The following is a 57,671-nucleotide window of genomic DNA, read 5'->3' as shown; positions in this document are numbered from 1 at the left end:
TTATAATTTAATTGAGGAGTTTAAACAGGCATTAGGTATATAAGTTAGAGTACTAGCGGTAAATTGATGGGCATTATAAAAAGCTATTATTAGACAAAGAGCACGTAATTTCAGACAATATCCCAGCCTTCTTTAACAGCCTTCTGATATAAATAATAAAGTACTTTTGATTGTTTTTCAGTTGGAATAGAAAGTACACCTTCCGAATATTTTCTTAGGATATCTCTTTGTGTCATAGATAGAGATTTAATGTTACTTTTACTCATATAGTAATCATGTAACTGAATCCAATGCTCAATATTAGTTTGGACTACAAAAGCCTGTATTTCTATCCCATTATCTAATTCTTTTTGTTGCTTTTCTTCTTTTCTTTCATATTTCACTTCTTCTTTATTTTTTAAAAAACTTTTAATTGGTCTTATATCTATATCTACTTTACGAACTTTTTGCCAACACTCTTCTTTTTTACACCATTGGCCTATATTTGCAACACCTGCTGGTGGATTTGTTATCTTATCATGAACCTTCTTTGTAATAACCTCCAATAAGTTAACTAAATCCATTGGCAATTCTTGCTCTCCCCAAATACTGTTAAAATCTAAAAAGACATTTTTTTCGTGTATAGCATGTGATAGTAAGGCTATTGAATAAGTGACAATTTGTGCTCTGTAAGCATTCTCATACCATGAGGCATTAGATACTATTTTTTCAGTTTTACGAAATAAAATAACTCGTGAAACAGCATTCCTGAAATAACTTTCAGTAACGGCCAACTTATTTTTTTCTAAAGTTTCTGATATTGTGTTTGCAAATTCTTGAAAACTATACTGTGCCCCTTTAGAGACAATATGAGGTTTTCTGTCCCATGAATTTTCACATTTTGCTAAGAAAGTCTTTTCAATCAACTGATTCTTAGGGTTTTCAATCTGGAACTGCTTTTTCTTAGCTGGTGTAAGATAAGCCTGTTCATTTAAGTACTCTCCTCTTACCCTTTCATAGAACCAATGTGTTCGGCTTTGAGAACCTCCTCGACTAGACACCCAAATACGTTTAGAATAATCTTTCATTTCCTTATGAAATGGGCTATTCGAAAAGAAGTCAGATTTATTTACTTTATTTTGGGTATTAGCATACTGTGATACGCTTGATACAAATTCCCCTTTCTTATCAAGATTTTTAACAACTGATAATTTCATTTGTACAGCTATATTTGAAATATCAAGCTTATTATTTTTCTTAGCAGCATAAATTGCAGAAGTCGTTTGACCACCATTCACTATTTGGAAATCTTTCACTTTGGTAATATATCCATTTTTTGTTTCTACCTGCGTCGCAGTTGCAGTAATACCATTATTGTAAGCAAAAAACATATCAGGTTTGTATTGGATTGTGTTTTTTATCCCCTTATTAACTGCACCTCTAAATTGTAGAAAAGTGCGAACATTTTGTTCTAGGAGTTTTTGTCCGTATTCCTCATATATCTTATATAATTGATTACCATCAATAATCCCTAGGTAGGATTGATATTCATTTGAATTGCTTCCAGCTTCTAAATATGGAATATTTAATTCAATATCGTATGAACCTGACCCATTATAAGACAAGAAAATAGTATATATATACTCTATATCTATAATCTGGTGTTCAATGTTGATCCCTGAAATTTTATCATTAGGGATATCTATAATATTTCTCGTCACTTTACCATCAGTTAATATAAATAAGCGGAATTTGTCTATTGATCTATTATTTACATAACGGTATATGTTATATGCGAGTGAAAAAGCGTCAGATGTCTCTTCTAAATCATTATATAAACCAGCGATACTTAATTCTGCGAACTTTTTTAAGCGTTTGAACTTTGTATTTACTTGTTGCTTTGTTAATGTTTCAATTGTTTCATCCTGGAAAAATTGAAAATTAATTAAGGTGAAGATTTTTCGCTCATCATCATAGTCATAGCCATAAACTTCACAGCCAGTTTTTATATATTCAGCCATTGTATAATTGTTTGTGAGGTCCCCCACATTCATGAGGTCTTCACATACCAATTCAAAAAATGATTGAGCTTTTATTAAACCCCTACTTTCCGAATCAGAAAGAATAGATTGTAGGAAATCTTCATGAAATTCTTCTAAAGTTATCATTTAGTACAACTCCATATATTAAAAGATATCGTTCGTTTCCATTTTAAAATTTGAACACCCTGATAAATCTAAACTGTACTTTAAGTTATTGATAACAGGTGATACATGACTTAATGATATCTTAGGGAATTTATCATTTACTTCATAGCTATTTACTTGCTCCACATTAAACCTAGTCAAAGAGTCATTATGAATTTCTGCAATGTAACCATATTGCTCCACTTTTTCTAAAAACTCATCACGAATAGATTCTGTGTCAACTTTACTAGCAATAGATTTAACCAGAGTATCAACAGTTTCACCTGTGCTTATTTCACTCAAAGCACAGGCGAGTAAATATAATGGCTTTTTTTCAGAATTCAGTTGTTCTTTAGAAGAGATCCAAACTGTATTACCTGAGGTAACCCTATGAGATTTTACTTCAATGGCTAAGTTTTCCAAGAGGAAGTCTTGTTTATCTCCTAATCCACCGACCCAGCTGAAAACACCATTTGCATAACCATAATTAGGAATGATGTAGTTTTGAAGTACTTTTAATTCGCTAAACAACCCCATCTGCTCTTCTTTTGACATAGATCTATTTGTTGTTTTTTGAAGAAGCTTTTGCCATCTTTCCAACCGTTTCATTACACTGGAAACAATATCATCCTCGTGCTCCTTCATTACATCAATTAAATCATTGCAAAGAATTAGGAAAATCTCCCAATCTTTCATTTCTTTCAATATTAGAATCAGTTTATTAGGGGTTGATGAATTATCAAGTTGAACCTGAATACCATTAAGTTTAATTTCACGCTTAGGTATGAAGTTTTTATCGAATTGAACCATTAAACCATATTGGTTTAATACATCCACAATCCAAAATACATTGTACTTCAATGTACCCTTCACTCTTATCCTGCTTAACCTATCTAGATTTAACCATGGGTTACTCATCGTGGTAATCATCATCACCCACTTCTCTAAGAGCTTCTTCAAGTTGTTTTCGATATACTTTGTTAATACGGACCTTCACAGTATTAGTTTCTGAACCTTCTTTAAGAGGAAAGCTGACGCTAAAACCCACAGCATTAAATTTATTTTTGTTTTCATCCTCAAGTTCTAAAGCATGCACCATTAATAGTGGCTTATCCATTCTTTGTCGTATTTCACGAGAGTTAAGTTTATTTAATTCTTCAGGCATTATAATTCTTTCTGGTGTACCTCTAGAAAGTTGTCTATTTGTAACTTCCCAGTAACCTTGCTTTTGTTTAACAGAACGTAATTGGCGAGTTACCTTTATAGAATCACTTTGAAACTCACCTTCACCTTTACCATTAAACAAAACTACATCCCAATCTAAAAGACTATTATTTATATACTCTTTGATAAATACTATAGGCATTCTGGAGTTAATACCTAATGGATCATTGTTGTATAAATTAAAATTATTAATAAATTTTTGAATGATTGCTTTATTTACATTCCTCCATACATGACTTTTATTTTTTTCTGAATGTTCATGGTTTGCAATTTGGAGATCATTAATTATTTCTTTTAAAAGACCTTCATTTTTATGTTGATCTTCCATTAAATCACTAATCCATCGAGTTTCTTTAAATTGGCCATCTAAGTTCATTTGTAAAAACATATCTTCCGTGTTCTTTGATTTATTGCGTGCTGTGACTTGCAATAGACTATCCGGATGTAACTTTACAGCTAAACCAAAATCCTCTGGGGTCAAGTTCTCTTCACGCATTTCATTTAATCGACTAATTAAATCTTTGGTAGCGTCTATTATAAAACTGAATTTCCTGTTCATATCATCAGTCATATATACTCTACATAAATCTTCATATCCTATACGATACCCAAACCAACGCCCCATTTGCATTAATGTATCATAATACACTGTAGTTCTTAGAAAATAACTTACGCTAAGACCTTCTAATGTAAAACCACGCGATAAACTTAAACCACCTATAACTATGGCATTAGTTTGAATATCGTCTCTATACTCTAAACTAATTTTTGCTTTTTGATGTACATCTCTTATTTGTATAGTTTCAACAATGGAGCATATTTTTTTTAATACAGTCTCATAACTAAACTCTATGTTATTGAGCACTGTATTAAATGTATGATGCATAGCTTCCATGTGATAAGAATATTGGTCAGGATTAGTTAATTTTCCATAAGCATTAATTTCTCTTTGGAGCTCCTCAAAATATTCCTCAACAATTTTTCTTACCTTAATATGAACATCGGTAAATCTAGAAATATGGATTAACATACTATTATGTTTATTTTGATTACGCAAACTACGTATAGCTATGTTAATAACAAACAAACGTACTGCTTCAAATAAGCTTTCTGGCAACTGTTCTAACTCATCGGCGTATTCTTTTTTATGCTTAATTTGATAAGGCAACCCTCCCGATGAATGAGTTTCATCATCTAACTCATAAACCACTTCTCCATTTGGAATTTCAACTATGTACTTTTCGTTATCACGGTTAAAGATTTTATCTGCACCAAAATAGTTAGAAGGAGCGTCCAGAGCATAAATAAAATCACTTGGAAACAAGTCTCTGCCCACATTACTATTACTTGCCTCATGATCAATGAAAATATTTGCAAAAGGTGTTGCAGTATAGGCAACATATGCTTTCTTTTTAAATTTATTTAGTAGTAATCTAATCTTCTCATTAATAACTGTGGGGTTCTCTTCTTCTTTAGTGTTAATGGAAGCATAATCAGATTCATCATCGATGACTAACATTGGTTTGTCAACTTGATTTTTATAATGCTTGTCTAACCATTCTAATAGATTAGATAGTGGCTTAGTATGTTTTTTTATAACTACCAAAATTGGTAGTTGCATATTTTCGAAGTTGGTTGTTTCCCTAGCCTTAGCAGTTTCAATTTTAAAATCATTGTTGGCATTAGTTAGGCTATCGGGCATTTTTTCTCTCTTAAAACCTGCTAATTTACCTACTCCTTGATAATTAGCTCCAATAAATACTTCATCTAATCTTTTCTGCGTTTGATCTCTTAGATTATTTTGTCCTCCTGCTATTACTACTATAAAGCGGTAACCCGCGTCTGCAGCCTTGCATATTAAAGAGGCATAATTAGAAGTTTTTCCTGATTGTACGTGCCCTACAACCATTCCATATCTTGAAAACGCTTTTAAATCAGGGTTAGCTAAATTATTCATAATAACATCAGTATCCTCGTTAATAGTATCAAGTACACCTGGAGGCAGTTCACTTTTCATATATCTCATATAGTTAGTTAGATAATAGTTATCAGATTCAAGTTGTTTTTTACTCGTCCACCACGTTAAATCCCTCTTTCGATGTTCTTCCCCTGTTACAAGTGTTCCTGTTGTGATACGGACTACAAAAGACTGTTCCAAGTCTTTTTGCAAATAATTCCAATCTTCTTCTTTTAACTGTTTTATATCATTAACATCATTCAATCCTAGAATGACCTTTAATGATTCAGGAGGTGTAATCTTTATTATCCTTTTCCAATCATCTACTGTTTTTTTTATAGTATCTTCTTCCAAGTTATTTTCCTTTTCAAGGCTAACAGCAATTTTCTCTCTAACAAGATCATACATTTCGCTTTTACTCTCTTGTGTTCTCTGCATAATCAAAAAAAGCCTCCTTATTTTTGTACACTTCTGTTTTCAGTAAATCTTTAATAAACTCTTCGCTTACACCAGCTGAACGCCATTGTTCTAGAAGCATTTTTATATCTTCTTCATTAATTGATGTCTCCTGATTTACTTTTAGGGGGTTTGAATTTAGTTGTGCAATAATTGCATCCAGAGGTAGATAACTTTCTATACCCATCAATATTACGTGTAATAAATTATTTTGTTCCTCATTAAGTTTACTTTCTAGATCTTTAACCATAGGGTGATTTTTATTAATTGAGAATTTAATGTTATTATTATCACTAATTAATTCCCAGAAACGAATGGTAGTTTTATCCTCAATTTTTTTTCCTCTACCTGTATATGGCCTAGATCCTTTTACAGTAACCTGACTAATAATGCGTCTTAGATTATTCCTAATCTCCATTATTGGACTAGCTTTCGATTTTTTAATATCTATTCCCCAAGCAGAGTCTTGGTTATTAGGTATATCTATTTTAACCCTTACAAGTTTATGAGCATCGTTAATTCTATGCATTCCCCACCAGGTACCATAAATCAACAATCGATGAGCTCTATATAAATAAAAGCCTTGGGATTTGGTATATCCATTTCTTGTGGAGTACTTTTCATATTCTTGTTGAGACATCTTTGAATGATGAGGAAGAATAAATGGTTGCACTTTTATTTCAGAATCTAAGTATTTAATTTTTTCTGTCATTAATTCCTGTGTTGCAGGGTGTTTAGGATTGAATGGATTAAATGGTTCAAGCTGCTGACCATTTATAAATATATTAAAAGACTTTCTCCCCGGAACAGAACCTTCTAAAAAACAATGGAATACTAGGGAAAGATGTTCTCTTAAATTTTCAAGCTTATTGGGTATATCCATTTCAGAGAAAGAATCTATTTTCCCCCAAACTACCAACGTACCACTCTCTTGTTTAATAAACTCATCATATAATGGTAGGTTTTGATAGCTTTCTAATTCAGGCGTAATTAATAACCATTCATTTTTCTTAGATATAAACTGGAGATCCCATTGTTTTATTGATATTCTTCCATCTTTTTTGGAAATTACAGTTAAATCCATAGCTTGTGAAAAGGAAGCTGTTTTTAACCCTAATCCAAATTTACCCAAGTCAGTACTTTCTCTAGGATCTTCTGGATCCTTGGTTGCTAAACGCATAGCATTAATAAGTTCTATATTGGACATTCCTATACCATCATCTAATAAAGTAAATGTTGTATCCGGTCTAGGTACACAAGCAATTCTCACATTTTGCGCTTGTGCTGTAATACTATTATCAAGTACATCTGCCACAGCTACTTCGAAGGAATATCCAATATCCCTCAAAGATTTAATGAAATTTGATATTATTGGCTGTACGACATCTGTTTTCAATTTTTCACCAACTTTAAAAGAGGCTTTTTATTATGAATCATTCGTAAAACCCCTGACATGATTAAATAGACTAAAGTTATAGTGTAGAAGATACTATACCCTTAATCTTACTTACATTTTACTATAAAAAAACACCATTTTGAATATTTTCCAATTCTTACTATTAATTTTCAAGAAAGAGTAGCCCACCTTAAATAGTAATCCGTCATTATTATCCCACTATTCTGTGAACTACTATTTTAGTTGCCTTCTTGGAACTTTTACGCTACGCTGCTAATAAAGATAAAATGATTTTATATACAAAAGGGATATAAAATAAAAGAGGATAAGTATAATGTAGTTGATTTATTTGATGGAGCAGGAGGACTATGTAATGGCTTCGAGCAAACAAATAGATTTAATGTAGTGGCTGCGGTGGAAATAGATAAAGGCTTCACAGTCTACTTATATCCTAAACCATTCTAATGAGCAGATAATAATACTAACTGATAAAAAGAGTGGTGAGAGCGATATAACAAAGATAGATTTTCACTGAGGTTCCTGAACCTATTGTTAACACGTTGAAGATGCTATAAAAGATTTAGAAAATATCGAACCTCAACAAGAAATAAATAGTTATAAAGCACATATACTCCAATAATTATCAAAATTACAAGTATTCTTCTTTATTAAATTACTAACACATTTTAATTAGAAAGCGTTTAAAAAACCATTTATTATATACATTTTAAAAAATCAGAGAAAAAAAAACCCTTTAATATAAAGGGTTTGATTATAATTAAGAGGTTTGGATAAAGTTATATTTTACTAGAAGAAGCACATAAAATTAATACTGGTCTCTACTTTTAATAGTTCTCAATTACGGAAATGTTATTATTTTCATATCATTTGAATTTAGATAAATGTAGAACGTTAAAAAATAATTTAATATTTATTTTCTATCGGAACATGATAACCAATTAAAAAATTCTTTTTTTAAAGTTCTTTTTGATCGCCCTATCTCCAATAAAGGAAACCCTTTCATTTTCATTATTTTGTAGGCAGTAGGCTTAGAAATACTAAGTATTTCACCAACTTCCTTTGCAGTCAGAACAGTTGGTAAATCATTGTAATCTATACTTTCTTTTTGCAAATACTTATTGTCATTTAACAAACTCACTTCTGCTTCGTTTAATTCATTAAGCCACTGGTTTAGCACTTTTTTTGCTGCCTCTCGGTTTATGTTTTTATGTGGATTACTTACCATAACAAACCCTCCTAATATTGTTTATTAAGAGGGTTTGTATATATCAATTATATTCTACTTAAAGTCCAAAAACGGACTAAAAGATTTTGTATCATCCCTTAACATATTTTTTTTAATAAAGAGATCTAAATCATGTGTTGAAGATTCAGTGTTTAAAGTACCAGTAAATATATATTTTTTATATTTCCTTAAGAAACAGTCGTTTACTAATACATTCACATTTCCTAATTTTAAATCCTTAATAATCTTGCGGATAGAATCTATTGCTAAGGAATCTTCATGCTTAACGTGAAATTCTACGTTGATAAAATTTCTGCGAATATCAACCCTAGTAAATACTACGTTACCTTCATTTTTAAACAAACCCGTATTGATAATTTTAGCACCAAAAATATATCTATTATTATTTTTTTCATTAAACACATTATTAATATATCTTTGTAAGCCAATTATGCTTGAAAACTCATTGGTGGGAGCAATGTAATATTCATCAAATGAAGAATCAGAATCATACTTTATTGAACTATTTGAATTTTTTGCCAGATATGAAAAAGGTAAATCCAATATAATAGATACTTTTGCTAAAAGATCATAACCACTCTTTCTTTTCTCTTCTTCCGGAACATATTCAAAGATTTTTGATATTAATGATTTCCCAACCTGGGCAATAAATTTCATTTCGTCTTGTGATAACTTTTGGATATTCTTCATAATTAGTGCACCAATAGGAGGTGGAAGCTCTTTTATAATTTCATTAAAGACTAGAGTTTTTTGTATAAGATAATTAAATTCATTACAATTATCATATCCATTAAAACCTCTTCTACTTAGGTATTCATTTAATCCTATTCTACCTACCATAAAATTATTTGCTAATTCAATATGAGATTTGTCTAATTCAGTTATAGTAGGCTTTTCCACGTGTTATCACCTCTTAAAAGATGATAATCCCTACTATAGTTGTTCGTGCTTTTAGTCCACAATCAGTCCAGATCATATCAATCATGGGTTGATATCCATAATTTTTATCATTATTAGACCGTTTATGGACTAAGGGAAATAAAAGGAAATGGATAGATGAAAATAAATTTTTAATAAACAAACGCTTTTAACACCCCTCAGGAGGTGGCGTGGTAAGCATATTCCACGCCACCATTTAATTTAAAATAGTACTAAAAGGTAATGAATAGGACATAAAAGACAAGGTTCATTTTTCATTCCTTTCCCTTCAATATTAATTTCATTTCATTTCTGAGTATCATCCGTTATTCTTTAGTTCGTCATTAGTAGCTGTTCTCAATTCACATTTTTCATTTCTATTTTTGACAAAAAACATAAAAAAGCCCATGAGATTTATGAGCACACCAAATTACACACTTTGGGTGTAGGAACTCACAACCTCATAGGCTGTATAAAAATTTCTAGTATCTACCGCTGATTCTTTTTAGAATCGCTTTACAAAATTCCAAATAATTTACTATGTATATAAGTTTAGTTCATTTTTCTGTAATTAGCAATTGTTTTAAAAAATAAAAGCTGAGCTATCAAAAAAGTACAATCCATCATTTTAAACAACTTTAATTTAAGAAGATCAAAAGTCTTATTTCAATCTTCTTCTTGCTTCAAGTATTTTGTAATGTTAATCGTATCCTCTAGATCAGCTAACCGACTATTCATGCCATTCTCTAAATCTTCTCCCCTTAACCCTGCTTCTTTTAAGTCCTTTTCGATTTCCTTTTGCGTTGCGCTTGGTAATCGTTTAATAAATGTAGTTTTCATTAGTCTATCTCCTTTCCATAATTGTTCTACAGCTTTTTGTTTAAACAAATACAAGAAAAATAAAATTCAGCAGAATTCTTATTTAGCCATTGAGTACGTTCTATATACTGAAAGACTTGGTTTCAAAATATCTTAGCGTAGATCTTATAACACAAGTAGATGTCGTTTGAATACCCAGTATCTTTGTACTGTCACTAATTAGATCTATAATTATTCAACATAAATATCAAAATACATATTTTTGATATTTATAAACTGTTCATCATTGTTCAATGTTTTAACGAAATCAATAAGATTTTCACCTTCTTGCCACCTGTTAAATTCTACAAATTCTTTTAAAAGGTTCGCAGATGATATTATTTCATTCGCTTTTTCTTTTGAAATCATTTCTTTAGGAGCCTTTTGTAACATTTTGATATTGATCAACATAGAAAGATGCGTATTTTAGATCATCAAGATTTTGAACCTTAGCTTTATTAATTATATCTTAAGGAGTAATCTTTACAAAAGAATGAATTATTTACATTCTATCTTCTATACTTAATGGACTCTTATACTCTTTTAATTTTTCTACAAACGAATATGCCAATTTAATTTTTGATTGGTGGCTTGTTTGCCTTCAGTTTAGTTTCTTCACATCTAGAGCTCGTATTTTAAACTTCATTATTGCTGAAGCCAACATAATACAACGCGCCTAGCTCTTCTATAGCAATATGAGCTAGTAAGTATGCTCTTGCGTTTCTATTATTATCTTGATTCTTCTAATAATTCACAAGCATTGTAAAAGGACTTGCTATATATTATCTGCATTTCCCTAAAGCTATTCAAGCCCAAAACATTCACCTACTGTTATTAATATACCATTAACTCTCTTTCGTTCTTGGTTTTGTAATCAACAAAATTAAAGCTTGTACTATATTTATTGTCTTTGCTATCAGTTACCTCCAAAATCCAGTTTTCTTTCGGAATATCTTCATATCCATCCGGGAATCTAAACCCCACAAATCTGTCTAGCAATGAAATTGAAATACTCTGACCCTCGTCTATAGGTAAATTAGAGAGCTTAAGATACTCATTGTTTGTATTTAACTCATTTAATTTAATTTCAAAATTATCCGGATCATTATATTTAGACAAGAAATTGTAATTCCAACAATCATATGACCTTCTAAATGTTTGATGTTTATAACCAGCACCCATTGCGCCAAATACAGCTTCTGTTCCAGAATGAATCATCTCAACACTTTTAATTGTATTTTTTCCAACTACTGCACGGATCGTAGCATTGATTTGAATGTCCACATTCCACTTCTTACCTTCTAAATCTCTGATAAGCGCTTCATCACATTTTACTTCTAAGGTAGGCTCTTTTTCCTTTTTAAAAAACTCTTTATACACTAAAATACTTGTATTAGTTAAGCCCAAAAGAAAACCAGCAATAGCAATACATATTGTAATATAATCTTTTGTAGTCCAGCCACTTATTGCAACTTTATTTTCGTTAACAACTTCTGCACTAACATCAGAAAGTGAAAATGGTAATGCTATAGCTAAAATTGGCACTACAATTAATAACATTTTTAGAACTTTCATATAAAACTCCCCCACTTTTTCATTTTAATACAATTATTTCAAATCTCTAATATTATGATAATATTATACTCCACAATCTGACCTAATGTTAAACACCAACCCGATATCTCTTCAAATTAGATTCTTTCATATACAAAGTTATTTGCTGCACAGTATGTGTCTACTAAACAGTAAGGAATAAAAAATCTAAATCAACATTAATGGCCTTATATAGAATAAGGTTCTCAGTTATCTGGAATTCATGTCTTTAACATATTGACGCTTATGTTGAAGACTCGAATTGAAGATAAGATAAATGTACTTACTTTTTTACAGGTGTTTGATGAATGTTTTTCATGCCTCAATAATAGCTTTTACTCTTTAATAAGACCGTATTTATTCCTTGCTTTATCCATCCAAGTAATCTAGTATCTTGACTAAACCATTGGAAGTTGTACACCGTATGCCATCATTGCGAAATCTATATGTTTTTATAAATAATTGGCTGCACCATCTTATTCCATTCATTCTAAGTTCTTTTAAAACCAACCATTATTTAAAGATGGAGAACCTTACTTTGAATAGTCAACTAGCTTTATATGTTCACCATTATGAAAAAAATAACCTTCCAACACCTAGACCTAATACTTCTTTCAGACAATTATGGGTGTTGATCTCAAAGTCATATCAGAATTGGAAGTCTCACTTAATAATAGTCAAACCTGAAACGGTGATTAAGTGGCATCGCACAGCATTTAAATGGTTCTGGAAGAGAAAATCACAAAAAGTAGGCCGTCCTAGGTTATCAGAAGAATGGATTTCCACTATAAAACGTGTTCATAAAGAAAACCCATTACTTTCTCCAGAAAAACTCCATGAACAACTTGCTCTTCTTGGTTTGAAGGACATTCCTGCACCTAACACCATTGCCAAATACTTGCCTGACACACGCGAAAGTCCTTCACGTAAGCAAATAGCATCTTGGAGAACGTTCCTACATAACCACAAATCTGATACATGGGCTATGGACTTTCTAACCGTTCCTACGTTAAAAATGGACGTTTTATATGTATTCATTATCATCCAACATAAAACACGCCGAATAATCCAATTCGGTGTAACCAAGAATCCAAATATGGATTGAATTAAACAACAGTTACGTAATGCAACTCCCTACGGTAAAACGCCAAAATATATCATACACGATAATGATCCTGTATTTTGTTCCAAAAAAATTCAAAGGTTTCTTTCTTTGTCAGGTGTACAATCAAAACCAACATCTTACCAATCTCCATGGAAAAATCCTTTTGTTGAAAGAGTGAATGGTACTATACGAAGAGAACTACTGGATCATGTAATTCCAATGAATGAAGTGGACCTAGAAAGACTACTCTCTGAGTATGTGCATGATTATTACAACTCTCATCGAACTCATCAAGGGATAAATAACAAAACACCGGTTCCTTCTCCAACGTATCTTCCAGGGAGAGTAGAAGATATCAAATTAAAAGCGACTCTTTTATAAGTGGTTTATATCACACTTATAAAAGAGTCGCTTAATGAATAGATTCTATCTCATATCAACCAAGCCTTTCATAACTTATTAAAATGAAAGGCTTATTTGTCATCCCTCAATTTCCAATTTCCTTTTATCGCGCTTTTCTACCCTCTAGCCTCTCTATTAATCTAGTATATGATTTTACATCCATAACCATTTTTCGATAGATTTTTATATATTATTTTGCTGAATTTTAATTTTTGAAGGCGACAATATCTACTACATCATCTTTCGATAGTGCCACAGACTCAGTTTTAAATGAGATAACTTTCGATTCAGTTGAACTCGCTTCTGCATTTGTAGGTTGTGACAAACCCACTGTCATTAATGTTGCTCCTACCAATAATAGTTTTTACATAATTTCCTCCTTGCCATATACATGTAGATTTTACTCTCTTATACAATTAGTTTTTACACATAACATATAAAAAAGACACACTTTTCGCCCAACACGAAAGTGTGTCCAGTTCTTCGTAACCAAAAAATCTTCGATATAATCTATAAATAGATTGTATAGTATTAAAGTTCCAGTCACTTCTATTGTATCTAAATACCTATTAATTACAGCATATATTCCAAAATTATCCATTCTATTTAGATAATCTTGGATATTAAGCATCCAAACATAACATTTTATCGATCATATAATTAGCACTCTGTAAGATTTCTATTACTTCATCAGGTGTCATACCGTACTTATTTGCAGTACGTTCAATTGGGGTGGCAATAGAGTCCATCAACACATACTCACCAGGATGCTTAGCTTCTATCGCCATATTAAAGTCAACGAATAAACAATACTCATAAATTTCTTTTTCAGGATTAGGTAACATATTAATAGCATTTTGTCGTTCCAATTCATTAATAATTTCATCCAATAGTTCTGATTCCTCACACATAGTATCCCTCCTTTTTATTACAACTGATTATACCTCAATAAATGTCATGGGCATTGAAAATGGTATAAAATTTACCGATTATTAATTTCTGTAACTCATGAGATAGAAGAAGTGCTATTGTTCCTTTCCCTTCCTTCAAAATGGTATAATTAGGTAAATGATTATTAGGAGGAATCTATATATGAAATGGAAGTCATTATTGCTATCAGCAATTTTGGTTCTATCGTTTGCTCTACCAGCTAATGCTGCTAGCTTTGGCAGTGAATCAGGAGTATCAACGGATAAAACCTGGTCAGTACAATTTAATACAACAATTGGTGAAGATTCATTAGGAGAGGTTTATGTAACCAAAGAAGGTTCTTCTGCTCAACTTCAACAATCTATAAGTCTATCAAGTGAGGATACAGTTAGGATTGAAGCACCAGATGAAGGATATCAACCTAGTGAGAGCTACACCCTACATATTGGAGGAATTACTTCATCGTCCGGTGTTTCCATGACTGAAGTAACAACCTATGACTTTACGATACAGTCGGAAAACAAGAAGTCAACTACCGTCACTCGAGTTGTAGATGGGGACACAATTGAAGTCAATGTAGATGGTAAAACGGAAGATGTACGTATGCTTTTAGTAGATACTCCAGAAACGAAACACCCATCCAAGCCAGTACAACCATTTGGACCTGAAGCAAGTGAATTTGCAAAAGAAAAGCTAAGTGGTAAAGAAATCACCCTAGAATTTGATGGTCCTAAACGCGACAAATATGATCGCTTGCTAGCTTATGTATGGGTAGATGGCAAGAACTTCAACAAGATGCTATTAGAAGAAGGATTAGCTCGCTACGCTTATGTTTACGACCCTCCTTACACTTATTCTCAGGAATTCATGAAAGCTCAAAATAGAGCTAAGGATGCTGAAAAAGGGATTTGGAGTATAGATGGTTATGTCACGGAAGATGGATTTAACTCTGATGCAACGGAAGAAGACACAGGAACCGGTGATGACAATACAAATGATGGTTACACTGGTCCATACGATCCTTCTGGAGAGGACCGTAATTGTGGGGATTTTGATACGCAAGAAGAAGCACAATCCTTTTTCGAAGCAGCTGGAGGCCCTGAATCTGATCCACATCGTTTAGATGGAGATGGTAACGGGGTTGCTTGTGAGAGCTTGCCTTAAATTAGATTTTAATAACTTAAGTTTATATTCTAAAAAGATCCGTTCTTTTCTTAAGGACGGATCTTTTTTATTTGAATGTATATTTCATTTTATCTAAAGGTGGTAAGTCGATTAACTCGAAAGAAATCCTTTACATAAAATTAGCTTTAAAAATAGAAGCATCTTCATTTTTCTTGGGATTTAAAGTCGACAGGAAACGAAAAAAGACAGATTGATTAATCGATCTTATTGATTCAGGTATGGTTAAACTTGTATCTTATTCTACTCCATCACAATTCAAATCATCATAGAACTTTTTCACGAATTTTCTTGCTTGTTCAACATCAGCTAGTTCTTCTTCATCGAATTTACTATCAGACCAAGAGGTTTTACCAATCCTACGAATATACAAATTTCCACCCGAAATTCTATAATGATTATCTTCTCTAAAATTTCTATCCTTATAGTACGTGGTTCTTTCGAATCCTTCATTTTGATCCAGAAGTGTTTGTATTACTTCTTTTGTAAAACGCGGCATTATTTCCCCACCTTGTCTATAGGCTTACTCTCCAACCATCCCATCACCATCATTATCTCGCATATAGGGGTATAGCCAATGATCACTCATTATTGGCATACTAAAACCAGCTGCTTTTGCTTCTTTGATTGTCACTTGTCCGTTACCGTTCGTATCAACGCTAGAAATATCACCGTTTGAATTTGAACCCGTCGAATCGGAAGGCTCACTGTCTGTTAAACCAAGTGATTCGTTTACTTCATCAGGATTCACATTGTCAAATGTATCAACGATTTCGTTACCCTTTAACGTATAGGTGTACTGATAACTTGAAGGAATCTGCGTTTCCGTATTCGGATATTTGATAATTGCTTCAAAGTTCGTAGCACCACCTGCCTTGCGGATCGCATCTTCCATATAGGCTTGATCACCGTGACGATTGAGCGTGCTTTCTTGTGGTGTGATATTATAAGCATTCGATACCCCTCCAAGAGAATCAGCAATAACATGCCCTTCATCTAAAACGTCACTTTCGACACCAGGAACTTTCGCCTCATCAGAATAGTATCTTCCAGACGATAATACAGGTTCCTTACCGTCATCTTGTAAAATGATTTTATCTGCAACGACATGTACTAGTTGCCCATGTTCATTCGTAAATGCCCAATATTCACGGTCCCCGTAACCAATGTCAACAACAACATTCGTTTCACGATCTCCAGACAAATCACCACCATCAACTTCAATACGTTTATATCCTGAGAACAGGTCATTATTTGTTTCGCTCTGCGTTTCCTCTACAGCAGATTCATCAACACTCGAGGTGGTAGCTGCTTCTTCTTCGCTATTTTTATCTGCATTAGTTGTAGCTGCTTCTTGTGAATTGGTTTCTTTATCGCTAATGGATGTATCTTCTACCTCAGTACAACCAACCATACAGATGATCGTTAAAAGTAAAATTAAATAGCTCATTTTCTTTTTCATTTTAGGACTCTCCTATAATAGTTTCATATTGTTCATTCAAAAAATATCGGAATGTTTACATAGGATAACCTGTTGATACTTCCAATTACTTTACGAACTTCAGCATAATCAACTTCATCCCCTTTTTTGCTTTGTTAGTTGAAGAACTGAATTATCATAATCATTAGTAACATTTTACCACATAATGTTATAAATCCTTCGAGTTTCTTGAAGCTGAATAGATTGCATTTCAAATAACAAGTGAACTAGAACCCTAATTCTTGCGAAGACAATAGCTGTTATATTTAGATTAGAGAGGCGAAATATTTGATATAAAAAAGACAACACATATTAGATATATCTAATATGTGCCGCCTAATTTTATTGCCTTCTTCAACTAAAGATCCCTTATCATGAAGACTTGATATCGAGAAAATTATTAAATTAGTTCTTTAACTAACGTACCAGTTACTTTAAGTGCATTATTTCACAAAATTAGAGCAACTAGATATGGTTTGTTCCGCAGTAATTTTGTACTGTGTAGCAGAAACACTTTGTGTTTTCTATTCTAAAAAGCCCCCCACTCGGATATGACTTTTCTTTAACTATCGAATAAGTAAATCAAGGGAATAATTTTTTCTTCAGAGCTATTCAAAAATGGCTCATCTCCATAATATGGAGATGAACCTAATTATGAAATTTTTCTTTTTTTTAACGCAATGGAATTACAATAGTATATGATGGATTGCTAATAACCTTGGTTCCTATATATACCGTTTTACCAATTAAACTAACTCCTCGGAAGCTGCGAAGGTTATTAGCAGGGTAAAGTTTGTTAACATTGTCATCCCTATCATCTCCTTATCATCTTTAGAGAGCGACTCCCATGTAGTCTATAGCAATTGAAAAGGTATTAGCGATAAATACACCAATAATCCAATAACTGCTACTAAGGGCAATGTTCAAAGATTTGGCGAGGAGTACGGGATTCGAACCCGCAACTGCGGCAAGCATAAGGTAATTATAGACATGCATGTTTATCAGTGTCAAAATTCTATATGCAATTTTTGATGTATTGGAGATTTAAAATCCTATATATTTAGTGCTTCAAATAAAACTTGAAAATTTCTCACAGTCTCAACTTTTAATTCAATTTCTTTGTTTACTACTTTATCATGAAATTCTTTTGCGGCTAATTTCTTCGACGCACTAGAACCATCGTATGGGGTACTCAATTTTTTAGAGTCATCTTTAAAAATCAACGACTCAATTGTCATTGGGTTACTCACCATTTTCTCCTTAATTGCTTCTTCGTTACAACTTACGAATAAAATTTTATCTTCCAGAGTCTCATCCAGTTTATTTACTAAAACATCGTATTCGTTGTAACCAGCTTTATCATAGTCTAATAAAATATTAAATTCACATCCCCAGCCAATTAGAATTGAAACAATTCTATTTATATTACTAACACCTGCTGATGGAATGATATTTGGTGCGCTATCAATCGCCAAATAATTTATCATAGCATTCATATACATATAATCTGTAATACCCTCGGTAATGATATTGTTTTTACTAGATGGTCCAATATTAAACTTTAAATCTGCACCAATAGCTTGCACTAAAGGTGATAAGGTTTCCATTTTTGAGTCATTTGATAAATTTTGATCGTAAGCACTCTTAAATATTTTTGTATTACCTTCCTCGACTTTTTCAACAGCCCTAACATTAGTTATGTCTTTACTGTCTATCATAAATGGAGAATGTGTAGTATATATTACCTGATTATCTCTTTCTGCTAGTCTTGAAAATAATTCTAGGAGTTGCTTTTGAGCATTAACATGTAAATAAACACCTGGTTCATCTAACAAGTAAACTAAAGATGAATTTTTATATTCACGAGAAAGCACATCAACAAATATGCTTATGAACCAACGTAATCCATTACTTCTTTCGCTTAGGTTCATTGCCTTATCATCGGTTAATATGTAGATTTTAAATACTCGGTTCTCAAATTCTATTTGAAACTCAATTTTCTCTTGATTATAAAATTCATTAAACTCTACCTCAATATTATTCTGGATTTTTCTTGCAATCCTATTACGAACAGTTTTCCTATTACCATCTTTAGGATCTTCGAATGCTTGCACTACTTCTTCTTCAGTAATACCGGCTGCTATAAGGAATCTATAAAAGATATGGTTTGGGTCTTTAAGAATATCTTTAATATCATCATATTTATAACTTGCTCCTAATTGTGGGTATTGTTCACGGTAATACATACTAGGTAGAAGAGAATAATATTTTGTAAGACAATTATCAATAATTTCTAATTTCTTAATCAAGTCTTCCTTACCTGTATAATCTTTTGTTATCCATTTTTTTAAATTACTTAATTTAACACTATGATTTATATATACATGTGAAGCTATGTCTTTCAAACCTTTCAAATAATCTTGTACTGATTTAATGCGGTTAGATTCATTTCCCCAAACACTTTTAATATTCATCCCCAGAACATCTTTAATAGCTCCCATTAATAATTCATCTTCTTTCAATAAGTCCGACAATCCACCTTCAATCTTAATTATTGTATTATCTAAGAAACTAATTGATGTATTTGATTGACTAACTTTAAATTCATTTAATTCACTTTGATAGTATTTCAAATGAACAATGATAGATACATCACCAGAAGCCCCTCTATTTGTATTATTAAAATAACTAGAACTTATTAGTTTCTCAAATGATAAATTACCTACTGCCTCTAAAATATTACTCTTTCCCGACTCGTTCTTTCCGATTAGGGCAGTAACTTTTGGCTCTACAGATAAATAGTTCTCCTTCGATCCTAATGACTTATAGTTATTAATATTAAAACCAACTATCTTCACTTTAACCTCTCCAATGCTCCATGTAATTTATACTGTTTTCCACCTTCTTACAATGCTAAGATTTTCTATATTCTGTTTTGAATATTGAGTAAGTATGTTATAAAAAATCTTCCTCTAACTTTTATGAATTTTTTCTCTTATCAAACGATGGACCTTTCTAAAATTGGATAATTGTCACGTTCTGAAGCAAATCATAGAACAAATCAATGCCTTATAAAAGGCTACTCTAAACTCAGGTTCAAAAGTATAATACATAGTATAAATATCCCCTCTCAACCACTTAATTTTCTTATTCTACCGTTCTATATATTAAATAATTTGCCAAATTAAGCTAGTAGTGACAACTATTTACACCTTATTTTACCACATTCTTAGGCTTAGAGACTTCTACACAAACGCAAAAAGGCTCCCCCCCTAAAATGGAGATGAGCCTTATAAAAATTTTCCTCTATTAAATTTTTCACTTGAATTTGAGTCTTTAGCTAAGCTGCACTTAGTTGAAGACTCAGTTTCGAGATAAATGCCCGAACGTTGTTTATACACCTTTATGCTAATAAACATGCTGCCAAAAGCTACATAGAATAAAATGACACATACAAAACCTGTATCGTCATAGTTGTCACCCTAAATAAGACGACGCTTTCATTTCATAAAACCAGTCTTATAGTATCTGACTAAAATAAAATGACCAATAAAGTATAAAATAATTTCACACCACTAGATCAGATCTCCTTCTCGAATAAGAACTTCCTCATTAAAAAATCATCTTCCACGCCATTTTTACACAAAACACTTATATTTCCAGATTGAAAAGGTAATAAATAGACATATCCAAAGATAAAAGATACACATTGCTCATTCGGTATAGTAAATAAATAGGAGGTGAGAAAAAATGAATTCCCCTATAAGAAGCAAAGAATTTGGTAACCAAGAAGAATCCATTGTTGAAGAATTCCTAAAAACACTCAAACCATCTTACAACCGAACTAATATTAAGTTAACGCTCAATCTTTTTTTCCAAAATATAAGAGCTTCAAAAAAACTTAAGGACAATGCTTCAATCCAGCTAAAAAATATCACTTTAAATGATGTTATTGATTTTCAAAACAAAATAGAAACTCGTTTAGATTCTGGTGAAATCGGACCTTCTTATGCTAAAAGTAGCCTCTTTTACATTAAGCTTTTTCTGGATTTTCTATATGAGAAAGGTACTGTAAAACTGTTTTATAAACCTCCTAATTACCTTAGAGTTAAAAAAAATTTTGAAGTTATAGAATCAGTTTCATGCCATAGTGGGATAAGTGATTTTGAACGTTACCTAGAATTAAAAAATTACGCTTTTATAGATCAATACACCAAAATGGTTAAAATGTTCATCCAAGAAGTATTTACCAAATCTAATGAGGAGTTTTCTCCTGAATTATTAAGTTATGAACATTTCACTCAATATGAAGCAAAGCTGAGAAAAAGATTGGCAATAGAAGAGATTTCAGGGCCAACAGTATACCAATATCTTAAAGCTTTAAGGTTGTTTTCTGAATATCTGTACAAGGAAGATAAGACAGATTTCACATATAAAATCCCTAACGAACTAACCCTTCACTCAAGAAGGGTAAATGTTCATGTGAAAGTCAATGAAATCATAATGCTATATGAATCTATTATAAAGAATTCAGAACATAAAATGAGGGACATATGTATTTTCTTATTATTAGTAGAAACTGGCTCACGTTCCGTAGAAATCTCAAACTTGAATATTGATGATATAAAGTTTACAGAAAGAATCATCGTATTGAGGAGTAAGAAATCTGGACAAAGAACGCTTCAAATTAGGAAAGATGTCATAGATTTTATAAATGACTATATAAAAATAAGACCAAATTATAAACCAGATGAAATGGAAAATGCCCTTTTTTTGAATAAGGTTGGTAAAAGAATCAATTCAGATTTGATTTATGACATATTCAGACATCGAAATGAAAGTGTGTTCGGAGAAGTTAGATACTCACCAAGAGCTTTCAGACACACTTTTATAACAAATGCGTTAGATAACGGAAACAAAATTGAGGAGGTGGCCAATACTGTTGGGCATAAATATCTTGCTACCACCCTATATTATTATTTTAGAAACGTGAAGCGTATCAAAGCATTAGCAATTAACAGAGACCTTTATGAAGGAGATTTATATGACCATTGATAAGAAGATTAATTTCAATATCAACCAGGTTTGTAAAGAGTTAGGAATCCAAAAACATGCCTTGGTTTCTCTCATAAACTCTAAATATACCAGCTCAATAAAGGGAGATATACCTAGTTCTCCACTTGCATTAGATATCATTCCACAATTCAAAAAAAATCAACAAGAGCTGGTAAAGAACAATAAACGATCCAAGGAAACTTGGAAAACATACAAAAACTTTCTTGATAGACTAACAATACTTATCAAAGAAAAGAATCCAGACATGAAAATAAATGAGCTCACCGAAGTCTTGATAATAGAACTATTAAGCAAAAGCAAACCTAAGAAGGATGAGAAGCTATCAGTACGAACGGTTAACAAGTATTACTCTATCATGAGAAAGTTATTGAGTTTTGCATATGAAATGGACTATACAAATAAAAACCTAAAGTATAGGTTTGAACTGCAAAAATCAGAGTTACTCCCTCGATATATAAAGGACGAAAATATTAAAGAAATTCTTATAGCTGCGAAAGAGTTGCATAAGGGCTACCGTGCCAGGGCAATATTGGTTTTCTTATTGGGTACAGGATGCAGATTAAGTGAAGTTGCCAATGTTAAGGTGAAAGATTTCGATATAGAAAATGATCTTCTTTATGTCTTGGGGAAAGGAAATAAAGACCGTTATATCCCCATATTCCCTGAAATAAAACCCGAGATAATGAAATACCTTCATCAATCTGGGCTCGAGAACTGGACTCCTGACTCTGATGGTTATTTGTTTTCTATGGATGAAGGGAACGAAAGACAAATACCTATTTCAATAAGAAGCATTGGGCGTATAATCGAAGATATAAGAAGGGAATTGGAACACTTACCATATATATCAATCCATTCGTTCAGGCATACTTTTGCAGTAAAATGTTTGAGCTCCGGAATCAGTCTTCATAATTTGTCGTTGATCCTTGGGCACACCGATCCAAAAACAACCATGGTTTATACTCAGTTATTCAATGATGATCTAAAAAAAGAAATAAATAAGAATTATCCATTTCCATTCCAAAAACTTTTAGAACATATAATAAATGACGGAGAAAAAGATGATTAATCTTAATGAGGAAATCACATTATATTTTAAAACAGTGCGTATTGCAGATGAAACGAAAAGAAAATATTCTTATCGCTTGAAGTATTTCAATACGTATCTAGCACGACTAGTAGAGGAAGAGGAAGATACCATTGACCTTGAAAAAATCACATTGTTGAGGGATACAGATGGTAACCATATCGCGTACTTAGCAATAGACTCTCAAATTTTGGATGACTACTTCTATTCCCTTGTTCCCTATGGGTACTATCCTCTTCGGGACCATTACACTGCGTTAGGTAGTTTCTTCCTTTATCTCGAAAGGAATCGTGATTTCGCTAATCCAATGGAAAACCTAACATTCAATCTTAAAGATTATGAAGAGGAAAAGAAAATTACGAATATCTTAACCAAACATGACATTATAAAATTTCTCAATGCCATAATCGACCACTCCGAGGACGTTCAAAATGATTTACTCTTATTTACCATGTTATTATCGACAGGTTGCCGCATCTCCGAAATAACCAATTTGAAAGTGGATGAGATTAATTTTGATATTGGTTTGTTTCACCTAAAGAATACTAAGAATAAGTGTGATCGTACCGTCGTTCTATTAAATGGATTTTCACATATCATCAAATCCTTTTGTTCCATTCATAAGAGAAAACCTCAGGATTATCTATTTCAGAATAAAGATAACAGTAGACTGACTAGAAAACAGATAGAGAATTTACTAAAGAAATATTTAGATTTGGCAGGATTGCCGAATTTAAACATTCATTCTTCGCGCCATACATTTGCCACGCTCTTGGCTAATGAGGACACCAACGTCCTGATAATCCAGCAACTCCTAGGTCACAAAAGCATCAAGGCTACTATGGGTTACATTAACCCTCATTACATCCGAAACAAGAGGATAGAAATTAAGGAAAACGATGAATTCTTCAACAAAATCAAAAACATATAGTACTCCTCGCAAATGAAGCAGCTCCTTTCTATCGTAAGGAGCTGCTTCATTTTTTTATCCTCCATAAATCCAACACTAACCATATCTCTTGCATTTTTCACCTATGATATATCATTACTTTTTTTGGCAATAATAGATACAGACCACATGCTCACCAAAAGAAGAAAGGTGATAGTATTGAGAGGATCAATCAAAAAAAGAGGCAAAACTTTTACCGTGCGCTATGATATTGGAATTGAATCAAATACGGGAAAAAGGATTCAAAAATCAAAAGGTGGCTTCAATACAAGAAGAGAAGCCGAAAGATACCTGAACGAGAATCTATACAAATTAAATGACAAACAAACTAATAAGGTCGATGATGTCTACTTCGAAGCTTACTTTGAAGAATGGTTTGAGACTATGTATAAAAAGAAAGTGTCTACTAGTACTTGGGAAGGTCGCCAATACACGATGAATCTTCACATCCTTCCTAAGTTTCGTAACCATAAGCTAAGAAGTATCACTTCTTATGAGTTGGACACCTTTTATGCGCAAAAAGTTGAGGAAGGACTTTCCCCGAAAACAGTAAAGGAAATTCACTGTTTCATACGTATGGCACTTGCCCAAGCAGTAAAATGGGGATATATGGACAGGAATCCAGCTGAAGATGCAACGATTCCTAAACAAGTTAATAAAGAGGTCATCATATGGGATTACCAAACTGCTATGACCTTTTTAAAAACAGCAAGAATAGAAAAAAAAGACGCGATTTATGCCACGGCTCTATTTACAGGAATGAGACGTGGAGAATTACTGGGACTGAAATGGTCAGATGTAGATTTGGATAAAAAGAAGATTTCCATCAACCGTTCTCTTTCGGTAACAAAGAGTGAAGGATATATACTATCCAGAACGAAGACGGTAAACTCGAGAAGGCAGATTTCGATTTCCCCTTTCGTTGTGGAAGTGTTAATACGCCATAAAGAATACCAAGAGGAACAAAAAGCCGAATTGAGGGAAGGATATACAGATCAAGACCTCGTATTCCCTAACCTTTTTGGAGGATTCAAGAATCCAGATAATTTGAGAAGAGAATACAACGCTTTAATCGAGAAAGCGAAGGTCCCCCGCATCAACATACATGCCCTTCGACACACCCACGCCACCTGGTTGTTAAAAAATGGCGTTAACCCAAAAGTGGTCTCAGAGCGTCTTGGGCATCATGATGTTGGCATAACTTTAAGGACCTATTCGCATGTTTCTTTTGACCTCCAGGAAGAAGCAGCGCAAAAACTAGAAGAAACGGTTCAGAAGTTTTTCGATCCAACGATTAAGCAATAATGTGAACATCGGTGAACAAAATCCCCTTTGTTCAGCCATGATACGATTCTCCATAAAAAAAGAAACCCTTGTCGGATAAGGGTTTCCATGTAGTGGAGCATATCGGGCTCGAACCGATGACCTCATCGCTGCCAGCGATGCGCTCTCCCAACTGAGCTAATGCCCCGTATAAGAATGTCATGTGAATATTATACAGTTTTGCTATTTTTCTTGCAACTACTAAAATCTCGAATCCCTATCTCAACTATTTTTAGAAAAAATTTCATTTTGTGTGAACCATATTCCACTTCAATCGTCATATACATAGAAAGGATTTATAAGGAGGATTACATATGGATATTGCACAAATTCCCGATGTAGTAGCTGAGTTAACGGCCATGATTCCTTGGAAAATTATCATACCCGTGATGATTCTTGAGCTTATTCTACTCACTGTGGCAATCGTTGACTTAGTTAAGAGAACTGAAACAAATGGCCCGAAATGGTTATGGCTTATTATTATTTTAGGATTTAACCTAGTAGGCCCTGTAGTGTACTTCATTATTGGAAGGAGACCGCATTAAAATGGCATTTGTATCTGTTTCTGGATTAACGAAGCGTTTTGATAAGACAGATGTAGTTCATGATATCGCTTTTGAATTAGAGAAAGGAAATTGTATATCCTTGCTTGGGCCGAATGGTGCTGGGAAGACGACCACACTGCGCATGCTTGCAGGTTTGATGAAACCGACGAGTGGATCTATTGTTTTCGAAGGGCATCCTGCTCATTCGGATATTCGCGAAGTAATTGGATATCTCCCTCAGCACCCTGTGTTTCATTACTGGATGACTGGTAAGGAGTTTCTTGTTTATGTAGGTAGACTAGCCCATTTATCCAAAAAGGATGCGAGTAATCGGGCTGAAGTGTTGCTCGAAAAAGTTGGTATAGCTGATGCCAAGAATCGGCGTATAAGCAAGTATTCAGGAGGGATGAAGCAACGACTCGGAATTGCTCAAGCGATGATTCACCAGCCTAAGCTGCTTGTCTTAGATGAACCTGTTTCAGCTTTAGACCCAATTGGCCGTCGTGAAGTACTGAATTTGTTAGAGGATATCAAAAAGGAAACGACTATCCTTTTTTCCACACACATTTTAAGTGACGCGGAAGAAGTGAGTGACGAACTGTTACTTATGCATAATGGTGAGATTGTAGAATCTGGAAGGCTGGACGACCTACAATTTACTCAAGATGCTACGAAACTAAAAGTCTCTTTCTCGCAAAATGGTGACATATATGCCGAAGACATAGAAGCACTTGAGTCAGTAGAAAGCGTACTTAAAGAGGGGAAACACTTAACCATCAACACCCATAACACAGACCAGGCTCGATCTGAGATTTTACAATTAGCTGTAGAACGTCAATGGCCTATTACTCATTTTGAAGTGAGTCGTACCTCGTTAGAAGACTTATTTATGAAAGTGGTGAAGCAGTAATGCAATGGTGGACAATTTTTCAAAAAGAACTACTTGAAAATTGGCGAAGCTTAAAATGGGTATGGGTACCGATTGTATTTATACTTCTGGCAATTATGGATCCAATTACTTCCTATTATACACCTGTCTTGTTGGAGCAGTTCGGTGATTTACCTGAAGGTGCAGAAATCAACATCCCTACGCCTACACCAGAACAAGCATTTATGAGTAGCATTTCTCAATATAATCTGATGGGATTGTTACTTATTTTGATTATGACGATGGGACTTATTTCTGGTGAGCGAAAAAGTGGCGTAACGGAATTAATACTCGTTAAACCTGTTCGTTACACCAATTATATTACCGCTAAATGGGCAAGCACCCTTTTATTAGTGTTAACTAGCTCGTTTCTTGGCCTCCTAGCAAGCTGGTATTATATTAATATCTTATTTGGAGATCTCCCATTCTCTCATGCCATGACAGGCTTTCTATTTCACAGCGTCTGGTACGTATTGGTCATCACCATATCCGTCTTTTTAAATACACTATTCCGAGTACCTGGACTAGTAGGATTCTTATCTGTAACATCGGTTATTGTATTAAGTTCCATCAATGGGATATTCAAAAGTCAATTCGAATGGCTCCCGCCGCAAATTCACTTATATATCCAAACATTCTTGAACAGCGGAACATTGCCTACAGATATGTGGATCACGACAGTTCTAACCATCCTACTAAGCGCCATACTTCTTATGTTATCGGTGTTTATTTTTAAGAAGAAAGAATTAGCCTCTTAAGAACAAAAGCTCAGGGCGCGACCTTTATACTTAGTATCCTATACCATGCCGACCAATTTATAGTTTCTTGGTGATAAAAAACCCTTCCATCAGGGTTTTTTTCATGTACGTGGAGCCCATAATATGACGCTCACTCCAATAATACAAATCAATCCACCTATCCAATCGTACATGTCTGGCGTTTTCTGATCAATTCCCCATCCCCACAATAATGATAGAATGACAAATATTCCACCGTAAGCTGCGTACACTCGTCCAAAATCCGGAAACGATTGAAAAGTAGGGATAATTCCATATAGAACGATTATAACTGCACCTGCCAAGCCATACTGCCAGGAAGCTCCTTCACGAAGCCATAACCAAATTAAATAGCCTCCCCCAATTTCTGCTATACCCGCTAATAGAAACAAAACAATTGCTTGCATGCTCATCCCTCTCTTTTTTTATGTATTGTAGTACAGTTTATCTTTTCTGGAGGTAGAATGACAAATTACAATTTCAATGCTTCTCCTTCACCAAATCCTTTCAAAGCACCTTGAAGATGCACTCGTTCAACAGCAACAATATTTTACACAATAAAAAGAGCATTTCCTAGAAGAATGCCCTTTTCATTACTTCTTTAATGTATTTAAAAACAAATCTACTTGAACCACATACTCTAATGGATATTGATTCCAAACCCAATATAATGCAAAAGATGATACTCCTATTAAGATCACCTTATAAAAAGTAGGCTCTCCTGTTTTTCTAATGAATTTATAAAATCTAGGGAAATCATTCCTAACTTCTTCATGTAAATCGGGTGACAATCGTAATACCTGTTTAAGAAAATTATTTGGAATAACTGCCAACACAATAGCAACTAGCACCAATCCTAAAGCTAAGGATACATTTTCGTACCAGCCTTTTATATCTGAAATATATCCCCTGAGTGGAACATAATTCTTCTCTCCACTCTCTTTTTCAACAACTGTGGGTGTAGGGTTGTCTTTTATAAAAGTCTCTTCCACCTCACCTTTCTCATCGAGTTTATAAATTTCAAGATGAAGGCTCTTCTGCTGATAATCGTAACCATTTGGGTAAAAGTGAGCGTATTTAACAAAGAAGTAAGGAGTTAGAAATAACAGGAGCCCCATAAAAATGGTAATTACTCTTTTAGTTGTGATGATATACTCCCCTAACGTTTAAAAGATATAGCCTATTACCCTACCATAAATTACCATGGTATTATACGCAAATTTCTTCTTTTCTAATGGCTGTGTTAAAGTTTGGTATTGATATAATAATGAAATAGTTTTATGTTCCTCCATAATAGCACCATTATGTTGAAGACTTGGATTCGAGATATGTTGGGGATAAGAGATGTTTCCGTTTCTTTAAATGGAATAAAGGTGGCCGTGGAACAACTCGCGTCCTGCCGGCGAGCTGGCAAGCCTCCTCGAGCCCAAAAGCGGGGCTCTGCGGGGTCTCGCCTACCTCTTTCTCCGGCGGGAGTCTCCTTTTTCCACGGCCACCTTTGCTTTTATTGAGATGAACGGAAACATAGCCAGGTTAGAATGGGGCGTTTTCTTAATGGTAGTATTTACGAAGCGAAGAATGGTTTAGGACACAAAGCGATGCTATGCTCGCGGACATATAGTCTCTTATTCTTCGATTTGAAGGCTATTTTGCATTCGTAACGGACATTCAGTTCGCTATTTGGCCTAAATCACCTTAATGCAGTGTGTTTTTTCACAAATAAGATACTATATGTCCGCAAGCCTCTCCAAAATAGGTTTTTTACTGAAAATAAGAGCATATATGTCCTTAAGAAGATCTCCTATGTATATTTGCGCGGGTCCGATCACATCATATTGGCAGGGTTGGGTAGGAAACTGCGAGACTCCCGCGGGAGAAAGAGGTTGGTAAGACCCCGGAAGGCATGGGTTTTGCCTGAGTAGGCTTACCAGCTCGCCCGCAGGAAAGCGAGTTGTTTCCTCCCCAACCCTACTCTTCTTACGTATCGGACCACTCCAATTATCTCGAATCCAAGTCTTCAAGATTATGCTTCTTATCTTGAATAAAACTATTTAGATTAATTGATTCCAAAATCAACACCAAACTTTAACATAGCCTTTCTAATAAAAAAGAGTGCCCTTCAACAAGAAGAGCACTCCCCCATTCACCTATTTCCCTGTCTCAGCAAATGTCTTGATACGTTCACCAATCTCATCACGAACACGCTGAAAAACAGCCCACTTTTCTTCGTCTGTTCCTTCTGCTTTAGCTGGGTCATCAAATCCCCAGTGTTCATTACGTACATGTGTTGGTGTGATTGGGCATTTATCACGCGCATCCCCGCAAAGGGTAACAACAAATTCAGCGTTATTTAGAATTTCTTGATCAATAATATCTGATTCTTGGTCTGTAATATCGAGGTCGACTTCTTTCATAGCTTTGACTGCGTTCGGGTTTAATCCGTGAGCTTCGATGCCTGCGCTCTTCACATCCCATTTGTCTCCTAGGTAATGTTTGCCCCATGCTTCCGCCATTTGACTACGACAAGAGTTTCCTGTGCATAGAAAGTAAAGTACTGGTTTTTGATTTGTCATAACGTATCATGCTCCTTTTATGTTTCTGTAAATTATATTAATAATAGCGTCAGATACAGGCCTATTAGTGTAATGAGTAAGGTTGGTACAGTTAGGATGATTCCTATTTTAAAGTAGTATCCCCAGGAGATTTTGACTCCCTTTTGAGATAAAACGTGTAACCATAACAGTGTTGCTAGTGATCCAATCGGTGTAATCTTCGGTCCTAGGTCACTTCCAATTACGTTGGCATAGATAAGTCCTTCTCTCATCACACCACTCGTATTGGAATCAGCAATGGCTAGCGCATCAATCATCACAGTTGGCATGTTATTCATAATAGAAGAAAGAATAGCAGCGATGAAGCCCATGGAAATGGTTCCGACGAAAAGCCCTTGATTCGCAGCTGCTTCAATAACATTTGCTAGTACGTCCGTCAGACCCACATTTCGTAAGCCATACACGACGACATACATACCAATGGAGAAAAATACAATCGCCCAAGGTGCCCCTTTTACGACGGTTGTTGTTTCGACAGCAGCACTTCGGCGGGCCATTAGCAAGAAGAAAATTGCGACAACACCGGCAATAATCGATACTGGTAACGCGAAAAACTCACTAGCGAAATATCCGATAAGTAGAACGCCTAACACCCACCATGATAAGTGGAACATCTTTATATCTTTAATTGCGTCAGCAGGTGTTTTGACCTGATTCATATCATACTCACTTGGAATATCTTTTCTAAAATATAGATAGAGTACTAGAATACTTGCCCCTAATGAAAACAGATTCGGAATAATCATACGTGACGCATACTCTATGAAACCAATATCAAAGAAGTCTGCTGATACAATATTCACGAGGTTACTCACAACAAGTGGTAACGATGTCGTATCTGCTATAAAACCACTTGCCATAATAAACGGAAAGATCATCCGTTCCTTAAAGTTCAATGCTCGAACCATTGCGAGTACAATTGGTGTCAGGATTAACGCTGCGCCATCATTTGCGAATAATGCAGCTACAGCAGCTCCTAGCAACGATATATAAATGAACATTTTAAAGCCATTTCCATTTGATAGACGTGCCATATGTAAGGCAGCCCATTCGAAAAAACCAATTTCATCAAGAATCAAGGAAATAATAATAATAGCAACAAACGCGAGCGTTGCATTCCAGACAATTCCCGTTACGGTAGCTACGTCTTGAAAATCAACAACACCAGCAATTAATGCCAGTATTGCACCCGTACAGGCTGACCAGCCAATCCCTAGATTTTTAGGCTGCCAGATAACAAATACGAGTGTCAGTATAAAAATTGATACAGCTAATAAAACAGACAAAGCTCATTCTCCCCCTTTTAGTCACAACAAATTCGTTTACCACTCTGTTCTAATTGGATAAGTTTCTCTCTTTGATCTGGGATATGTTCCAATACTTCAGAAATAAGGGAGAAAGAATCGTCCTCCTGATTCAAGGAATAGAACATCCAATGACCCTTACGTTGTTCTTTTACCAAACCAGCATCTCTTAATTTTCGTAAATGCTGACTTATGGCTGGTTGAGACATATCTAATATTTCAACGAATTCGCATACGCAACATTCGTTATTTTTCAGCAAGCCCATAATCGTCAAACGAGTTTGATCACCAAGCAACTTTAACACTTGTGAGGCATCTTTAATCGATAGAACCGTTTTTTCCAACATGAACACCTTCTTTTTTTATATAAGTATATGCTTATATAATGATAAATATATACTCCCATTTTTTCAACACAAAATTACATCAAATTTTTTTGATAAAGTGAATTGCATTTTTAATTTATTTGTGTATCATTGTAATTAATCAAATAATTTTGATGAATAGAAAGAGGCTGATTGTAATGAAAGAATTGCCTATTATCCAACCTAATGAACATATTGATTTTGCTTCTTATGTTCAACAATTCAAAGCACTAGCAGATGAGAAACGATTAATTATCATGAACATCTTAACGAGAAATGGGAAAACATGTGTGTGTGATTTGGAGGTTGAAGTAAACCTACCACAGTCAAAACTCTCTTACCATTTGAAGATTTTGTATAAAGCCGGATTTATCCATAAAGAAACCAAAGGCACTTGGAGTTACTACTGGATCAATGAAGACGTAGTCAATTCCATTCTATCTGAAGACCTTTGCTGTTTATTTAGACCAAATTAAGTAAATTCTTTTGTAATCTAACACTTTGATGTCTAGCTCCAGCGCCTAGAATCTTAAGCCTGTCGGAGGTGATTAAGGCGCCCCGAGCTTTTCTTTTTAAATCAAATTTTTTTGATGAATGAAGGAGGATATATCATGAACACCCATTTACCTGTAGCTATCATTGGTGGTGGTCCAATTGGATTGGCTGCTGCTGCTCAACTTAGTCAACAAAACCAATCGTTTATTCTGTTTGAATCTGGTCGTCAGGTAGGATCAAATTTCTTAGATTATGGCCATGTAAGACTCTTCTCCCCTTGGAAGTACAATATGGATCATGCAGCTATAGAGTTATTAAGAAAGCATCACATCTCTCTTCCAGATGAGGAACGACTGCCTTATGGTAAAGAAATTGTGGATGATTACTTGAATCCACTAGCGAGTTTACCTGAAATGAAGCCATATATTCATGTGAACAGTAAGGTCCATGCGATTACCCGAAAAGGATTTGATAAAGTAAAAACAACTAATCGTGAGCTAGCTCCTTTTGTTATTCAAATTGAAAAAGACCATGGATATGAAACGTATGAAGCTAGAGCAGTAATTGATGCTACTGGTACTTGGCAAAATCCCAATCCGGTTGGAGCTGGTGGCATACATGCGGAAGGTGAGCTAGAAGCCTCCAATTATATTAGATATGGCATACCCGATGTCTTAAATACAGAACGTAAACGCTACGAAGGTAAAAAAGTAGCAGTAGTTGGAAGTGGGCACTCAGCTATTAATACTTTACTCGATCTAGCGGAGCTACCTGATACAGATTTGCATTGGCTATTGCGGAAAAAAGATGTGCGTGAAACGTTTGGTGGAATGGAAGATGATGCCCTGCCAGGTCGTGGTGCTTTGGGGACACAAATCCAGCAACTCGTAACTAGTGGTCAAGTGAATGTGCATACACCTATGTTTGTAAGGTCCATTACACAAGAGGAGCAAAATGTAACCATACATGGGGAAGTAAACGGAGATGAAACGAAAATCGAAGAAGTTGATGAAATTGTGTCGACTACAGGTGCAAGACCTACATTCGATTTTGTTCGTGAACTACGATATACATTTGATTCTACACTAGAATCAGTTCCGGATTTAGCAGAATTAATTGATCCGAACATTCATAGTTGCGGAACAGTGCGAGCTCATGGTGAAAAGGAACTACGTCAACCTGAGCCCAACTTTTATGTCATCGGTGCCAAAAGTTACGGTAGAGCGCCTACCTTTCTATTAGCCACAGGTTATGAACAAGCACGCTCTGTTGTAGCTTATTTGTCAGGCGATTTCGAACGTGCGAGAGAAGTTCACTTAAACCTTCCTGAAACAGGCGTATGTAGTTCGGGTAGTTCAATTAATACGAAGTCTTCCCAAGGTGGTTGTTGTTAAGATCTCATTTATGTTCTATAAAACAATCAAGCTCGTTTGATACTATCGCATTCATTAGCAAACAGAAGCGCTACTATTATTATAGAGGCGCTTTTTCTATCAAAGCCGACATCCTTTGACTTTTTCGTATCGGTGTTTTATGGTTTAACTACTTAAACATACTTACAATAACAATAACTAATGAGGTGACTTTACTTGAAACCAACTGCTCTAATCACAGGTGCATCTAGTGGATTAGGTTATGAATTTGCTCGACTGTTTGCTGCTAATGGATACGATCTAGTTGTAACTGCCCGTAATGAAGTGAAATTACAAGAGCTTCAAAACGAGCTAGAACATGTGGATGTAACAATTGTACCGAAGGATCTTTCCCAGCCCCATTCTGCAGAAGAACTGTACAAAGAGCTGGATAGTAAAGATATACAAGTAAACGTTCTAGTTAATAATGCTGGATTTGGATTGACTGGAGCATTTGATAAGCTTTCCTTGCAAGAACAGCAAGACATGATGCAAGTGAACATGACCACATTAACAGATCTTACGTATTGGTTCTTACCTGAGATGAAAAAACTCGCCAACAAAGGTGAACCGGCTGGTGTATTGAACGTTGCCAGTACAGCTGCGTTTCAGCCAGGACCAGGCATGTCTGTCTATTATGCATCGAAAGCCTATGTCCTCTCCTTCTCAGAAGGTCTTGCCGGTGAGCTAAAAGGGACAGGCGTTAACATTTCCACCCTATGCCCAGGAGCAACAGAAACCAACTTCTTTAAGACAGCTCGTGGTGAGAAAATGAAACTTGCCGCTTCGGCAATGAGTGCCACCGTCGTAGCGAAGGCCGGTTTTGAAGGTTTCCAAAAAGGCCAACGCATCATCATCCCAGGTCGAACAAATGCAGCTGGCGCCGTCTTAGCTAAATTCCTTCCAAGCTCCATCTCAGCTAAAATTGCCAAGAATTTAAACAGTACCGATTCTTAATGAATCAGTACTGTTTTTTTTAGAATTTAGTTGATATTTTAATAATCACCAATTAATTGGTGATTTATTATTGTTATAGCCCCTGACTTTTGTTGTTCTGGATTGGGATTTGCTCGCTTCTTTCCTGCTTATGCTCGCTCCCGGTTGCGATTTGCTCGCTTCATTCCCGCTTATGCTCGCTCCCGATTGCGATTTGCTCGCTTCTTTCCCGTTTATGCTCGCTTCTGATTGCGATTTGCTCGCTTCATAACCGCTTATGCTCGCTCCCGATTGCGAATTGCTCGCTTCATACCCGTATATGCTCGCTCCCGGTTGCGAATTGCTCGCTTCATTCCCGCTTATGCTCGCTCCCGGTTGCGATTTGCTCGCTTCATTCCCGCTTATGCTCGCTCCCGATCGCGATTTGCTCGCTTCATACCCGCTTATGCTCGCTCCGCGTTCGGCTTTGCTCGTTTGCCCCCTCTAGACAACCTCTAACTTCATCCACCTTTTTCTAATGACTTCTCACCTCAAGCCTCCATCACCAGCAGGCATGTCCGCTTTTTCCTTATTATTAAAGGTGCAGATAATCAGGCGAAATGGTGGATTGTAATGCAGATGCTTCGCCTTCTCATAAAGCACCCAGATATATCTTGATAGTAAACGCTTCTTTCCCACAAAAAGAAAAACGCCCTTCATCATTCTAAACCGCTTCTTATCATCTTCTTAACGTTTTTCTTGTAAGAGGGTCCCCGCATATTCATTATATCCTCTCATTCGTACTTTGGTAAGATTGGGATCATCACTTACCATCTTTTCTCTTAGACTCTTTAGATTTGGTAGCTGTAGATTTTCCATCTTTTTGTTTTCCTTCGTTTTTGTTTTCGAAAGGTGGAGCTACATCTGCACCTGGAGGTCTAATGATGCCTAGTAGGACTAATATCGATAGAATCAGCTCCGTATAAACATCAAAGTCTATGTCAATCACTCCGCAATCTTGTAGAAATAATGAGATTAGCGCTGCTATGGCTACCCACAACCGATAACTTCTCCATCGATTCATCATTTTCACCATCCTTATACAATATTTATGAGGTATGTCTTACTCCTCATAGAATAGAGTATGCGACGTTGTCCGACTTTGACTGTCAACAATCCCCATATTTCCCTTCATTCCTATAATCGCCTTAGAGAATTCCATTGTTGTCCCCTCCCTTTTTAACGTCTTTCTATGAATATCGCCCTACTTGTCCGAATAGAGTGAGTAATACGTTTACTAGTTTTTCGAGAGAGGTGAGCATATGTCTGATTCATATTCGAATCCAGTCCTGGACATTAAAGGTCTGAGGACATCCTTTTATACGGATGATGGAGAAATTCCAGCAGTCGATCACATAGATATTCAAATTCATAAAGGAGAAATACTCGGTATTGTAGGGGAATCCGGCTGTGGTAAAAGCGTGACTTCCCTTTCTGTCATGGGACTCATCCCTTCCCCACCTGGACGGATTATTGGAGGCAACATTCTATTTAATGGGGAGAATTTACTTGATGCTTCTGAAAAACGAATGCGTTCGATTCGTGGAAATGAAATTGCAATGATTTTTCAAGAGCCGATGACGTCTTTGAATCCACTTTTCAAAATTGGCAATCAACTTATCGAAGCACTTCGGACACATCGAAAGTGGAGCCATGCCACGTACAAAGAGCGAGCGATAGAGATGCTTAACCTTGTCGGCCTCCCTCGTGCTGAGGAACTTTTACATGCCTATCCCCATCAATTGTCTGGTGGTATGCGGCAGCGTGTGATGATTGCCATGGCAATGATTTGTGACCCCAAATTGTTGATTGCAGACGAGCCAACAACCGCCTTGGATGTCACGATACAAAAACAAATCCTCCGATTGATGAGAAAATTAAATGAAACGATGGAAACCTCCATCATGCTGATTACCCACGATTTAGGTGTCGTTGCTGAGGTGTGTGATCGTATTGCCGTTATGTACGCTGGAAAAATTGTGGAGCAGAGTGATGCGAAAACCATTTTTGCTGACCCTAAACATCCTTATACGAAAGGCTTATTAGCTTCTGTACCTGATATACGCTCCAAAACGAACCGTCTGTTTTCTATACCAGGTAATGTTCCTAAACCAGGATCAATCAAAAGAGGATGCCGGTTTGCGGAACGGTGTCAGTATGCTATGGATCATTGCTTTGAACAGGATCCTGATTTGTATTCCTTTAACAATGGCAAGCATCAAGTCCGCTGTTTCCTATACGAAAAAGAAGGTGAGTCTGCACATGAATCAACCATTACTTCAAGTTAATCAGCTAAAGAAGTACTTCCCCATCACCGGCGGTATTTTAGCCAGAAAAATTGGTGAGGTGAAAGCAGTAGATGACGTATCGTTTTCTGTGCATCACGGAGAAACGCTAGGCTTAGTTGGGGAAAGTGGCTGCGGCAAATCTACCACGGGAAGAGTATTATTACGACTTCTTGAAGCGACGGATGGTGACATATTATTTGAAGGTCAATCCATTACCACCCTTTCTTCGAAGCAGATGAAAAAGTTGCGTAAAGAAATGCAGCTTATTTTCCAGGACCCATACGCTTCTCTAAACCCTCGCCATACTGTTGAGAAAATTTTAGAAGAACCGTTAATTGTTCATGGGATAAAAGATAAACAAGAACGAAAGAAACGAATCCGGGAGATGCTTTCCGTTGTCGGCCTTGATTCCTATCACGCATCTCGTTATCCCCATCAATTCAGCGGGGGGCAGCGTCAACGAATTGGCATTGCCCGTGGTTTGATGACACATCCAAAATTAATCATTGCCGATGAACCAGTCTCTGCATTAGATGTATCCATTCAATCTCAAGTATTGAATCTACTGAAAGACCTCCAACACAAATTCGACCTAACGTATATATTCATTGCACATGATTTAGGGGTTGTTCGTCATATTAGTGATCGTGTAGGCGTAATGTATTTAGGGAGGTTGGTCGAACTTACCGCTAGTGATGCTTTATATGATGAACCACTTCATCCCTATACGAAATCTCTACTTTCCTCCGTACCTATTCCGGATCCAAACCTACCTATAAATGACGATGAATTGCTAACAGGGGAGATGCCTAGTCCTTCGAATCCACCTAAAGGATGTGCATTTCATACTCGTTGCAAGGAATGCATGGACATGTGCAAGACGACGCGACCTGTCTTTAAGGAGATTAAACCAAATCATTATGTTGCTTGCCATCTATATAATGATGAACAAGCACATTCATGATATATTCACTTATTTTAAGGGGGATTTAATACATGTCGAAACGCTTTGGATTGTTGGCTTTACTGTTTATGCTACTCCTTTCCGTTGCTCTGATTGGATGTAGTGACAATTCAGATGAGGAACAAGAGGATACACCTAAAGAAAATACAGAAGATCAAGCAGAGGATACCAATGAAGGTACCAACGAGGATAAGAATACAGATACTAGCGAAGATACTTCTACAAAGGATACGTTAATCTATGCTCGTGGTGGAGATTCCACTGCGCTTGATCCAATCACGACTACCGAGGGCGAAACATTTCGTGTGACAGAGAATATTTTTGAAACACTTTTAAATTATGAAGACACGAATACACAACTCGTACCAGGATTAGCGAAAGAATGGACCGTTTCTGATGATGGATTAACCTACACCTTCACATTAGAAGAAGGCGTAAAGTTCCATGATGGAACTGATTTTAATGCTGATGCCGTTGTCTTCAACTTTGAACGCTGGATGAATGGAGATTCGGAGCAATTCCCTTACTATACAATGTTTGGGGGCTTTAAAGGAGATGAAGGGCACGTTATTAAAGAGGTAAAAGCAGTGGATGAGTTCACTGTCGAATTTACCTTGAACCGCCCACAAGCACCATTCCTTAAAAACTTGGCGATGACACCATTTGGTATAGCAAGCCCTGATGCTGTTGATAAGCATGGAGACAAATTTACTGAAAATCCTGTAGGTACTGGACCATTCCAATTTACCGAATGGAAACGAAACGAACGCATCGTTTTAGAGAAGAATGAAAACTATTGGAAGGAAGGCCTTCCAAAGTTAAACAAAGTAATCTATACCGTTATCCCTGAGAACTCCGCTCGTTTAAATGCACTAATGACGGGGGAAGTTGACTTAATTGATGGGGTTAATCCTTCTGATGTAGAACGTATCGAATCGGATGAGAACCTACAAATCATGGAACGCCCATCCATGAACGTTGGCTATATGGCGTTTACAATGAACCGTGATACTCCGATGGCTACCGAGCAAAAGGTACGTCAGGCTCTAAGCCACGCAGTACCGAAGGAACAAATTATTGAAGCGTTTTATGGTGGGTTAGCAGAACCAGCCAAAACCGTAATGCCTCCTAGTATTGAAGGCTACAATGATGACATTGAAGACTATGAATATGATGTAGAAAAAGCCAAATCTCTTCTTGCGGAAGCAGGTTATGAAGATGGCTTTGAATTCAACCTATGGTACATGCCAGTTCCACGCCCGTATATTCCAGAAGGTCAAAAAATTGCCGAAGTGCTCCAGCAAAGCTTTGCAGAAATTGGTGTGACGGCTAACCTGCAAACGGCTGACTGGGGTACCTATCTAGAAAAAGCAAGTAAAGGTGACTTTGACGCGTTCCTACTTGGCTGGACAGGTGACAATGGCGACCCAGATAACTTCATTTACACGCTTTTAGATAAAGACAGCATTGGTAGCAACAACTATGCGTACTACTCTAACGACGAATTGCATGAAGTGTTAATTGAGGCTCAAACCATTACAGACCAAGACAAACGTAATGAGCTATACAAACAAGCTCAAGAAATGGTTCATGCTGATGCTCCTTGGATTCCATTAGTACACTCAACACCAGTTGTAGCTGCCAAGAAAGAAGTTACAGGCTACATTCCACACCCTACAGGATCAGAAGCTGTGACAAACGTAGAATTTAAGTAGGTTCCTCAGGGGACTGTCCCCTTGTTCCGGGCAGTCCCCTTCATTATATATAAGGAGGTGTAAGGAGTGTTTGCTTATACCATACGTCGCCTTTTTATGCTAATCCCGGTTCTGATTGGCATGAGTATTCTCGTCTTCTCTATCATTTATTTAATTCCTGGTAATCCTGCACAAATTATATTAGGCCAACGCGCAACAGTCGAAGCCATAGCTCAAGTCGAACAACAGCTAGGACTTGATCAACCGTGGTACATTCAATATTTTGATTACGTTGGCGGGCTGCTGCAAGGGGACCTGGGCACTTCTATCAAAACAAAAGTTCCGATTAGTAATGAGATTTATCCCTATCTGGCAGCCACTATTGAACTAACCGTTGTAGCGATTATCATTGCGATTGTCATTGGTGTGAATGCTGGTATTGTCAGTGCATGGCTCCATAATTCTTGGTTTGATTATATCGCAATGATTTTTGCTTTGATTGGGGTCTCGATGCCCATTTTTTGGTTGGGATTAATGGAGCAGTACATCTTTTCGGTACAGCTTGAATGGTTACCTTCCACTGGACGATATGATGCTTCTACGGTCATTACCCCTATTACCCACTTGTATTTGGTGGACACCTTGCTTCAAGGAAACATGGCTCACTTCTGGGATGTAAGTAAGCATTTGATTTTACCTGGTCTAGCTCTAGCCACCATCCCTATGGCGATTATCGCACGAATCACGCGTTCCTCTATGTTAGAAGTAATGCGGTCTGACTTTATCCGAACAGCTCGCGCAAAAGGATTGAATAGCTTTTGGGTGGTGTACAAGCACTCGCTTAAAAATGCTGTTATCCCTGTATTAACTGTCATCGGACTTCAAACAGGCTTGCTACTTGGAGGAGCGATTTTAACAGAAACCATTTTTGGGTGGCCTGGTATTGGTCGCTATATCTATGACGCCATTAATTATCGAGATTATCCGGTAATTCAATCAGGCATTCTGCTCGTTGCAACGATTTTTGTAATGATTAACTTGATCGTCGATTTGCTCTACGCAGCCATTGATCCACGTATTACGTACAATTAACGGTTAGGGGGAGTTTTAATGGCACCATCTTCATCTGCGAAAGTGAATGATATTCCTGTTGTAAAAGAAAGAGCCTCCTCTCCGTGGCGTGATGCGTGGAGGAACTTTTCTAAAAATAAAGTCGCCATTATGGGATTAGTCATAGTAGTATTTTTTATTCTTCTAGCAATATTAGCTCCAGTCATCATGCCTTACGATTACGCTAAAACCAATCTACTCGATCGTTTACAAGGACCTTCCGCTGAGCATTGGTTAGGAACCGATGATTTTGGACGAGATATTCTTTCTCGCATTATCTATGGAGCACGCATTTCCCTTTGGGTTGGATTTTCCTGCGTGATTGGATCAGTCATCGTAGGTTGTACACTTGGCATACTGGCTGGCTACTACGGTAAATGGGTGGATATTGTCATTTCACGAATATTTGATATTCTACTCGCCTTTCCGAGTATATTGTTAGCGATAGCTATCGTAGCGATATTAGGTCCAGACTTACAAAATGCCCTGATTGCTATAGCTGTCATCAACGTCCCAAACTTTGGACGGCTAATTCGATCAAAGGTATTGAGTGTGAAAGAAGAAGAATATATTACCGCCGCTAAATCTGTTGGTATGAACGACTTCAGAATCTTGTTTCGGCATATCCTACCTAATAGCATGACCCCTATCATCGTACAAGGTACACTAGCCATTGCTACTGCTATTATTGAGGTTGCTGCCCTTAGCTTTCTTGGCTTAGGGGCTCAGTCACCGGACGTTGATTGGGGAAAAATGCTTGCCGATTCGAAGCAGTATCTTGTCCAAGCTCCATGGACGATGATTTTCCCTGGTTTAGCGATTATGCTTACCGTTCTAGGGTTCAATTTAATGGGAGATGGACTGCGAGATGCACTCGATCCGAAGATGAAACAATAATATTACGTATAGATTCTGTAAATATTGAATAAAGTAAGTAAAGTCGATTTTGGGAGGCAGAAATCGGAGTTTTTTGGGTAATGGTGTTTCTCCATTCATCACAAAAGGGGTGAAAGGTAATGAAACAGTATAAGGTTCGTTTCTACAACGCATGTGTAAAACTAACCAAAAAATTATCCGCCAAACGAAGCAGCAAGCTAACGAAGTAATACATCAGTTCCTCCTCTCCACTATAAAAGGGCCTGGCTCTTAGAACGTTTGATGTTCTAGGAGCCAGGCCCTTTTTTTATGGAGTAATATCGGTATCTGTGTTTCCTTTATCTCAAAAGGATTAATGGAAGTTCGATTAAGATCGCTGCATCCTGCAGCAACATCGAACCAACCCACGTCCTGTGGGCCGCAGCATATACGTCGCTAAACGGGCGCTTGCGCTTTAGTTACGTCCAGCTCCAGCGCCTACCCCCTCGGGGTCTTAAGCAAATCCTCTCTGTGGCAAAAATCGCCACGACGAGGCTTTGCTTAAGCCTGTCGGGGGTGAGCAAGGCGCTTGCGCTTTAGTTTTTATCTAAATCAAATTCTTGTGCGATTTCGTTCATTTTGTTTTTCATCATTTCATCGTTCATTACATTTTGCGTGGTTCCTACTTGGGCTGGGTCTTCGAATAGGTTGCTCATGCGTTCTTTGGTTCTTTCGTACGTTTCCTTCGTTTTGTCTGCGGCTCCGTACATGCCCATTTTCATGGATTCGCCCATGCCTTCAGGTAGATGCATTTGTTCTTTTTCTGCTTTTGCTTCTTCTAATAAGTGTGTAAAGCCTTTGCCTGTACCAGAAGCCAAGCCTTTGACTTGATCTCCTACAAACATTGCCGCTCCAACACCTTTCACTAAAGCTTTTCGAGTTCCTTTTCTTGCATCGTCTGAAAAGGTTAATAACAACACCCCTGCTGTCACCCATCCCCACGGATTATTAAAGGACATCATTTTCTTCCACATATTCCATAACCTCCTCACTTTAAAGTGTAAGCATTTTATTAGAGTGGACTAGATTATCCCTTTTTATACAAAAGGAACTTTGGATGTATAAAAACTTTAAAATTCCTTAACAATAGGACTATGAAAATCATCAAAGAGGAAGATGTCATTTGGAATCAATAAGCATTCAAAAACGTTCCTTCCAGGCAATTGATGGAAGGCTTCGTTTTGAGTTATACGACCTAGAAAATAATGAACATATAAAAAACAAATTCGAGAAAATCTTCTCTACACTTCCTGGCATTCAAAGTGTTGAAGCAAGTGTAGTGACAGGCAGAGTGCTTATTCAATATGTTGACTCCATTCTTTCTCTTTCTGAAGTAACGAAACTGATTCAGTCTTTCGAGAAAGCGTGGTTCTACAAGAAACATAAGCAACATGAAGTAGCACCAGAAGTAATAGAAGATGAACAACAAGCACATGTAGCCGCAACTTACGAAGATGCGATGCATGTGAATCGGTTAGGGTTCATGCCGGTTGAGGGGCGTAAATCGCGTACGCTTCCTTTTGCAGTTATGTTATCTATGGGAGGCGTCCTCGTTTTATCCATGAAACGATGGATTTGGGGACCTTCTTTCTGGGCTGCCCATCCAATACCATTCTATTTAAGTGCAGCCACAGCTATTTTAACGGGATATCCGTTTTTCAAACGAAGCATTGACCTAGCTGATCAGAAGAAGCCACATTGGAAAATTGATTGGTTGTTAGGAGCAAGCTCTCTTGCTCTCGGTTTAGTGAGGGAAAATGTTGTCGTATTAGCAGGTTTAACTATTTTGAACACGTTAAATTGGAAACGTCAGAAAGCTCATTTGAATGACGCTTCTTACTTGGAGGAGTCACCAGTTCTTCCTGAAATCAAGCGCTACAACAATCGAATGGGTAAATTAGGGTTTGCCGCTGCAGGAGCGAATCTTGCCATCACTCGCAATCCATTTACTACGCTTGGATTGTTGTTAGCTGCAAACCCTCGTCCATCTCGAATTGCTTCTGAATTTTCATGGAAGCAAGCAGAGCTTGATGCTAAGGAACAGCAGTGGACGGTTCCAGAACATGGTTCTCTATTCCACTTATCGCAAGTAAATACGATCATAACGGAAGATCCAGCCGTGCTAGTGGAGAATCATACCCTTCGACCAGAAGCACATGAATTTTTACAAACACTGCCGGATCAAACGAACATCATTATTGGAAGCAAGAAGAAAAACTTACAAGCACAACAAGATGCGGAGCAAACTAGGTACACCGTTGCTTCCATGTATCCTCATCTGTGTGTGAAAGATGCGAATACATCGTATCCTGCAGAACGTCATCATGCGCTCGTGATTAGACCAGAAAAAGAGATGCCTACACATAATTTAGCGTCTTATTATCCATCCATCATGCAGGATGACCTTGCTGGGTTAACCCAAACGATGAAGAAAGTATTCCAGATACGCAAAACGAATTTACGACAGTTAAACGTCACAAAAGGTTGGAATCTATTTGGGAGTATCTTAGCGGTAACAAGAAGATACAGTGCTCCTGTCATTAATCTAATGGCGGACAGCTTGATTCTAATGTTCCTTTCCCACAACCAAAAGGAAACAAAGCCAGAGAAGCAGAAACAACCAAAGACTCGTGATGTACAAACTGCATCTGCCCTTGAAGAAGATGCTCCTGTATTCACGTGGCATGCAGAAAAAGAAAAGCAATTAGTCGATCAGTTTCACTCTGACACTGAACAAGGCTTATCATCTCTTCAAGTGAAAACCAAACGATTAAAGCATGGTAAAAATGAATGGAAGATGAAAGAAAAGCCTCATTGGTTTGTAACGTATTTTGAACAATTAAAAGAATTCACGACCATCATCCTTGGAAGCACTGCTTTAATCAGCATGCTACAGGGTCATATTTTTGATGGTATGGTAATGGGTTCTATTTTATTAGCTAATGCGGGAATTGGAGCGTATCAAGAGCGGAAAGCAGCGAATTTACTTGATAGCGTAAATGATTTCAAACCTCCTATTTCCACTGTTATAAGAAATGGAAAAGAAATCGAAGTTCCAGCAACAGAACTCGTTCCTGGAGATATCGTCAACATAGAAGCTGGTGACCGTGTACCAGCAGACTTACGTTTACTCCGTTCATGGAACATGGAAGTAAATGAAGCGACCCTAACAGGTGAATCTTTACCAGTGCCTAAAAATGTCGGAACGCTGGATTCCTCTACTACCGTAGCTGACCGTTCCAACATGCTGTTTATGGGAACGGATCTTACCCGCGGGCGAGGTCGGGCCATCGTTGTTGGCACAGGCACCCACACCGAAATGGGCCATTTATTGGTGCTCCTTTCGGATGAAAAAGACGAGAAAACCATTTTGCAACAACAGGTTGATTCGGTAAGTAAGAAGTTTCTTAAGCTTGCCCTCATCACTGGTAGTCTTGTCTTTCTAACTGGTGTAATCAGAGGCATTACCCTTGGACAAATGCTTACTACCTCTATCGCACTAGCAGCTTCAGCTATTCCTGAAGGACTGCCAGTTACGATAACCATTGCGCTAAGTGCCGGTGTTTTGCGTTTGTCTAAGAAAAAAGCTGTTACACGACGCTTAAGTGCACTGGAATCCATGGGTCGCGTGACAGTCATATGCTCTGATAAAACAGGAACGCTTACGAAAAACGAAATGACTGTAACAAAAGTAGCTACACCTTCTGATTTATATGAGGTATCTGGAAATGGGTATGAACCGGAAGGAACTATCACTTGCCAAACAAGTGAAGCAACGAATGCTGAAGATTTAGATGCTCTAATGAAAGTTGGGTGGCTATGTCAAAATACGTCCCTTTATAAAGAAGAGGACGAATGGAAAGTAAAAGGCGACCCAACAGAAGCTGCAATTTTAACGCTAGCTCATAAGCATGGGTATCATGATCAAGATTTCTCTGAGTGGCACCGTGTGCATGAAATCCCGTTTGATTCCCAACGAGGGATGATGTCTGTCGTTTGTAAAGAACACAGAGATCATAAGGATTGCTTTGTCATGACGAAAGGATCCTTAGAAAAAGTGTTAGATCGATGCACACATTTTCAAGTAAATGGAATGAAGAAAAAGCTAACCGACAAGCAAAAAACAGCATTTAAGGAGCAAAACCATCAATTTGCAGACGAGGCACTACGCGTTATTGCGTTTGCCTACGCTCCTATTACTTCAGAACCTGATTCTGATTCTGTTGAAGAAGTAGAGCGCGACCTAACGTTTGTAGGGATGGTTGGCATGATCGATCCACCTAAATCTGATGTGAAGGATAGCATCGAGGAATGCTATAACCTTGGCATTAGACCAGTAATGATTACAGGTGATCATCCAAAGACAGCCCAGGCCATTGGTAAGCAAGTTGGGTTAGAAGCAACACCTGAAAGCATTTTGACTGGCCAAGAAATAGATCAAATGGATGATCAGGATTTGTTTAATTGTGTAAATGACATATCCATTTTTGCACGAGTCACTCCTGACCATAAACTTCGCATCGTAACAGCTCTCCAAGAACACGATCACGTCGTTGCGATGTCAGGAGACGGTGTCAATGATTCGCCTGCCATTAAGAAAGCCAATGTTGGTATTGCCATGGGACAAACAGGCACAGAAGTAACAAAAGAATCAGCAGATATCGTTTTAACAGAAGATCATTTTCAAATTATATTGGATGCTGTTAAACAAGGTAGATCCATCATTGGTAATATTCGGCGAGCCTTAGGTTGCTTATTATCCGGGAATATTGCCGAGATTATTGTAACAAGTGTGGCTGTCGTAGCAGGTCTACCATTACCAATCATTCCAATTCAAATTTTGTTAATGAACCTTCTAACGGATGCCTTACCTGCTATGGTGTTTGCGATTAATCCTGGTCAATCCAATGCAGAAGAGCCGCGCAAGAAAATTGCCGATAGCTCCCTGTATAAACAAGTCATTACGAGAGGTTTATTGCTTGGAAGTAGTACGTTAGCTTTATTCGCCTTCACACTAGGTACCGGCGCTACGTTACTACAAGCTCAAACCATTGCGTTTGCGACACTCGTAACAGGACAACTAATTCAAACGTTCTCATGGAGAAAACATGGAACAGATGAATCGTTCCTAGATTTCAAACGAGACCGTTTCTTAATCGGAGCCATTAGCATCTCTGCTTTATCATTACTAAGTGTCATTTATGTTCCAACCCTAGCAAACATGTTCAGCACAGCTACACTTCAGCCTATTCAATGGTTGTATGTACTTGCTGCAGCAGGTAGTTCCGCATTAATTTCAAGACCAATTACTGCCATGCTACAACGTAAAGAACAAACACAAGCGCCAGAAGAAGCACAACCAGAACTTGCACTTGTTAGTTAGAAGAGCTCGAGTGAGACAAGGGACCTGTCCCCTCTGCTCGCTCAGGGCAATTGGGACGAGGGACCTGTCCCCTCGTCCCACTCTGGCGCATGATCGCTTAAAGATAAGATTTATCAGCCTTTATCAACCTGCCCCGTATGTATAGGATATCGGGGTTTCGGTTAGGCTGAACGTAATAGAACTCATAGGATAGGAGGTGTAGAAATTGATCATTCAACGATATGTACAACGGGCTTTAGTCGGCTCAGTCATCGTAGTTGCAGGTACTGCAATTTACCCAGTCGTACGACAAACCCTCCGACCTATGGTACGTGAAATATCCAAAGAAATGAACTATTTCATTGTATGCACCAAGGAAAGAATGGAAGATATGGTGGCAGAAGTGAAATTTGAACGCATGAAGAGACAGCTCGATAAACTCGATGTCATCGACTGTGAAGTAATCGAAATGGACGATGAACCACAGAAGACTAAATAAAAGGAGGTAATGTAGATGAATCAAAACCAACAAGAAGTCGTAGATTCCCTACGACAAGCAATGATTCATTTAGAACATGCCCTCGATACGTCTATACAAAATGTTAAAGAAGACTCATCCGAAAAGAAAATCACCCTCGATATTTGGGAAGAATTCATGAAAACCTTCATGAAAAAGGTAAAAACTAAAGGAAAAGAAAACGACCTAAACTTATTAGGCATGATGTCCATACCAAAATTTTTACGTTTGTAGCAGAAAGGCGCTGGAGCTGGACATCGCCAAAGCACAAACGCCCCAAAGCGACATGAGGGACCTGTCCCCTTGTCCCAAAAAGGGCTTGGAAATCCAAGCTCTTTTTTGTATTTATCCAATTATGTACCTCCCTTTTCACCTGACATCATTAAGTAAATCGCTTACAATAAATAGAAAAGGGGGTTACGTTGAAATGAAGACGCTCCATGTTAGTAATGAAATCCGAGAGGCTTTTATAGAACAAAAACCTATTGTGGCACTTGAATCCACTATTATTTCACATGGTTTGCCATACCCAGACAATAAAGAGGTGGCGCTACGTATCCATGACATTGTTCGTGAAGAAGGGGCTGTACCGGCTACAATTGCTATAATAGATGGCCAACTTAAAGTAGGATTAGATGAAGAGGATATCGAAAGGCTCGCAACAGAAGAGGGAGTCGTTAAAACTTCAATTCGGGACCTACCGGGTGTGTTAACAAAGCGCCAGACCGGATCTACAACTGTCGCAACTACGTCTTATGCAGCTAGTCAAGCTGGCATTCGCTTTTTTGCTACAGGTGGTATTGGTGGTGTACATAGAGACTTTCCTAATTCAATGGATGTCTCAAATGATTTGAACACCCTTGCCAAAAGTAATATTTGCGTTGTTTCTGCAGGTATTAAATCCATTTTAGACGTCCCAAATACACTTGAGATGTTTGAAACATTGGGGGTACCTGTGTATGGATATGAGACGACGCGTTATCCCGGCTTTTACACAACAGATAGTGGCATAACCGTTGAAACCATTTCAAAAGAAGAAGCCGCTTCCTTAATGAGGACAAAAGATCACCTAACATTGGATCAATCTGTGCATATTGCTGTACCAGTTCCTGAGGAAGAAGCCATTGATCCGGATTGGATGCACTCCATTATCCTTGAAGCCTTGCAAGAAGCCAACAATCAACATGTAACAGGAAAAGACATCACCCCCTTCCTCTTAAAAACGATACATGAGAAAACAAATGGCCAAAGTGTTAAAGCAAATATTGCCCTTATCAAAAATAACGCTAAAATCGCCGCTCAAATTGCCAATAATTATTATAATAACTATTAAATATATTTGTCAGTACTCTAGTCAGAATAGAGCACTTTTATCCACTGTCCACTGAAAATATCCTTACACATTAAGAAAGGATTTGTCCCTGGGCATATGATGAACCATCACACAACCAGGGCCAAATCCTTTTTTTCACTCAAGATGTATGAGATTGGCTTGTTCCATACTTTTGGAGAAACCTGCTACAAGCCCATAACCACTCTGATGAATTTTCCCTTTTATCGATTTATATTGATACTGAATTTCCGGTTCATCACTGAACACGACAATCGTCTCTACTGCAAAATCCCTTGATTCTGTTATTAATTCTTTGATATCAGATTCATCATAACCACGTTCTTCTATTAAGTAGCCCATAACCCGCTTTTCTAAAATAAGTTCCCGCACCTCTAATGACCCAAATGTAAAGAGTGGCAATACCATTAAGGTAACTAAAAGCCACACTCGAACTTTTTCGCGCACGCATCCCCCTCCTAAATTTCGTAAGTAACATTCTCAAGTGTATAAAAAAAGCAAGAATACAGTCACTTCCTTTATTCAGTAGGTATGTACTGTCTTCTTGCCTTTCTCGTTATTTCACACGTAAAATGGATCTTGGATAATCTTCTAAGTGTTTTGCACAGCCGTGGCAAAACTCATAAATAAATTCTACATCTACCGGTTTTGAGCTTCCATTTGCAGAGCAGAAATAAAACTCACCATCTTTGCTTTCGATGTAATCTCCTGTTCCTACAAATACCCCATTCCGAAGTTCAAATAAACAATTTGGTGCGCTTAATGTAAAATCCTTGCGCAATTGTTGTAGTAATGCTTTTGTTTTTAACTCCTGTCGTAAGTTAGCTTTTGAAATGGCTTGTAGGATTGTATGATTTGCTTCTAAATAAGATTTTGTAATAACCATAATAATACCTCCGTTTTCTCTCTATCTAATGCTATACCCTCAAACACATTAGCTATAACGTGTTATTATTATATCATAAATTTTCAGAATTTTTTACTCTTTTCTTGATCCCTTTTTATAAAAGTTGTATAAAAAAAGAGCCCAAAACGCTGCTGCGCTTCAGACTCTTTTCATTACTTTACCGACATAGCTTCTCCTATTCGATAATAATCCAAGAAGTTTTTTAATAGTTTTTTTCCATGGGTTGTTAAAATAGATTCTGGATGAAATTGTACTCCTTCAACCGCAAAGTCCACGTGACGGACGCCCATAATCTCTCCATCTGCTGTTTTCGACGTAATGGTGAGACAGTCTGGTATGTCTTCTTCGTTGGCGATTAAGGAATGATACCGACCTACTGTATAAGGAGACGGAATTTGGTTGTAAATCGTTTGGCCATCATGGATTATTTGCGACGTCTTTCCATGAAACAACTCTTTCACTTCAACAATCTTCCCACCAAAGGCTTGGATAATCGACTGATGACCTAAGCAAACACCTAAAATAGGGATGCTTCCTGCATACGTTTTAACGATATCCAAGCATACTCCAGCTTCATTTGGTGTACAAGGCCCTGGTGACAAAACAATTGCTTCTGGTTGAAGGAATTCGACTTCATCCACATCTATTTCATCATTTCTTCGCACAGTAATATCACTATGCATCTCGCCGATGTATTGAACAAGATTGTAGGTAAAAGAATCATAATTATCAATTATGAGGATCATGCTCAGCTCACCTTCTCTCTCCTATACTCTTCTCTACTAGTAGTTAATTAATTGGGTAATCTGCTCTTTCACTCGCTTAAGTCCTTCATCTCTCGTATCTTCTTTAAGAAGAGCTGATTGCTCTCCTTCAATGATTTTTATAATTTTGCTTCCAACAATGACCCCATCGGAATAGTTGTGCATGAGTTGTACCTGGTCATTCGTTGAGATTCCGAATCCTACTGCGACAGGCACGGAACTATAATGTTTCACCTTTTCCAAGAAGGATGAAATATTTGGATCCATTTCTGCTCTCTCACCTGTAACACCTAATGAGGATACACAATATAAGAAACCACTAGCCTGTTCCGCAATTCTTTTAATACGTTCTTCAGAATTTGGGGCAACTAATGAGATGAGTTGAATACCATGTGCTTCTGCATGTTGCTTTAACTCTTCACTTTCTTCAAGTGGAATATCTGGAACCAATAACCCATCAGCTTCATTCTTTTTCAGTTCTTTTACTAATGTCTCCATCCCATATTGAAGGACAGGATTGCAGTAAGTGAACAACACAATAGGGATATGAACACCACGTTTGCGCATCTCTGGGATAAGTTGAATCGCTTTTTGGATAGTCATTCCTTGTTCAATTGCTCTAGCAGCAGCTTGTTGAATAGTGGGACCATCAGCCAACGGATCAGAGTAAGGAACTCCTAATTCAAGTACGTCCGCTCCACTTTCTTGTAGCGTGTACGCTAACTCTATGGTAAGTTCAGGAGTTGGATCTCCACTCATAATAAAGGGTATGAACATGTTTTCTGTTTTAGGCAATCGTTGAGCAAAAGTAGATGTTACTGTATGATTAGTCAAGTCCGTCACTCCCTTCAAAGTATTCCATAATGGTGCTCATATCTTTATCCCCACGACCAGATACATTAATAACGATCGTTTCGCTCGGATCCATCGTTTCTGCTTCTTTTATCGCTTGGGCTACAGCATGAGCACTTTCAATGGCTGGAATAATGCCTTCAGTACGGGATAACGTCTTGATTGCTTCAAGAGCTTCATCGTCTGTAATGGATTCATAACGAACCTGTTTGGATGCATGAAGATAAGCATGCTCTGGACCAATGCCAGGATAATCTAACCCTGCTGAAATAGAATAAGGTTCTGTGATTTGACCGAATTCATCCTGTAACAAATACGTCATAGAACCATGGATGATACCAGGCGTCCCTTTCGTTAACGTTGCGGCATGCTCCGGTGATTGAATTCCTCTTCCAGCCGCTTCAATGCCAACAAGTTCCACACCTGTGCCAAGGAACGGATAGAACATGCCAATCGCATTACTACCTCCACCTACACAAGCATAAATACGATTTGGCAATCCACCTTTAACATCATCAAATTGAGTTTTGGTTTCGTCTCCAATCACTCGCTGGAAATTACGCACCATCTCGGGATATGGGTGTGGACCTACAACAGAACCAATCAGATAGTATTCATCATCACAATGAGCAACCCAATGACGAATCGCTTCATTGGTAGCATCCTTAAGCGTTTTACTACCTGAAGAAACCGGGATTACTTCAGCTCCAAGCAATTTCATACGGAATACGTTTAATTCCTGGCGTTCTATATCCTTTTCTCCCATAAACACCTTACATTCCAAGCCTAATTTGGCAGCGACCGTCGCCGAAGCAACGCCATGCTGTCCGGCTCCCGTTTCGGCAATAATTTTCGTTTTTCCCATTCGTTTCGCTAACAACGCTTGCCCTATCGCATTATTTAGTTTATGAGCACCTGTATGGTTTAAATCTTCTCGTTTCAGGTAGATTTGCGCACCACCCAAGGATTCCGTTAGCTGATTTGCGTAGGTAAATGCAGTTGGGCGACCTCCGTATGTTTTCAATTCATGTTGAAAGGCTGCAATAAACTCCTCATCTTGTAATGCTTCTGTTAGATATGCTTCAATTTCTTGCAAAGGTGCCATTAGTGTTTCCGGTACAAATTTTCCTCCGAAATCACCAAATCTTCCTTTTGCATCAGGATATGTTACTGACATGGTTCTTCCCCCTTACAATGGCTTCTATCTTTACGACATCCTTTTGTCCATCGGTTTCTGTACCACTCGACACATCTATGCCATCTGGTTTATAGCTATATAACTCTTTCACGTTCTCAGGTGTTATCCCACCTGCAATAAAGCATGGTACACCTTGGCGACGCCCTTCTTGTATATAAGCAGGAACCGCGTTCCAATCAAATTGCTGACCGCTACCACCCCATGCTCCCTTCACTTTCGCATCGACAACAAATCCATCAACGACCCCTTGATAGAGTCGCATCATTTCAATGGCGTCATCTGAATGATGAATAGCTTTCCATACAGGTAAGTCAAACTGCTCCTTAATATGCAAAATCTCTACTACCGTTTCTCTTCCATGCAGTTGAATAATATCGATATCCACTAAATGTAGTGTCGTCTCCAGCTCATTCATAGTCGGTTTCACAAATACACCTACTGTTGACTGATCATCATTCAATGTCGTCTGTTTTAACCATGAGGCTAAATGTTCTGGTAACACCTGACGTTTACTCTCTGCAAAAATAACTCCGAGATAAGGTGCTCCTGATGCTTGAGATTTCTGGAAGTCTTCAAGTGATTTATTCCCACATAATTTAACCATTGGCCCTTTCATGTGCTTCACTCCTCATCATGATGTCAATCTGCTCCATTGGATTTTCATGCCTCATTAATGCTTCCCCAATGAGCACCGCTTCTGCTCCAGCCCGTTTCACACGTAGAATATCTTCACGAGTGAAGATACCACTTTCACTAACGAGTAAGCTATTATCAGGGATATACGAAGCCATTCGTTCAGTTTGGTCCAAGCTCGTTTCAAAGGTTGTTAGGTCACGGTTATTGACTCCAACGATAACTGGTTCAAAATGTTTCAGAATGTTCGCTAAAACCTCTTCACTATGCACCTCTACCAATGCTTCCATTCCTTTTTCCCGAGCCGAATTGTATAATTCATGTAGCTTAGATGCTTCTAACGCTTCTCCAATTAATAAAATGGCGTCCGCTCCTATACGTGCGCTTTCCTCAACTTGTTCTTCCTCGATAATAAAATCTTTTCGTAAAATTGGCAGACGAACGTGCTTTTTTACATCGGAAATGTATTGACGGTGCCCTTGAAAAAATCGTTGGTCCGTAAGCACGGAAATCGCACTTGCGCCAGCTCGCTCATAAAAAGTGGCTGTCTCCACAGGTCGAAAATTCTCTTGAATAACCCCTTTAGATGGCGAGGCTTTTTTTATCTCTGCGATTAATCCTACAGGAAAATGACTATTCTTTAGTGCTTCATATAAGGAACGTCTTTCTACATTCTCATATGGTGGAAGTTCTAGTGTATCTAGTTCCTGACGTTTGTGTTGTAGAATTTGATCAAGCATGACGTACCCTCTCTTCCTGTTGGCATAACTCATTGTAATAATGCAGTACCTGTCCGTCGTATATCGCTTGCTGCACCATTTCTACACCTTGCTGCATGGAGTTAGCTTCTCCTGCAATGTACAACCCTGCAGCTGCGTTCAACACGACGATATTTGTGGCACTATGATTGGCTTCTCCACGAAAAATCTGTTGTATTAGCAGAGCACTCTGCTCACTATTTTCAACTTGAATATCCGATAACGTACCAGTTTGGATTCCAACATCCTCAGGTGAAAATGTAGAACGACTGATTTTACCTTTTTTAAGTTCCACCATATCTGTTGGCCCCGTTATGGAAATTTCGTCTAATCCATTTTCTCCAGTGACTAATAGCACATGTTCTGAGCCTAGATATTTTAATGTTTGAGCAAGCTTTTCTGCTAAAGATGTATCAAAAATACCAATCATTTGATGCTTGGAATTCGCTGGGTTCGATAAAGGTCCGAGTAGGTTAAATACCGTTCGAAAACCAAGTGATTTCCTTGCTGGTACAGCATGCTTCATTGCTTGGTGATAAAGTGGTGCATATAAAAAGGTCATTCCCTTTTCTTTTAACATATAAGCAGCATGCTCTGGTGTTGTATCAACCGGAACACCTAATAGCTCCAGCACATCTGCACTACCGCTAGAAGAGGAAACTTTTCGATTCCCGTGCTTGGCAACCTTTACTTGAAAAGAAGCTAACACAATCGCGACTGCAGTGGAAATATTAAAGGTGGATAACCCATCTCCGCCGGTTCCGCACGTATCAATGATTACCTCTTCATCATGTTGAATCGTCTTCATATGTTGACGCATCCCTTTGGTAAAGCCAAGTAATTCTTGTACCGTTTCACCTCGGAACCGTAATAAGGACAGTAAACTAGTGAGTTGTTCTGTTTGAATATTCCCTTTCATGATTTGATCCATTACGTCAAAGGCCTCGGCCTCTGATAGGGTTTCTTGTTGAACTAAACGATCTAATACAGGCTTAAGCATAGTGGGTTTCCTCCTTCACCTTGGATTGGTCTTGGAATAGTTGTTCAGCAGTCTCGATTGTTTGTAGTAAAGCACTCGCCTTATTCACTGTCTCCTGCCACTCTTTCTCAGGATCTGAATCAGCGACAACACCAGCTCCAGCCTGCACATATGCTGTTTGGTCCTTTAGTAGAATAGTACGAATCGCGATGCAAGAATCCATGTTTCCATCAAAGCCAAAGTAAACGACACCACCACCATAGAGGTTTCTCGCCGTAGGCTCTAACTCTTGAAGGATTTCCATTGCTCGAATTTTAGGGGCGCCAGATAACGTTCCAGCTGGAAAAGCGGCTTCAAATGCTTCAATTGGATGGACACCTTCTTTTAGCTCTCCTGTAACCTTACTAATCATGTGCATCACGCGAGAAAAACGAGTTACTTCTGAAAGTACCGGAACTTGCACCGTACCAAATGAAGCTACACGACCAACATCGTTTCTAGCAAGATCGACCAGCATGAAATGTTCAGCTTTTTCCTTCTCATCCTCACTCATTTCTTGAGCTAACGCTTCGTCCTCTTCAGGTGTAGCGCCTCTTTTACGAGTACCAGCTATGGGATGAATTTCAATTTGATTGTTTGCCACTTGAATCAATCGTTCAGGTGAACTACCAATCACTTCATAATCTTCGTATGACAAATAAAACATATAGGGGGACGGATTCAGATGACGTAAGACTCGATATAACTGAAAACCATCTGTTGCTATTTTTTTAGAAAATCGTTGCGATAGGACAGATTGAAAAATGTCTCCTGCGCGAATATATTCCTTAATTTTTTCTACATCACGTTTGTACGCTTCTTTTTCATAATTCGTTACGACATCATCTAGATTTACATCGTTAGATTGATGGAACGGAATCATAAAATCAGAGCGTTGTTGCTTTTGTAATTGCTCTAACAGATGTTGAATGCTATCTACAGCTTCTTGATAACGTAGCTTTCGTTTCACCTCATCATCTTCTTCGTTCACTCGCACATATCGAATGACGTTCATCGTATCTTTTTGATGGTCATAGGCAATTAGCGTTCGACAAAAGTGAAACTGGTAATGCGGAAGGTCTAGATCATTATTGTCATGCTTTGGAACCCTTTCCATATCGGAAATTGCATCATAGGAAACGAATCCTACACCACCACCCTGAAATGGCAATGGCACATGAGGTAACAATACATTTAATTCCTCAAACGTTTGTTGGAAAGCCTCTTGCAAATTCTCTACTTGTCTCTTCGCTTGAGTATCTTTATCTTCAACGAAAATTTGATCTTGTTCTTCGTAAATTTTTAAAAACGGATGTAATCCAATAAAGGAATATCGGGACCAATTGGAGGAATGGTCACCACTCTCTAGTAAATAAACCGCTTCTTCGCGCAAGCGATCATACATTTGTATTGGGGTTAACGTATCACTGTAGCATTGATACGTAATCGGAATCGTCTGATAGGTGTACGACTCCTGTAAAAATTGTGGAAAATCTTTCATGGTTTCTCACCTCTCCATTTTTATGGAGAATGAGTAGGTTGAGGTTTTACAGATGTGGAAATAAACCCATGGCGTTATGGGCCTTCAAAAAATAAACCTTCACTCTGCTTATATGCTCTTCTCCTACCTCAACTCAGCTGTCTCATTCTCGTCTCAACTAATCTCATCTACTTACCTAGAGCCTACAGATTGTAGGTCAGTCCGACATTTACGCTCTCTAGCGTGAATCGCCGGAAGAAATGCGCAAGCGCCCGTTTAGCGACGTACAAACTGGACGGCTCCGTATGAGATAAAGGAAACACGGAGAGCGGTAGCGATCCGATGTTGACTTATCGTAAGGAGGAGCAGGAAGTTTGCTAGTCGCTGGGCGCTGGAGCTAGACATGTAAGCGCCAGACCTCGCACTTTCTTTTCTTAAACAATTTCTATCATTCTATATACTATACTCGTATCTTCTCTAAACTTGTTTGTAAGTTTAATATATCGATTGAATTCTGTCAATTTTGAAATATTCGTTTATGAGGGATTAGCGGTTTTTTGTATAGGCTGTGAAAACGTTTGGTGTTGATATAAGGGAATAGTTTTATGTTCTTCCATATAAGCACCATTATGTTGAAGACTTGGATTCGAGATATTATGGGGGATGAGAGATGTTTCCGTTTCTTTAAATGGAATAAAGGTGGCCGTGGAACAACTCGCGTCCTGCCGGCGAGCTGGCAAGCCTCCTCAAGCCCAAGGTCGGGGCTTTCCGGGGTCTTGCCTACCTCTTTCTCCGGCGGGAGTCTCCTTGTTCCACGGCCACCTTTGCTTCTATTGAGATGAACGGAAACATGGTCTGGTTAAAAGGGTACGTTTTCTGAATGGTAGTATTTACGAAGCGAAAAAATGATTATGACATAAAGTCAAGCTATTCTAGCGGACATATAGTCTCTTATTCGTCGATTTAAAGGCTGTTTTGCATTCGTAACGGACATCCAGTACGCTATTTGGCCTAAATCAGCTTAATGTTGGGTGTTTTTTCACAAATAAGATACCATATGTCCGCAAGCATCTCTAAAAT

General features: G+C 37.3%; 54 protein-coding genes and 1 tRNA gene. 23 read left to right on the top strand and 32 right to left on the bottom strand.

The annotated features are described in order from the left end of the window. Positions 1-110: 110 nt before the first annotated feature. Genes N782_RS05180 through N782_RS05165 form a run of 4 tightly spaced genes read right to left on the bottom strand, consistent with a single transcriptional unit; the run spans position 111 to position 7,150 of the window. Positions 111-2,147, bottom strand: coding sequence for an AIPR family protein (locus N782_RS05180; RefSeq protein ID WP_036817003.1), 2,037 nt, complete (start codon positions 2,145-2,147; stop codon positions 111-113). Between the two features lie 18 nt (positions 2,148-2,165). Continuing rightward, complete coding sequence (locus tag N782_RS05175; RefSeq protein ID WP_237582569.1) at positions 2,166-3,083, bottom strand: PD-(D/E)XK motif protein; 918 nt, start codon at positions 3,081-3,083, stop codon at positions 2,166-2,168. After that, entirely contained in the window at positions 3,076-5,784 is a 2,709-nt protein-coding gene (locus N782_RS05170; RefSeq protein ID WP_036817072.1) for a Z1 domain-containing protein, read from the bottom strand. The genes N782_RS05175 and N782_RS05170 overlap by 8 nt, the downstream gene beginning before the upstream one ends. Further along, entirely contained in the window at positions 5,762-7,150 is a 1,389-nt protein-coding gene (locus N782_RS05165; protein ID WP_272913640.1) for an ATP-binding protein, read from the bottom strand. Before N782_RS05165 ends, N782_RS05170 begins: the two co-directional genes overlap by 23 nt. A gap of 345 nt (positions 7,151-7,495) precedes the next feature. On the opposite strand from N782_RS05165, the gene N782_RS22175 reads away from it, so the two are divergent. Then, complete coding sequence (locus N782_RS22175; protein WP_152600715.1) at positions 7,496-7,663, top strand: DNA cytosine methyltransferase; 168 nt, start codon at positions 7,496-7,498, stop codon at positions 7,661-7,663. A gap of 466 nt (positions 7,664-8,129) precedes the next feature. Here N782_RS22175 and N782_RS21245 read toward each other — a convergent pair whose 3' ends face one another. The 5 genes from N782_RS21245 to N782_RS05145 form a co-directional block, all read right to left on the bottom strand. Beyond that, a complete protein-coding gene (locus N782_RS21245) occupies positions 8,130-8,444 on the bottom strand; it encodes a helix-turn-helix domain-containing protein (protein WP_152600714.1) in 315 nt (104 codons plus the stop codon). A 54-nt stretch (positions 8,445-8,498) separates the two neighbouring features. After that, a complete protein-coding gene (locus tag N782_RS05155; protein WP_036816997.1) occupies positions 8,499-9,365 on the bottom strand; it encodes a hypothetical protein in 867 nt (288 codons plus the stop codon). Positions 9,366-10,049: 684 nt separating this feature from the next. Beyond that, the gene (locus N782_RS21755; RefSeq protein ID WP_202595668.1) at positions 10,050-10,223 is read right to left on the bottom strand and encodes a hypothetical protein; all 174 of its coding nucleotides are present in this window, start codon (positions 10,221-10,223) and stop codon (positions 10,050-10,052) included. Between the two features lie 210 nt (positions 10,224-10,433). Continuing rightward, positions 10,434-10,652: a hypothetical protein gene (locus N782_RS21450; protein WP_237582564.1), complete on the bottom strand. Its 219-nt coding sequence runs from the start codon at positions 10,650-10,652 to the stop codon at positions 10,434-10,436. A gap of 423 nt (positions 10,653-11,075) precedes the next feature. After that, complete coding sequence (locus N782_RS05145; RefSeq protein WP_036816992.1) at positions 11,076-11,816, bottom strand: hypothetical protein; 741 nt, start codon at positions 11,814-11,816, stop codon at positions 11,076-11,078. 556 nt (positions 11,817-12,372) lie between these two features. On the opposite strand from N782_RS05145, the gene N782_RS21750 reads away from it, so the two are divergent. Further along, positions 12,373-12,939: a hypothetical protein gene (locus tag N782_RS21750; protein ID WP_202595667.1), complete on the top strand. Its 567-nt coding sequence runs from the start codon at positions 12,373-12,375 to the stop codon at positions 12,937-12,939. 108 nt (positions 12,940-13,047) lie between these two features. Then, positions 13,048-13,320, top strand: a complete 273-nt coding sequence (locus tag N782_RS21745; protein WP_202595666.1) for an integrase core domain-containing protein — start codon at positions 13,048-13,050, stop codon at positions 13,318-13,320. A gap of 226 nt (positions 13,321-13,546) precedes the next feature. Here the strand turns inward: N782_RS21745 and N782_RS22070 are convergent, their stop codons facing one another. Continuing rightward, positions 13,547-13,678 (bottom strand): hypothetical protein, encoded by a 132-nt coding sequence (locus N782_RS22070; RefSeq protein ID WP_272913639.1) that lies wholly within the window; start codon positions 13,676-13,678, stop codon positions 13,547-13,549. Positions 13,679-13,964: 286 nt separating this feature from the next. Beyond that, the gene (locus tag N782_RS05135) at positions 13,965-14,252 is read right to left on the bottom strand and encodes a hypothetical protein (RefSeq protein WP_036816991.1); all 288 of its coding nucleotides are present in this window, start codon (positions 14,250-14,252) and stop codon (positions 13,965-13,967) included. 181 nt (positions 14,253-14,433) lie between these two features. Between N782_RS05135 and N782_RS20945 the strand changes: the two genes are divergently transcribed. Then, a complete protein-coding gene (locus tag N782_RS20945; RefSeq protein WP_152600713.1) occupies positions 14,434-15,435 on the top strand; it encodes a thermonuclease family protein in 1,002 nt (333 codons plus the stop codon). Positions 15,436-15,691: 256 nt separating this feature from the next. Here N782_RS20945 and N782_RS05125 read toward each other — a convergent pair whose 3' ends face one another. The 3 genes from N782_RS05125 to N782_RS05115 form a co-directional block, all read right to left on the bottom strand. Further along, positions 15,692-15,952, bottom strand: coding sequence for a hypothetical protein (locus tag N782_RS05125; RefSeq protein ID WP_036816988.1), 261 nt, complete (start codon positions 15,950-15,952; stop codon positions 15,692-15,694). 24 nt (positions 15,953-15,976) lie between these two features. Then, complete coding sequence (locus N782_RS05120) at positions 15,977-16,915, bottom strand: DNA/RNA non-specific endonuclease (RefSeq protein ID WP_036816986.1); 939 nt, start codon at positions 16,913-16,915, stop codon at positions 15,977-15,979. Positions 16,916-17,985: 1,070 nt separating this feature from the next. Then, positions 17,986-19,791 carry an AAA family ATPase gene (locus N782_RS05115; protein WP_036816984.1) on the bottom strand — a complete coding sequence of 602 codons (1,806 nt, stop codon included), beginning with the start codon at positions 19,789-19,791 and terminating at the stop codon, positions 17,986-17,988. An 892-nt stretch (positions 19,792-20,683) separates the two neighbouring features. Between N782_RS05115 and N782_RS05110 the strand changes: the two genes are divergently transcribed. The 4 genes from N782_RS05110 (at position 20,684) to N782_RS05095 (ending at position 25,350) form a co-directional block, all read left to right on the top strand. After that, on the top strand, positions 20,684-21,988 hold the full coding sequence (locus tag N782_RS05110) for a tyrosine-type recombinase/integrase (protein ID WP_036816981.1): 1,305 nt from the start codon (positions 20,684-20,686) through the stop codon (positions 21,986-21,988). Beyond that, entirely contained in the window at positions 21,978-23,078 is a 1,101-nt protein-coding gene (locus N782_RS05105) for a tyrosine-type recombinase/integrase (protein ID WP_036816978.1), read from the top strand. The genes N782_RS05110 and N782_RS05105 overlap by 11 nt, the downstream gene beginning before the upstream one ends. Then, positions 23,071-24,027 (top strand): tyrosine-type recombinase/integrase, encoded by a 957-nt coding sequence (locus tag N782_RS05100; RefSeq protein WP_036816976.1) that lies wholly within the window; start codon positions 23,071-23,073, stop codon positions 24,025-24,027. Before N782_RS05105 ends, N782_RS05100 begins: the two co-directional genes overlap by 8 nt. Before the next feature lie 216 nt (positions 24,028-24,243). Beyond that, positions 24,244-25,350 carry a site-specific integrase gene (locus N782_RS05095; protein WP_052111185.1) on the top strand — a complete coding sequence of 369 codons (1,107 nt, stop codon included), beginning with the start codon at positions 24,244-24,246 and terminating at the stop codon, positions 25,348-25,350. A gap of 93 nt (positions 25,351-25,443) precedes the next feature. Here the strand turns inward: N782_RS05095 and N782_RS05090 are convergent. Further along, a tRNA-Ala gene (locus N782_RS05090) sits at positions 25,444-25,516 on the bottom strand. A gap of 166 nt (positions 25,517-25,682) precedes the next feature. Here N782_RS05090 and N782_RS05085 point away from each other — a divergent pair. The 3 genes from N782_RS05085 to N782_RS05075 are packed head-to-tail and all read left to right on the top strand — an operon-like array spanning position 25,683 to position 27,599. Then, the gene (locus tag N782_RS05085) at positions 25,683-25,913 is read left to right on the top strand and encodes a PLDc N-terminal domain-containing protein (protein WP_084102981.1); all 231 of its coding nucleotides are present in this window, start codon (positions 25,683-25,685) and stop codon (positions 25,911-25,913) included. Between the two features lies 1 nt (position 25,914). Beyond that, entirely contained in the window at positions 25,915-26,823 is a 909-nt protein-coding gene (locus N782_RS05080; protein WP_036816972.1) for an ABC transporter ATP-binding protein, read from the top strand. Further along, on the top strand, positions 26,823-27,599 hold the full coding sequence (locus tag N782_RS05075; protein ID WP_036816970.1) for an ABC transporter permease subunit: 777 nt from the start codon (positions 26,823-26,825) through the stop codon (positions 27,597-27,599). The genes N782_RS05080 and N782_RS05075 overlap by 1 nt, the downstream gene beginning before the upstream one ends. Before the next feature lie 101 nt (positions 27,600-27,700). Here N782_RS05075 and N782_RS05070 read toward each other — a convergent pair whose 3' ends face one another. The 5 genes from N782_RS05070 to N782_RS05045 all read right to left on the bottom strand — a co-directional run bounded on the left by N782_RS05070 (position 27,701) and on the right by N782_RS05045 (position 31,877). Next, the gene (locus tag N782_RS05070; protein WP_036816968.1) at positions 27,701-28,024 is read right to left on the bottom strand and encodes a YnfA family protein; all 324 of its coding nucleotides are present in this window, start codon (positions 28,022-28,024) and stop codon (positions 27,701-27,703) included. A gap of 186 nt (positions 28,025-28,210) precedes the next feature. Next, on the bottom strand, positions 28,211-28,609 hold the full coding sequence (locus N782_RS05065) for a hypothetical protein (RefSeq protein ID WP_152600712.1): 399 nt from the start codon (positions 28,607-28,609) through the stop codon (positions 28,211-28,213). A 1,155-nt stretch (positions 28,610-29,764) separates the two neighbouring features. After that, on the bottom strand, positions 29,765-30,190 hold the full coding sequence (gene arsC / locus N782_RS05055) for an arsenate reductase (thioredoxin) (RefSeq protein WP_036816963.1): 426 nt from the start codon (positions 30,188-30,190) through the stop codon (positions 29,765-29,767). A gap of 32 nt (positions 30,191-30,222) precedes the next feature. Then, positions 30,223-31,515, bottom strand: coding sequence for an arsenic transporter (locus N782_RS05050; RefSeq protein ID WP_036816961.1), 1,293 nt, complete (start codon positions 31,513-31,515; stop codon positions 30,223-30,225). A gap of 17 nt (positions 31,516-31,532) precedes the next feature. After that, a complete protein-coding gene (locus N782_RS05045; protein ID WP_036817061.1) occupies positions 31,533-31,877 on the bottom strand; it encodes an ArsR/SmtB family transcription factor in 345 nt (114 codons plus the stop codon). 179 nt (positions 31,878-32,056) lie between these two features. On the opposite strand from N782_RS05045, the gene N782_RS05040 reads away from it, so the two are divergent. From N782_RS05040 to N782_RS05030, 3 genes are all read left to right on the top strand, one after another. Beyond that, positions 32,057-32,374: an ArsR/SmtB family transcription factor gene (locus tag N782_RS05040; protein WP_036816959.1), complete on the top strand. Its 318-nt coding sequence runs from the start codon at positions 32,057-32,059 to the stop codon at positions 32,372-32,374. 135 nt (positions 32,375-32,509) lie between these two features. Next, on the top strand, positions 32,510-33,787 hold the full coding sequence (locus N782_RS05035) for an NAD(P)-binding domain-containing protein (protein ID WP_036816955.1): 1,278 nt from the start codon (positions 32,510-32,512) through the stop codon (positions 33,785-33,787). A gap of 195 nt (positions 33,788-33,982) precedes the next feature. Further along, positions 33,983-34,762 carry an SDR family NAD(P)-dependent oxidoreductase gene (locus tag N782_RS05030; protein ID WP_036816952.1) on the top strand — a complete coding sequence of 260 codons (780 nt, stop codon included), beginning with the start codon at positions 33,983-33,985 and terminating at the stop codon, positions 34,760-34,762. Positions 34,763-35,266: 504 nt separating this feature from the next. Here N782_RS05030 and N782_RS21930 read toward each other — a convergent pair. Together N782_RS21930 and N782_RS21925 are read right to left on the bottom strand one after the other, a co-directional pair. Next, positions 35,267-35,419, bottom strand: a complete 153-nt coding sequence (locus N782_RS21930) for a hypothetical protein (RefSeq protein ID WP_237582561.1) — start codon at positions 35,417-35,419, stop codon at positions 35,267-35,269. Positions 35,420-35,543: 124 nt separating this feature from the next. Continuing rightward, the gene (locus N782_RS21925) at positions 35,544-35,804 is read right to left on the bottom strand and encodes a hypothetical protein (protein ID WP_237582559.1); all 261 of its coding nucleotides are present in this window, start codon (positions 35,802-35,804) and stop codon (positions 35,544-35,546) included. A gap of 238 nt (positions 35,805-36,042) precedes the next feature. On the opposite strand from N782_RS21925, the gene N782_RS05020 reads away from it, so the two are divergent. The 5 genes from N782_RS05020 (at position 36,043) to nikC (ending at position 41,733) form a co-directional block, all read left to right on the top strand. Next, positions 36,043-37,068, top strand: a complete 1,026-nt coding sequence (locus tag N782_RS05020; RefSeq protein ID WP_036816950.1) for an ABC transporter ATP-binding protein — start codon at positions 36,043-36,045, stop codon at positions 37,066-37,068. Next, positions 37,043-38,032, top strand: coding sequence for an ABC transporter ATP-binding protein (locus N782_RS05015; RefSeq protein WP_036816947.1), 990 nt, complete (start codon positions 37,043-37,045; stop codon positions 38,030-38,032). Before N782_RS05020 ends, N782_RS05015 begins: the two co-directional genes overlap by 26 nt. Before the next feature lie 32 nt (positions 38,033-38,064). Beyond that, complete coding sequence (locus N782_RS05010; RefSeq protein WP_036816945.1) at positions 38,065-39,747, top strand: ABC transporter substrate-binding protein; 1,683 nt, start codon at positions 38,065-38,067, stop codon at positions 39,745-39,747. A gap of 66 nt (positions 39,748-39,813) precedes the next feature. Continuing rightward, the gene (locus N782_RS05005; RefSeq protein ID WP_036816944.1) at positions 39,814-40,818 is read left to right on the top strand and encodes an ABC transporter permease; all 1,005 of its coding nucleotides are present in this window, start codon (positions 39,814-39,816) and stop codon (positions 40,816-40,818) included. A gap of 18 nt (positions 40,819-40,836) precedes the next feature. Next, positions 40,837-41,733: a nickel transporter permease gene (gene nikC / locus N782_RS05000; RefSeq protein WP_052111183.1), complete on the top strand. Its 897-nt coding sequence runs from the start codon at positions 40,837-40,839 to the stop codon at positions 41,731-41,733. Between the two features lie 554 nt (positions 41,734-42,287). Here nikC and N782_RS04995 read toward each other — a convergent pair. Next, positions 42,288-42,725: a hypothetical protein gene (locus N782_RS04995; protein WP_036816942.1), complete on the bottom strand. Its 438-nt coding sequence runs from the start codon at positions 42,723-42,725 to the stop codon at positions 42,288-42,290. Between the two features lie 149 nt (positions 42,726-42,874). Between N782_RS04995 and N782_RS04990 the strand changes: the two genes are divergently transcribed. From N782_RS04990 to N782_RS04975, 4 genes are all read left to right on the top strand, one after another. Continuing rightward, positions 42,875-47,134 (top strand): cation-translocating P-type ATPase, encoded by a 4,260-nt coding sequence (locus N782_RS04990; protein ID WP_052111182.1) that lies wholly within the window; start codon positions 42,875-42,877, stop codon positions 47,132-47,134. Positions 47,135-47,339: 205 nt separating this feature from the next. Next, positions 47,340-47,612, top strand: a complete 273-nt coding sequence (locus N782_RS04985; protein ID WP_036816939.1) for a hypothetical protein — start codon at positions 47,340-47,342, stop codon at positions 47,610-47,612. A 15-nt stretch (positions 47,613-47,627) separates the two neighbouring features. After that, positions 47,628-47,864 carry a hypothetical protein gene (locus N782_RS04980; RefSeq protein WP_036816936.1) on the top strand — a complete coding sequence of 79 codons (237 nt, stop codon included), beginning with the start codon at positions 47,628-47,630 and terminating at the stop codon, positions 47,862-47,864. Positions 47,865-48,057: 193 nt separating this feature from the next. Then, positions 48,058-48,963 carry a pseudouridine-5'-phosphate glycosidase gene (locus tag N782_RS04975; RefSeq protein WP_036816932.1) on the top strand — a complete coding sequence of 302 codons (906 nt, stop codon included), beginning with the start codon at positions 48,058-48,060 and terminating at the stop codon, positions 48,961-48,963. 135 nt (positions 48,964-49,098) lie between these two features. On the opposite strand, the gene N782_RS04970 is transcribed toward N782_RS04975, so the two are convergent. The 9 genes from N782_RS04970 to trpE all read right to left on the bottom strand — a co-directional run bounded on the left by N782_RS04970 (position 49,099) and on the right by trpE (position 56,612). Continuing rightward, positions 49,099-49,428, bottom strand: a complete 330-nt coding sequence (locus N782_RS04970; protein WP_036816930.1) for a DUF3139 domain-containing protein — start codon at positions 49,426-49,428, stop codon at positions 49,099-49,101. Positions 49,429-49,537: 109 nt separating this feature from the next. Then, entirely contained in the window at positions 49,538-49,867 is a 330-nt protein-coding gene (locus N782_RS04965; RefSeq protein ID WP_036816927.1) for a hypothetical protein, read from the bottom strand. 173 nt (positions 49,868-50,040) lie between these two features. Further along, positions 50,041-50,634, bottom strand: coding sequence for an anthranilate synthase component II (locus N782_RS04960; RefSeq protein WP_036816924.1), 594 nt, complete (start codon positions 50,632-50,634; stop codon positions 50,041-50,043). A 36-nt stretch (positions 50,635-50,670) separates the two neighbouring features. Beyond that, entirely contained in the window at positions 50,671-51,486 is an 816-nt protein-coding gene (trpA, locus tag N782_RS04955) for a tryptophan synthase subunit alpha (RefSeq protein ID WP_036816922.1), read from the bottom strand. Then, positions 51,479-52,681 carry a tryptophan synthase subunit beta gene (gene trpB / locus N782_RS04950; RefSeq protein ID WP_036816920.1) on the bottom strand — a complete coding sequence of 401 codons (1,203 nt, stop codon included), beginning with the start codon at positions 52,679-52,681 and terminating at the stop codon, positions 51,479-51,481. The genes trpA and trpB overlap by 8 nt, the downstream gene beginning before the upstream one ends. Continuing rightward, positions 52,662-53,318, bottom strand: a complete 657-nt coding sequence (locus N782_RS04945; protein WP_036816918.1) for a phosphoribosylanthranilate isomerase — start codon at positions 53,316-53,318, stop codon at positions 52,662-52,664. The genes trpB and N782_RS04945 overlap by 20 nt, the downstream gene beginning before the upstream one ends. Beyond that, a complete protein-coding gene (trpC, locus tag N782_RS04940; protein WP_036816914.1) occupies positions 53,299-54,075 on the bottom strand; it encodes an indole-3-glycerol phosphate synthase TrpC in 777 nt (258 codons plus the stop codon). Before trpC ends, N782_RS04945 begins: the two co-directional genes overlap by 20 nt. Continuing rightward, positions 54,068-55,093 carry an anthranilate phosphoribosyltransferase gene (gene trpD / locus N782_RS04935; RefSeq protein ID WP_036816912.1) on the bottom strand — a complete coding sequence of 342 codons (1,026 nt, stop codon included), beginning with the start codon at positions 55,091-55,093 and terminating at the stop codon, positions 54,068-54,070. Before trpD ends, trpC begins: the two co-directional genes overlap by 8 nt. Further along, positions 55,086-56,612, bottom strand: coding sequence for an anthranilate synthase component I (trpE, locus tag N782_RS04930; protein WP_036816909.1), 1,527 nt, complete (start codon positions 56,610-56,612; stop codon positions 55,086-55,088). The genes trpD and trpE overlap by 8 nt, the downstream gene beginning before the upstream one ends. Positions 56,613-57,671: the final 1,059 nt, after the last annotated feature.

The organism is Pontibacillus yanchengensis Y32 (assembly GCF_000770635.1).
GTDB classification, from domain to species: domain Bacteria; phylum Bacillota; class Bacilli; order Bacillales; family BH030062; genus Pontibacillus; species Pontibacillus yanchengensis.
Note: the sequence above shows the minus strand (reverse complement) of the source record. Positions and strands in the feature narration are given on the sequence as shown.

What these genes read in the sequence shown, in the direction of transcription:
- N782_RS05180 (WP_036817003.1), bottom strand. Translation starts at nt 2,147, where the DNA reads ATGATAACTTTAGAAGAATTTCATGAAGATTTCCTACAATCTATTCTT.
- N782_RS05175 (WP_237582569.1), bottom strand. Translation starts at nt 3,083, where the DNA reads ATGAGTAACCCATGGTTAAATCTAGATAGGTTAAGCAGGATAAGAGTG.
- N782_RS05170 (WP_036817072.1), bottom strand. Translation starts at nt 5,784, where the DNA reads ATGCAGAGAACACAAGAGAGTAAAAGCGAAATGTATGATCTTGTTAGA.
- N782_RS21245 (WP_152600714.1), bottom strand. Translation starts at nt 8,444, where the DNA reads ATGGTAAGTAATCCACATAAAAACATAAACCGAGAGGCAGCAAAAAAA.
- N782_RS21755 (WP_202595668.1), bottom strand. Translation starts at nt 10,223, where the DNA reads ATGAAAACTACATTTATTAAACGATTACCAAGCGCAACGCAAAAGGAA.
- N782_RS21450 (WP_237582564.1), bottom strand. Translation starts at nt 10,652, where the DNA reads ATGTTGATCAATATCAAAATGTTACAAAAGGCTCCTAAAGAAATGATT.
- N782_RS05145 (WP_036816992.1), bottom strand. Translation starts at nt 11,816, where the DNA reads ATGAAAGTTCTAAAAATGTTATTAATTGTAGTGCCAATTTTAGCTATA.
- N782_RS22070 (WP_272913639.1), bottom strand. Translation starts at nt 13,678, where the DNA reads ATGACAGTGGGTTTGTCACAACCTACAAATGCAGAAGCGAGTTCAACT.
- N782_RS05135 (WP_036816991.1), bottom strand. Translation starts at nt 14,252, where the DNA reads ATGTGTGAGGAATCAGAACTATTGGATGAAATTATTAATGAATTGGAA.
- N782_RS20945 (WP_152600713.1), top strand. Translation starts at nt 14,434, where the DNA reads ATGAAATGGAAGTCATTATTGCTATCAGCAATTTTGGTTCTATCGTTT.
- N782_RS05125 (WP_036816988.1), bottom strand. Translation starts at nt 15,952, where the DNA reads ATGCCGCGTTTTACAAAAGAAGTAATACAAACACTTCTGGATCAAAAT.
- N782_RS05120 (WP_036816986.1), bottom strand. Translation starts at nt 16,915, where the DNA reads ATGAAAAAGAAAATGAGCTATTTAATTTTACTTTTAACGATCATCTGT.
- N782_RS05110 (WP_036816981.1), top strand. Translation starts at nt 20,684, where the DNA reads ATGAATTCCCCTATAAGAAGCAAAGAATTTGGTAACCAAGAAGAATCC.
- N782_RS05105 (WP_036816978.1), top strand. Translation starts at nt 21,978, where the DNA reads ATGACCATTGATAAGAAGATTAATTTCAATATCAACCAGGTTTGTAAA.
- N782_RS05100 (WP_036816976.1), top strand. Translation starts at nt 23,071, where the DNA reads ATGATTAATCTTAATGAGGAAATCACATTATATTTTAAAACAGTGCGT.
- N782_RS05085 (WP_084102981.1), top strand. Translation starts at nt 25,683, where the DNA reads ATGGATATTGCACAAATTCCCGATGTAGTAGCTGAGTTAACGGCCATG.
- N782_RS05080 (WP_036816972.1), top strand. Translation starts at nt 25,915, where the DNA reads ATGGCATTTGTATCTGTTTCTGGATTAACGAAGCGTTTTGATAAGACA.
- N782_RS05075 (WP_036816970.1), top strand. Translation starts at nt 26,823, where the DNA reads ATGCAATGGTGGACAATTTTTCAAAAAGAACTACTTGAAAATTGGCGA.
- N782_RS05070 (WP_036816968.1), bottom strand. Translation starts at nt 28,024, where the DNA reads ATGCAAGCAATTGTTTTGTTTCTATTAGCGGGTATAGCAGAAATTGGG.
- arsC (WP_036816963.1), bottom strand. Translation starts at nt 30,190, where the DNA reads ATGACAAATCAAAAACCAGTACTTTACTTTCTATGCACAGGAAACTCT.
- N782_RS05040 (WP_036816959.1), top strand. Translation starts at nt 32,057, where the DNA reads ATGAAAGAATTGCCTATTATCCAACCTAATGAACATATTGATTTTGCT.
- N782_RS05035 (WP_036816955.1), top strand. Translation starts at nt 32,510, where the DNA reads ATGAACACCCATTTACCTGTAGCTATCATTGGTGGTGGTCCAATTGGA.
- N782_RS21925 (WP_237582559.1), bottom strand. Translation starts at nt 35,804, where the DNA reads ATGAATCGATGGAGAAGTTATCGGTTGTGGGTAGCCATAGCAGCGCTA.
- N782_RS05020 (WP_036816950.1), top strand. Translation starts at nt 36,043, where the DNA reads ATGTCTGATTCATATTCGAATCCAGTCCTGGACATTAAAGGTCTGAGG.
- N782_RS05015 (WP_036816947.1), top strand. Translation starts at nt 37,043, where the DNA reads ATGAATCAACCATTACTTCAAGTTAATCAGCTAAAGAAGTACTTCCCC.
- N782_RS05010 (WP_036816945.1), top strand. Translation starts at nt 38,065, where the DNA reads ATGTCGAAACGCTTTGGATTGTTGGCTTTACTGTTTATGCTACTCCTT.
- nikC (WP_052111183.1), top strand. Translation starts at nt 40,837, where the DNA reads ATGGCACCATCTTCATCTGCGAAAGTGAATGATATTCCTGTTGTAAAA.
- N782_RS04995 (WP_036816942.1), bottom strand. Translation starts at nt 42,725, where the DNA reads ATGTGGAAGAAAATGATGTCCTTTAATAATCCGTGGGGATGGGTGACA.
- N782_RS04980 (WP_036816936.1), top strand. Translation starts at nt 47,628, where the DNA reads ATGAATCAAAACCAACAAGAAGTCGTAGATTCCCTACGACAAGCAATG.
- N782_RS04975 (WP_036816932.1), top strand. Translation starts at nt 48,058, where the DNA reads ATGAAGACGCTCCATGTTAGTAATGAAATCCGAGAGGCTTTTATAGAA.
- N782_RS04965 (WP_036816927.1), bottom strand. Translation starts at nt 49,867, where the DNA reads ATGGTTATTACAAAATCTTATTTAGAAGCAAATCATACAATCCTACAA.
- N782_RS04960 (WP_036816924.1), bottom strand. Translation starts at nt 50,634, where the DNA reads ATGATCCTCATAATTGATAATTATGATTCTTTTACCTACAATCTTGTT.
- trpB (WP_036816920.1), bottom strand. Translation starts at nt 52,681, where the DNA reads ATGTCAGTAACATATCCTGATGCAAAAGGAAGATTTGGTGATTTCGGA.
- N782_RS04945 (WP_036816918.1), bottom strand. Translation starts at nt 53,318, where the DNA reads ATGAAAGGGCCAATGGTTAAATTATGTGGGAATAAATCACTTGAAGAC.
- trpC (WP_036816914.1), bottom strand. Translation starts at nt 54,075, where the DNA reads ATGCTTGATCAAATTCTACAACACAAACGTCAGGAACTAGATACACTA.
- trpD (WP_036816912.1), bottom strand. Translation starts at nt 55,093, where the DNA reads ATGCTTAAGCCTGTATTAGATCGTTTAGTTCAACAAGAAACCCTATCA.
- trpE (WP_036816909.1), bottom strand. Translation starts at nt 56,612, where the DNA reads ATGAAAGATTTTCCACAATTTTTACAGGAGTCGTACACCTATCAGACG.